Source organism: Paenibacillus spiritus (assembly GCF_008710135.1).
Lineage (GTDB): Bacteria > Bacillota > Bacilli > Paenibacillales > Paenibacillaceae > Paenibacillus_AQ > Paenibacillus_AQ glufosinatiresistens.
In genome coordinates this window covers 1-57,671 of the sequence record NZ_VYKK01000001.1, presented here as the reverse complement: position 1 = coordinate 57,671, position 57,671 = coordinate 1, and the positions used below count along the sequence as shown (strand labels likewise).

Genomic DNA, 57,671 nt, shown 5'->3' with positions numbered 1-57,671 from the left:
GCCGTCGCCTATTTCTGGTCCGCGGGCGGCCAGCAGCCGGGCAAGAGCGAAGAGGCCGGTGTGCTTCCGGCCGGTGTGGACATTAAGGAACTCGTGCAGAGTTACAGCACCGGAGAGATGAAGGCGGAGTCCGCCTCCATCTCCTCCACGAAGCTGGTGGTGACGCAGGCGGATCAGAGCCGTGTAGCCTACAAGCTGCCGGGCGACGAGTTCTTCCTGTCCATTGCCCCGTATCTGAAGGAGACCCATCCGTGTGCCACCCATAACCTGACCGGCTGCCAGGGCGAAATGGCCGATCAGTCCTTTCAAGTGAAGATTACGGATCATTCCGGCCGCACCGTGGTGGACCGGGAGATGACCTCTTATGCGAACGGGTTCCTCGACCTGTGGCTGCCCCGGGAGGGACGCTATCACGTCAAGCTTGAGCAGAATGGACGGGTGGCCGAATCGGACCTGTCCACCTTCGAGAGCGATGATACCTGCGTAACGACGATGCAGCTGAAGTAGAGCCGTTCAGCTGCGGCTTGCCCGCTCCCCACAACACAAATTGAACAGGCCAGTTCCGAATGCTCGGAACTGGCCTGTTCGGTATGGAATTCGGCGGTCATGAAGTCTGGCTCGCCGTTAGCGGATCGTGTCCGGTCCTTCGCCGCGTCCGCCGTTCTCTCCGGCGGGCGCGCCGCCGATGGGACCAAGCTCCGGAGCGGGAGAGTCCCAAAGTCTGACCGTTCTCTCCCGCCCGGGCGGGTTGAAGCGGTAGACCAGGTAGCCGACAATCAGCGGCAGAATCATCGACACGATGCCCGAGCCGATATTCACGGCATCCTTCATGAAGATGAGGGAGCTGCCCATCAGGATGCTGTCAAAGATGACATGGCTGAACATGACGGCGATAAAGCCGTAACGCAGGAAGATGAAGCTGAAGAGCAGGCCGATTACCGTCAGTTCAATCGGACGGGAGCTGACCGGATAGATCGGGTAGAGCGTGTGGCCGAACGCCCACACCAATGTCGTAATCAGACTGGCCAGCACGGTGCTGCGCACGACTTTGCTCAGCATCCGGATGCCGAAGAACCGGTACAGCGCTTCTTCCGACAGCCCGGCAAGCCAGGCGGTTAAGGGCAGCAGCCAGGCATATTTCATATTGTAGGTCGACTGCGACGCGTCGGTTGTGTACCAGCTGCCCAGCACATTTTGCAGGACGATGAAGATCAGCGTCTGGACGCCGAGCAGAACGAAGGCCCAGAGATAGCCGGTATAGACACTGTCCAGCACATAGCGGCCATAGCCCTGCTCGCGCGCACGCGGCCAGGCATTGACGCCTTCCTTGCGCCACAGGCCGTCGCCGCCGACAAGCGAGAAATAGAGCAGGACCGACATGAGCAGACTGTACAAGGTATAGACGACGAACAGGATGATGTTCGTAACCCTGGAATCGTTCAGAGCCTGCTCGGGGCTCGCATATACATTATAGGTCGTGGACATCATGACGGCGAAATAGAAGAGGCTCAGGAACAGTCCGCGTTTGAAAGACGTATGATGCCGGCGCAGAATGCTGTAGATCAGCGCCAGAATGCCCAGAATCAGAGTGGGCAGTCCGTATCCCACCATGGTCAGGAGAGTGGCTGTTCTCTTCTGGCTGTCCATATAGTCGGTGTGCCACTGCGGAACGGTAAAGCGGGTTGTCAGTGCATTCACCTGCTCGCGCTCAAAGCCGAACCGGTATTGCAGTGAAGCTTCGCCGACGGCGACCGATTTATCCGTTACAACCAGGTCGGAGCCGGCGCTGTAAGTCAGATTGTCCAGGTTGGCTCCCCACAGCTTCAGCCAAGGCTCTGCCAGTTCCCGCATCTGCGGCTCGGAGAGCGTGTCCGATTTGCTCGCCAGCGTCTGCCGGTTCGCCGCTTCGCTGTCGGTCCGCTGAAGGGTATGATTGAAGCCGACGACATCCCCGGTGTACATATTCAGGAAGACCGCCACCGATTCATCGTCCGCGCCCGACGGAATGAGCGTCGCCCGGTAGTAGTCGTACGGATATTTCTCGTCGAGATTCCGGTCCATATAGCGTTCCGTCAAATTCTTGCGCGACAGGTAGCCGTAGAATTTGGAGTCGGACTCATACAGAACGGACCAGGTGTCGCCCGGTGCGGGCGTATAGCCGAGTCGGGCTTCGGCGAAGGCGGAAGCCCGTTCTGCCGCGGTGTCCCGGCTGATGACCGCGCCCGAAGGTTCATCCGAGACCGATTGATACCAGGACGGGACCCAGTTGAAGCCGATAAAAATAAGCAAGCCGACGATGGCGGCCGTCAGCAGCCTCCGATTGATGGGCCGCTGTTGGAGCGGCTGACCGACTGAATTCATGGAGCGCCTCCTGTAATTGTAAATTCACTTTCTGTACCATATCATACGCCGGGCGGCTAGCCAAGCGGGATGGTCACGAATGCGGCCATTCAGAAAAAACGTGAAATGATGGCATGATTTTGATAACATAGCCTGTAGCATAAAATCATTGTATGTCCCCATTACGGATCTGATGAGGTGAATTTTATTGGCTGGACCGCTTGTTGCCCCGCCCCGTCTGCGCTGGCTGAAGCTGTCGCCGCCGCAGATTCTGGTAATCGGCTTCGCCGTCATCATTCTGCTGGGAACCGGGCTGTTGATGCTGCCCGGCGCTACCGCAGCCCCCGGTTCTCTGCCGTTCGTGGATGCGCTCTTCACCGCCACCTCTGCAACCTGTGTGACCGGTCTCGTCGTGCATGATACGGCTACAACCTTCACCATATTCGGAGAGGTGGTCATTCTGGCGCTGATCCAGATCGGCGGTCTGGGCTTCATGACGATGGCGACGCTGATCGCCTTTGTGCTTCGGCGGCGGATATCGCTGCGCGAGCGCCTGCTGCTCCAGGAAGCCATGAACCAGGGCTCGATGGAAGGCATCGTCCGGCTGATCCGCCGGGTTCTGGTCTTCGCGCTGGGGATCGAGGCGGTGGGCGCCGTGCTGCTGGCGCTGCGCTGGTCGTCGGACATGCCGGCGGGGCGCGCCGTCTATTTCGGCGTATTTCACAGCGTCTCGATGTTCAACAACGCCGGCTTCGATCTGTTCGGCCACTATCGCAGCCTGACCGGATACGCGGCCGATCCGGTGGTCAACCTGACGGTCATGCTTCTGATTGTGACCGGCGGCATCGGCTTCATCGTTCTGTCGGAGCTGTTCGAATTCCGGCGCACCCGCAGACTCTCGCTGCACGCCAAGGTGGCGCTGTCGATGACCGGCGTGCTAATCGGAATAGGCGCGCTGGTGATCCTGTTGTTTGAATATACGAATCCGCGCACGCTCGGTTCCCTAAATACCGGAGGGCAGATTTGGGGGGCTCTCTTCCAGTCCGTCTCGCCGCGGACGGCCGGAGCCAACACGGTGGACATCACAGGGCTGAGACAGGCCACACAGTTCTTCATCGTGATCCTGATGTTCATCGGCGCTTCGCCGGGATCGACCGGCGGCGGGATCAAGACCACGACGTTCGCGCTGATGGTCGGCGCCGTGATCGCCATGCTGCGCGGCCGCGAGGACATCGTCATGTTCCGCTACCGGCTTCACCCGGAGCGGGTATCGAAGGCGCTCACTGTAACCGTGGTGGCGCTGCTGCTGATCGTCGGCGTATCGATGGGGCTGTCCACGACCGAAGACGCACCGTTTCTCACGGTGCTGTTCGAAGCCACCTCCGCTTTTGCCACCGTAGGTCTCAGTATGGGGCTTACTCCCGAGTTGTCCGTGCCCGGCAAGGTGTTGATCAGTCTCACGATGTTCGCGGGCAGGCTCGGAATTCTCACTTTGGCCTATGCGGTCGGACCGCGCAGGGGCAGAGAGCTGTACCGGCATCCCGAAGGCAAAATCATCATTGGATAAGGAGAACATGACAAGATGAGAGCGCAGCAATTTGTCGTAATCGGCCTGGGCCGGTTCGGAGCCAGCCTGGCTCTGACGCTGATGGAGCTGGGATACGAGGTGCTCGGGATCGATCATATCGAAGAGCGCGTGGAGGAGATGTCCGATCTGCTGACGCATGCCGTGATGGCCGATGCGACCGACGAGAGCGTCATGCGTTCCCTCGGCATCCGCAATTTCGACTGCGGCATCGTCGCCATCGGCGACAATATGGAGCGGAGCATTCTGGCCGCGATTCTATTGAAGGAACTCGGCGTGAAGCAGGTGGTCGCCAAGGCGATTTCGATCCTGCACGGCCGGGCCCTGGAGCGGCTGGATGTGGACCGGGTGATTTTTCCCGAGCGGGATATGGGCATCCGGGTGGCGCATCAATTGGTCACGCCGAACCTGCTGGATTACATTGAATTATCGAAGGATTACCGGATCGTGGAGCTGACGGTGCCTGCCTGCATGGACGGCAAAAGCCTGGCCCAGATCAATACCCGGGCCCGCTACGGCTGCAGCATCATCGCCCTGAAGCGGGGCGAGGGCAGGGAGGAAGGCGTCATCGTGGCCCCGACGGCCCACGACTATCTGTACGAAGGCGATATTATGGTCGTGATCGGGACCAACGAGAGCATCAACCGGTTTGAGCAGGAAGCGATTGAGAGCGACGAATAAGCGGGCGAACCTCCCGCAGAGGTACCGCCGCCGGTCGGCGGATGACACAGAAAGAGCTGAGGCCCAGGGCCTGCAGCTCTTTCTGTGTCTTTCCGCTCTTTCCGCCAACTTGTCCTGCCGCATTCGGCCTTCAGCCCAGAGGCCGGCTGCCGCCCGGAAACACCTCTTCCGTGACCTGCACGAGGCTCCGCGCGGCGGCGCTGAGCGGGCCGTCGCGGTAGATCAGGCAGGTCGAGCGCTGCGTCTGCTCCAGCTCTTTGATATGCAGCGACGCCAGCCCTCCGCTGGTCAGCAGCTCCGGCCGAAGGTAAGACTTCGGCAGCAGGGCCGCCGCCTTGATCGTCGGCAGCAGCCGGACGATCGCCTCGAACGAGTCGATCTCCATGCGCACATCCGGTTCGATGCCGCTGCGCTGGAACAGCTCGTCCGTCATCCGGCGGTACCAGGTGCCTTTGGAGAAGAGAATCATCGGCTGGCGGTGCAGATGCTCCATCGTCAGCGCCGGAACCGCCGTCAGCGGATGATGGCCGGCCACGACGAGGCGCAGCTGATCCTCGAACAGCGGTATGCAGCGCAGGCCCGGCTCCCGCGTGGCGGAAGCGATGATGCCGACATCATACCGGCCTTCGGCGACCGACGAGACAATTTCGTGCGTCTTGCCGGTAATCAGCTTCAGCTCGGCCGCCGGGTATTTATCCATATACGCATGGACCAGTGGCGGAAGCGTCGTCTGAAGAGTCGTCAGACTGGCGCCCAGCGTCAGCAGCAGCGGCTCGCCCTGCCGGAAGCGCGAGAGCGTCTCCAGGAATTTGGCGCGCTGCTGCCGCTGCTCCAGCGCATACGTATAAGTCAGCCTTCCGACCTCCGTCAGCTCCAGCCGCTTGCCCTGGCGGGCGAAGAGCGTTACGCCGAGGCGTTCCTCCAGCTTGGCGATTTTCCGGGAGAGCGCTGGCTGGGATACATTCAGGAGACGGGAGGCCCGGTTCAGGCTGGACTGTTCCACCACGGTTGCAAAAATATCCAGATCGTCGAACATAACAGCCATCCTTCTAAATGAGAATTATGATCACTTTGGAATTACTCTTATGCAGATAGTGTATAACGTTTAATAATTAGATTGCAATTCCCTTATAAGCTAAAAAGGAGTAACATACAAAGTGACACAAGATGGTCACAATTTGTGAAAAGGAATACAAAGGCGGACTGCCGCTGATTCACACCTGTTCCATCCCGTGTATGAGCATTAATGAAAACGCTGTTAAACTGAAAGGGGCCACTTCGAATGCGAGAATTTTATTCCCGAAAAATTCATTCCCTGCTTGGCGTAATCCCGCTCGGCGCATTCTTCATCGAGCACATGCTGACGAATTTCTCGGCGGTCGAGGGCGGCGCTTCCGGCTTCCAGGACAGCGTGGCCTGGTTGAACAGCCTGCCGCTGGTCTTCTTCCTGGAGCTGCTGTTCATCTGGCTTCCCCTGTTGTACCACGGGGTCTACGGCCTGTACATCGCCTACCAGGCGAAGCCGAACCTGAACCGCTTCAATCTGGAGCGCAACTGGCGCTATACCCTGCAGCGGATAACGGGCATCGTCACCTTCATCTTCATCGTCTGGCACCTCTACGAGACGCGCGTGCAGGTGGCGCTTGGCAACGTGACGCATGAAGAGCTCGGCGGCGTTATGCACGACATTACGAGCAATCCGGCGCTTCTGGCCGTGTACATCATCGGCATTGTGGCGGCCTGCTTCCATTTTGCGAACGGCCTGTGGTCGTTCCTGATCAGCTGGGGCATCACGGTGGGCCCCCGGTCGCAGCGCGTCTCTTCCTTTATCTGTCTCGGACTGTTCGTCGTTGTAACCTTCATGTTCCTGCTGTCCCTGGTCACGTTCCGGGATGACGAATTCCAGGCCGCAGCCTCCGCAGCCCAGACCTTGCAATCTTTCATCTGACTTCTACCTTCCAAGGGAGTGAACCGTTATGGCAACAGCCGATATCATTATCGTGGGCGGCGGCCTCGCCGGCCTGATGGCGACCATCAAAGCGGCCGAAGCCGGCGCGCATGTACAGCTTTTTTCTCTCGTTCCGGTCAAAAGATCCCACTCCGTCTGCGCCCAGGGCGGCATCAACGGAGCCGTCAATACGAAGGGCGAGGGCGACTCGCCCTGGGAGCATTTTGACGATACCGTCTACGGCGGAGACTTTCTCGCCAATCAGCCGCCCGTCAAGGCGATGTGCGAAGCTGCGCCCGGCATCATCCACCTGATGGACCGGATGGGCGTTATGTTCAACCGCACGCCGGAAGGATTGCTCGACTTCCGCCGGTTCGGCGGCACGAAGCATCACCGGACAGCGTTCGCGGGCGCGACCACCGGCCAGCAGCTGCTGTACGCGCTCGACGAGCAGGTGCGGCGCTGGGAAGTGGAAGGGCTGGTCACGAAGCGCGAGAACTGGGAGTTCCTCTCCGCCGTCATCGACGACGAGGGCGTATGCCGCGGCATCTGCGCGCAGGACCTGCGCACGATGGAGATTTCGACCTTCCCGGCGGACGCGGTTATTCTGGCGAGCGGGGGGCCGGGGATTATTTTCGGCAAAACCACGAACTCCGTCATCAACACCGGCACGGCCGCCAGCGCCGTCTATCAGCAGGGCGTGACCTACGCGAACGGGGAGTTCATCCAGATTCACCCGACCGCGATTCCCGGCGACGACAAGCTGCGGCTGATGAGCGAATCGGCCCGCGGCGAAGGCGGACGCATCTGGACCTACAAGGACGGCAAGCCGTGGTACTTCCTGGAAGAGAAGTATCCGGCCTACGGCAACCTGGTGCCGCGCGACATCGCCACCCGCGAGATCTTTGACGTCTGCGTCAACCAGAAGCTCGGCGTGAACGGCGAGAACATGGTCTTCCTGGACCTGTCCCACAAGGACCCGAAGGAGCTGGACGTCAAGCTCGGCGGCATCATCGAAATCTATGAGAAATTCATGGGCGACGATCCGCGCAAAATCCCGATGAAGATCTTCCCGGCCGTTCATTATTCCATGGGCGGCATGTGGGTCGATTACAACCAGATGACCAATATCCCCGGCCTGTTCGCCGCGGGAGAGTGCGAATACCAGTATCACGGCGCGAACCGTCTGGGCGCGAACTCGCTGGTGTCGGCCATCTACGGCGGCATGATGGCGGGCCCGAAGGCCGTCGAATATATCAAGGGGCTGAAGAAGCGGACGCAGGATGTCTCTTCCGCGCTCTTCGACGGCTACCAGAAGAAGCAGAGCGGCAAGTACGAGTCCCTGCTTGGCATGAACGGCACCGAGAACGCCTATGTCATTCACAAAGAGCTGGGCGAGTGGATGACGGCGAACATGACGGTGGTACGCTACAACGACAAGCTCGAAGCGACCATCGGTAAAATTAAAGAACTGAAGGAGCGTTATCAGCGCATCAATATGACCGATACGTCGCGCTGGAACAACCAGGGCGTCGCCTTCACCCGCCAGCTGTGGAATATGCTGGAGCTGGCCGAAGCCATGACGAAGGGCGCGCTCCTGCGCAACGAGAGCCGGGGCGCACATTACAAGCCGGATTTCCCGACCCGCAACGACGAGGAGTTCCTGAAGACCACAATGGCGTCCTGGACCCCCGACGGTCCAAGCATCTCATACGAGGAAGTGGATGTCTCCCTGATCCCTCCCCGGATTCGCGATTATTCCAAGGAGAAATAAGACGACACTATAGCGTACGCCAAAGGAGGCAATCAAGATGGCGGATACAGCGGCAGCAGCCAAAACGGTCAAGTTTATTATCACCCGCCAGGACGATCAGCAGAGCGCTCCCTATACCGAGGAGTTCGAGCTGCCTTACCGGCCGGGCATGAATGTAATCAGCGCCCTGATGGAGATTCAGCGCAATCCGGTCAACGCATCCGGCCAGAATACCGTTCCCGTATGCTGGGAGTCCAACTGTCTGGAGGAAGTGTGCGGCGCCTGCTCCATGGTTATTAACGGCAAGCCGCGGCAGGCCTGCGCGGCGCTCATCGACAACCTGGAGCAGCCGGTGCGCGTCGAGCCGATGAAGACCTTCCCGGTCGTGCGGGACCTCGTGATCGACCGCAGCCGGATGTTCAACGCTCTGAAGCGGGTCAAGGCCTGGATTCCGATCGACGGCACGTACGATCTCGGGCCCGGCCCGCGCATGGCCGAGAAGAAGCGCCAGTGGGCTTATGAGCTGTCCAAGTGCATGACCTGCGGCGTCTGCCTGGAAGCCTGCCCGAATGTCAACGAGCGGACCAACTTCATCGGTCCGGCGGCAATCTCCCAGGTCCGCCTGTTCAACGCCCATCCGACCGGCGAAATGAACGCCGACGACCGGCTGGAGGCCTTGATGCAGGACGGCGGCATCGACGGCTGCGGCAACTCGCAGAACTGCGTCCGCGCCTGCCCGAAGGGCATCCCGCTGACAACCTCCATCGCCGAGATCAACAAGCAGACGACGAAGCATATGTTCAAGCGCTGGCTTGGCGTGTAGCAGCGGGCGAAGCCTCCCAGCCTGCGGCCCGCCAGTCTGCAGCTTTATTTATTTCATGCAATTTTTAGCGGGATTTCATGCACCTTTAAGCTGCAGAATGTAAAGTATAGCCATTGACCCCCTGATATAGAACTTGGCCCCGCCGGTGACGGCGGGGTCCTTTTATTTTGTAACATAGGGAAGAGGACATGAAAAATGAGCGCTTTGTCTCCGGCAGTCTCTGTGGAGACAAAGCGCTCGTTGCTTTAAACTTACTTTTTATAAATCCATAACCGGTTCTGCTTCTTTTCTTCAAACAATGCTACTAGCTCATTAAACCATTTCTTCCGGCTTCCGTCTAAAACAATTACGTTAGATGCTTTATTTGAAAAACCCTTCTTAATTTTGACTTCTTTTAGAGAATTGATCCGATATTCTAAAGTTAAACCTGTATCAGATATAAGTTCGATTTTAACTTCACTAAACTTTTGGGTATATATTTTGGGAGAAGCCATGTCAGAAAATGTTTTTATGAGAGTTCTCTTTTTTAATACCCGAACCACCTCAGCAATTTCCTTTGGAGCGGTTGAGGTAATGCTTTGGGAGATTGATCCATTTCCTGCGCCTGGTATATTGTCAGTAAGCTGTATAATTACGCCCTTTATATGCTCTTGTTTATAGTATAGAGGGACGTAATTATAACCCGCATAGGTAACATAAGATAATATTCCGAGAATTAATGTACCCAAGAGGATGATTATTCCTTTTTTCATGTTACATTGCAGGGAATGAGGTATTTCCATAAGAATAATTATTAAAATTTTCAACATATCCCCCATTTACATAGTTCAGCCAAGCTTTTTTATCACCCTCATAAAAACTTGGTGTATAAGCTGCCTTGACTTCAGTGATTAAACCGTTAACTTGAGCATATCCCGGTATATTAACAAAATTTTGGAAATTTGTATTTGAATATTCTCCCTTATAACCAAAGTAATACTGGTTATCCATTACTAAGTAGGTGTTTTTCTTAACAACAGTTTGAATTAGTTTAGCTGTGTGTGTAACTTCAGTATAATTAGAAACTGCACCAGGGATACCAGAAGTGAATATTTTTGCTATATCCCAATAGCCTAAAGTTATAGCATTCAATCCCTTATCCACGAAAAATTTAGCAACTTCAGTTATAGTACCGTTAAGGTAATTTATCCAGTTGCTTTTTGTTGTTTTATTTATTTCTTTCTCACTACTTATACCACTATAAGTTACTGTTTCTTCATAATAAGTTTTATTATTATAACCCGTGTAAGTTCTGTTAGAAGATGTTGATAGAGTTGAAGCAAGTGAATTTAAAGTAACTTCTTGACTCACAGCAGGTACATAAATATTCATAGTAGCAGCAGTTATTTCTCCATTTTGAACCTTTTTAGCGAATTCACGGATATCTTTCACTGTTTCTGGCTGTAACTGATAATTATTGATAGTTCCCTCAACCTCTTTACTGTTAAGAGGATTGATTTTTATTTTTTGCAGAGGTAATTTAGATTGGCTTGTGATTGAACGTTCAATATTAGCTTGTTGAGTATTCAGTTCTTTATTAGAATCTGTAAGTGAGGAGGCAAAAGAAATATTCACTCCTGAAAATATAAATAATGTGCAAGATAATAACAAAGATAAAGTTTTTTTCATGAAAATTCTCCCATCAGATTATTTATTTTAATACATAAGACGCTTCAATAAAAGCAAAAAGATTTTGGGAAATAATAAATGATTTTGAACTTTTCTGGATCCTTTGAAGATTTAAAGCGCTTCCAATCATAAGTGATAACGTTGGAATATGATGGTCAATATAATACATTCAACAAATTTAATGTATCGCGTCCCCCTTTCTTATTTCAAAATAGCAACAGATGATAACTAGGAATTAACAAATTTATTATAAGTTTAGTGACCACCTACAACCTTTATACCATAATTATCCATGAATTTCTATATTTTTTTAAAAATGATGGATTGTAATGTAATATGAAGTGTAATAGACCATGCTGGTTTCGTGTGAAATGGGTTTACCAATCAGTTTTCACAAGGAGATCCAAGATGAACTACTCCCCTCTTACTTAGCACAAATGAATGAGGACAACTAGAGGCGCTGCACTGGTTAGTGTGGTCGTGCCGATGGAACGGTAAAGCGCTAGGTCGTCCTGCTCTTACCATTGCACGAGAGCTAAACCGTGGCTGCACATCCAGACGATTATCAAAACCTATAGCTTAAGCCCGACGATCAAGGAAGCGCTTGACCGTTTGAACTGACGAATGAAATACTACCCGGGGGGGGTTTTTCATGGACGGCATTGCCATGTATCGGTGATGTCTTGCTTCAATGCTCCTGATACGTCCACAGCCCGTTCTCTTTCTTTGCTTCGAAGAAACTCTTCAGCTCGTTGAACCATTACTTCCGGCTTCCGCCCCAAGGAATCCCATGCCATGCGTCATCGTCGAATCCTTGTACAACCTGGATGCCTCCAAAAGAATCAAGATAATAATCCAGCGTTACCTCATTATCCGACAGAAGCTCAATATGCAATTCCTGAAATTCTTGGGTATAAGACTTAACAGGCCCCAAGTCAGGCCATAGTCGAATCGGCGTTCTCTTCTTCAGGAGCTTGACGATATCGGCAAGTTCCTCTTCGTCGGTTGTGGTAATCGATTGAGAGCTCGACCCGATTCCCGGTTTATTGTCCCGTAAGATTACCATTGCCCATTTAATATGCTCCTGCGTGTAATAGGAGCGGGTGTACCTATAACCTTGGAAGACCTCATAGGCCAGACAAGCGAGCACGAGGAATAGAAGGTACCGTTTCCTTGTTCGGAACACGCGTGTAATTGTAGTCATTATGGCACCTCCGGCTCCGGCTTTCGAATTGGCTGCCCCCTTATGATATAATCTCCATATTATCTGCACCATGCGTTACAGCATAGGGATCAGGGAGGAATGGACGTTGATTTGTCGGGAACAAAGCGGAGATTGGATTTTGATTCGGCAGCACGATCATGGCTTGGTGGCCGGAGAGTTCGCGGCCCGTTTCAATGAAGCGGACGCGCCGGCGAAGCACCGCCGGGAAGCCGTGCTGTATGCCGTTGCGCACCATGACCGGGGCTGGATCGACCTGGACGAGACCCCTTTCTGGAATGATGAAGCGAAGGCCCCGTACAGCTTCCTCGATTATCCGGTAGTGCCTAAGCTGAATTTCTACCGGAAGGGACTGGATGAGCTGGAAGCGGAGACCCCCTACGGAGCGCTGCTGTGCAGCCTGCACTACGACCGGCTGATTGAAGCGTCGGGAGAGCGCGGCGAATCGCTGGATGCCTACCAGGAAGAGGAACGGGAACGCCGATCGCGGATTCACCGGGAGCTGGAGGCGAAGAGCGAGGCTGCTGCGGAGGACGAGCTGTACTACGATATGCGGCTGCTGCAATTCTGCGATGACCTGTCGCTCTACCTCGGCCTGCATGAACCCGGCTCCCCGAAGCCGGAGGAGCATCCGTGGTTCAAGGACGGCTTCGGGGGAACGGAGGACTTCTCCTTCACCAGCGGCCGCCCCGTGACGGCGAAGTGGCAGGGAACTACGCTGCTGCTCGAACCGTATCCCTTCAAGGAGAGCTTTGAGGTGGAACTGCCGCTGCGGCGGGTCTCGGCTGCGGAAGCGCGGGCGAAGGGGCTGGCGGCCGCTGACCGGTCGGCCAAGGAGGAAAGGATCCGAATTGGAATCGCACCGGGCGAGGTGCCCCGGCCCTAAGCGCAAGCGCCGGAAGAACTTACCCTTAACGGATGCGCCGTAGCCGCCGCATCCTCAAGTCAGGGACAGGAGCGTCGATAATGGACGGATGGATCTGGATGCTGAATGCAGCAGCCATTGCAGCGCTGATCGTGTTGTTTTATCGGTCGAAGATCAAATGGGTGAATAAAGGCATTCTGATTGTACCGCTGCTGGTGTATGTGCTGTTCTCGGTGGAGGATCTGCTGGATCTCATCAGCCTCGAACGGCTTGCGGCAGGGAATGCCGGCATGCGAACGCTTATCCTGTTGTTCTGCCTGTTCTCCGTGGTCTTCTATTTGATCTTTATCTTTCATGAGATCAAGGAATCGAACGACCGGGAGGTGCGACTCAAGGACACGCTGCGGCGGATCAGCCTGGCCGCCATCATCTGCGTGCTCTTCTTCACCGTCGTATACACCTCCATCTACAAGCTGTTCGGAGCCTCTTCCTTTCATGGAGACGGCATCGGAAGCGATCTGCTGACTGAACTGGTTGCGTTCCTGTATTTCAGTGTCGCGACCTTCACCACGGTTGGATACGGCGACATCGCAGCGGTGGACAGCACTTCGCGTCTGGTGGTCGTTATGCAGATCGCTTTCAGCTTCATTACGGTCGCCTACGCGTTGTCCATGCTCGGCTTGTTCCGCAAGATTCTGGGCGATATGCCCGAGGAGGAAGTCGAAGCAGAGATCGATGTCAGTATCGATACCGGGCGGCAGAGCGGCGGCGGGGAATCGAATGGCGGCAGGACGGACAACGGGGGGACGGTCGAGAAGAATGTGACGACTTCGGCCCGAATCAGACCGAAAGACTAAGCAGAAGAGGAGAGATGCCCATGCGGGGCCAACCGGCGGGACATTCTCCCGCACCAGACAACCCCGGGGACCGGGGAACCGGAGGAGAAAGCCCGGGTGTCCGGGGGCGTATGATGACGCGCCGCCAGTTCCTGAAGCGAACGGCAGGAACGGTAATCGGAGCCGGTCTGCTGACCGGCGGCTATGCCTGGCAGGGGGAGCCAAGATGGCTTCAGACCGTCAGGCTGGAGCTGGGGTGGAAAGACCTGCCCGCTTCTTTTGACGGCGTCCGGATTGTTCATATCAGCGATATTCATCTCGGCTTTAATAAGGACGCCGGGGATACGAGGCGGCTTGTCAATCATATTCAGTCCGTCCGCCCGGATCTGATCTGCTTCAGCGGCGATATTGTAGACAGCTATGCGGAGGATATGGCGGAATCGGTTCCGATTTTGGCGGAGCTGACCGCGCCGCTTGGCCGGTTCGCCATTCTCGGCAATCATGACTACAAGAATACCGAGCTGCTCGCCAAGCTGTGGAAGCAGGCGGGATTCCGGCTGCTTCGCAACGAACATGAAATGGTCGAGCTTGGCGGCAGCCGGATTGCGGTAGCCGGCATGGAAGACCAACTGCACGGCGAGCCGAATCCGCGGGCGGCGCTCGGCGATATCCCGGACGACGTATTCACGTTGCTGCTGATGCACGAGCCGGATTATGCCGATCTGATACAGGCCTATCCCGTACGGCTTCAGCTCTCGGGCCACAGCCACGGCGGGCAGATTCGGCTTCCGGTTCTGGGCGCCCTTTTCACGCCGGATGGCTCGCTCAAGTACATAGACGGCCTGTACGAGATCGGCGGCCGAGGCATGAAGCTGTACGTCAACCGCGGCTTCGGCGAGACGTATATGCCGATTCGGTTCCTGTGCCGCCCGGAGCTGACGGTCATCACGCTGCGGCGGAACTAGCCTGTGACGTTTTGTTACACAAATGAAATCATACCGTTATCGAACTCTAACAGAGAACGGGTAAGATACAGACATGACCCCCTTTTGAATATATGACTTTGAGACCCGGGAAGAACGGGTCTCCTTTTTTTGTGCAGAAATAAGGCTCAGAGTCGGCGGGCACTCCCCGTACAAAGAAGAAAACAAGAAAACAAGAAAACCCCCAAGGGCAGAAGCGCCTTTGAGGGTCTCCAGACGATAGCGATACGCGCCCGTCCAGGCCGGTTCGATTCATTTTCGATCCCATTTCGATCAGATTTTGAACTGCTGGACCAGCTCCCGAAGCTCTTCCGAAAGTTTGGCCAGGTGCTCGGAGCTTCCCGCCACGCCTTCCATAGAGCTGCTTGCCTGCTCCGCGGAAGCGGCCGTCTGCTGCACGCCGGCCGCCGTTTCTTCGGCGACGGAGGCGATTTCCTCGATGAATCCCCCGACTTTGCGGGTACTCTCGGTCACATCGGACAAGGACCGGGAGATGCCGCTGATGCCTGCGGCCATTTCGCGTACGGCATCGCTGATTTCGTTGAAGGTCTCGCCGGTGGTGTGAATCTGGGCCGTTCCCTGTTCCACTTCCTGATACCCGCTCAGCAGGGACCGGGAGGCCGCATCCGATTCGGATTGCATCTGATTCACGATTTGAGTAATGTCCTGCACAGAGAAGGCCACCTGTTCGGCCAGCTTGCGCACCTGATCGGCCACTACCGCGAAGCCACGTCCCTGATCGCCCGCTCTAGCCGCTTCAATGGCTGCATTCAAGGCGAGCAGATTGGTCTGCTCGGCGATGTCCTTAATGACCGAGACCAGCTTGGAGACTTCCTGCGACTTGGCGTCCAGACGCTCCATCTGGTTCATGGCGTCCCGGACGATATGATGGATGTTGGCCATCTGCCGGGAAGAGGATTCCATGAGCAGGCTGCCCTTCTCGGTCAGGTCCTGCACTTTCTCCGAATACGTATGAACTTCCTGCCCGCGGTCGTTCGCTTCGTTGACTGTAGCGGTGAAGCCTTCCATCAGATCCGACAAATCGCTTGCGCTGTTGGCCTGCGTTTCGGCGGCTGTAGCCATCTCCTCCATGGTCACCGCGATTTGTCCGGTGCCCATCTTGACTTCCCCGGCCGCCTGCGTGAGTTGCTCGCTGTGGTTCCATACCGTGTCGGATACGGTATGAATCCGATTCAGCAGCCCGTTCGTCCCTTCATTCATCCCGTTGAGCGCCGTCACCAGCTGTCCGATTTCATCCGCGGTCGCTACGGGCAGGGCCGGTTGGCTGAAATCGCCGGCCGCCATCATTTCGACCCGGTCCTTCAGAGCGATGATAGGACGGGATATTTTTCTCGCCATCAGGAGAGCAACCCAGATCCCAACGGCGATAACGAAGACCGAAACACCAATATCCACCTTAAGGGAAGAATCCCCGTAATGTTGAATATAGTTCACCTGATCCGAAATGGAGCTCTCAGCCAATGCAGCCATATCGGTATAACCCTTCAGAATTTCGATCTCCAGAGGCTTTGATTGCGTCTTCAGCAGCTCCTCGGCTTCTGCCTCGTTACCGGCGTCGAACGCCTGAAAGACGCTGTCCAGCACCTTTTCCCAAGCGGCATTCTTCTCCACCAGCTGCTTGGCTTCCGGCGAAGCGTTCAGCTTCAGCAGTTCTTGTTCCAGCTTGATATTCTCTGCGCTGAGCTGATCCAGTTCCTTCCGGAGCGCGGCATCTTCATAGAGGACGGAGCCGCGGGCAAGGGAGGTGCGCTGCGACATATTCAGCGCGCTTTTCTCGGTAATCATCAACAAAGACAGCGGATGATCGACCACTTCGTCATTTTTATCATTCAAAGCCTTGATGGCCAGATAATTGTAGCCGCCCAGAAGAACCACAACGAACAAAACGATGGAAAAACCAAATAAAATCCTTTTCTTTAAGCTTTTGAACCGAAAACTCCTCTTCATGCTGCATCCGTACCCTTCTGCATAGAATCTTGATGCCGTTGCTATTACTATATCGACCAGGGCAGGGATTCCATGAAGATGAAATAAGTGGAATTCAAGAAGGATAATCCGGAAAATACGAAGAAGCAGGCTGACGGCAGCCTGCTTCTCTAATTGCGGTTAGACAGTTCGGTCTGTTAGAGCGGCACCGTAACCGGCCGCCGTTCCTTGAAGTAGACCCAGGAGCCGAAACCGATCTCCTTCAGCCTGGCGGCGACGGCTTCCCGGTCCTCCGCCACCCGCGACGGCCGATGCGCATCGGAACCGAAGGTCACCCGGACGCCGAAATGCAGCGCCCGCTCCAGAATGTCGTCGGACGGATACCACCCGCCGCACAGCTTCGTGCCGCCGGAGGTGTTAATCTCGATGGCGGTGCCGCAGTCGGCGATGGTCCGCAGACAGTCGTCGATGGCGCCGCTTGCGGGAATGTCCGAGAAAGCCGGGAAGTTACCCTTCATGGCGTCAATATGTCCGAGAATCTGGAACATGCCGGTGCGCGCCGATTCGGCGATCAGCCGGTAGTACTCGGATTTGACAGCGATTCGCTCCTTAGCGCCGCATCCTTTCCAGCGTCCTTTGTTGAAGATGCTGACGCCGCCTACGCTGTGCACGGAGCCGATCACATAGTCAAAGGGAAGCTCGGCCAGCTTGCTCCGGTACAGCTCAGCGTGTTCCGGGAAGTAATCCGATTCGATGCCGAGCAGAACGTCAATGACGCCTGCGTATTCCTTCTTGAGAGACAGCACTTCATCCACATATTCCCGGAACTGCGATTTGGCCATGGCGATGTTCGGAAAGGCCTGATCTTCGCTGCTGCCGAAATAGGGCGTATGGTCCGAAATGCCTACGACTTGAAGTCCGGAGGCGATAGCCGCCTCCACATAGTCGCGAATACTTCCGTCGGCGTGCCCGCAGCGGGAATGATGGGTATGCAGGTCAAAGCTGGTCATGGAATCACTCCTTATTCAGAACCGATGAATTGGGCCTCGGGCATGCCCTTGAGATCGCTGAGGAACTGCCTCATTGCCGAATTGACGTATTTGCCGGCCTTCGTGATGACTCCGACGGGATGGGTAACCTCCAGTTCCAGAATCGGAACAATCCGCAGCGTCCCGGCGCGTACTTCGGAAGCGACCGATTGCTTGGAGATAATGGCTGCTCCCAGATCCAGCTCGACCATCCGCTTCACTTCTTCGCTGCTCGTCAGTTCCATAATCACTTGGGGCTGGATGCCGTGGCGGGCGAAGACCTCTTCGGCAAAACGCCGGCCGACAGTGTCGGGGGAGAGCAGAATCAGCGGCGTGCGGCCAAGCGCCTCAACGCCTGCGGTCCGCTGGGAAGCCAACGGATGCCGGGGCGATACCACAAGCTCGAACGTGTCATAATACAGAACCGAGGTGTTGAAGCCCGGGTTCTGGCCGATGAGATAGCCGATGCCGACATCCACAATTCCGTTCTCCACCTGCTGGTAGATCTGCGAAGACGACATGGATTGGATGGAAGTCTTGATATGGGGGAACTGGTCTTGGAAATAGGACAGAATACGCGGCAGGATCTGGATAGCAATGGAGGTCGTTGTCCCGAGAACAATATGGCCCTGGGGCGTCTCCTCAAGGTCCGCCAGCCGCTGTCTCAGCTCGTCCACGATATCTACAATCCGTTCTGCGTGGGCGAGAAATACCTGTCCCCGGTCGGTCAGCGTGACGGGCTGGTTCCGGTCGACCAACTGGGTTTTGAATTCTTCCTCAAGGCTCTTGATCTGGGCCGATACCGCCGGCTGCGTCAGGTTAAGCAACTCTCCGGCCTTGCGGAAGCTCATGGTTTTGGAAATCATAATCAAGGTCTCCAACTGGCTGATGTTCATGGAATCCCCCCTCCGGTTCACGTATCTGTATGTACCTTATCTTACGCCGTATACGGGCATTTGATTAAATTATAGGAGATTCCCCCCGGATGGGCAATGCGGGCGGCAAATCCGGGCTCGAAAACCTTGAGAATGTTATTAACTTTTGCTGGAATGTGCCGATATATTAGGTATACTATATCTATGGTATTGGGACTTTTGGTGTAAGACTAAAGCCCGGTGAGGGGGACACACACTTCATGAAAGCAGAAGTTATCAATCCGTTTCTGGAATCTGCGCGCACCGTGATCGAACAGGTAATTCAGGTCTCGCCGTCCACTGGTAACCTGGGCATAAAGGATATTGAGGTAATCGATAACCATATATGGATTCAGGTTGGCATGACGGGACAGCTCAGCGGCAATATCGTCTTTGGACTGGAAGAGCATGTAGCGCTGCGGATGGTTTCGGCTATGATGGGCGGCTATACCATTACGGAGATGGACGAGATGAGCCAGAGCGCGATCTCGGAGCTTGGCAATATGATCAGCGGCAATGCCAGCACGATCCTGTCCAATCAGGGCGTGACGGTGGATATTACGCCGCCGAAGGTTATGAAGTCGGAGAATATCGTATCGTTCCTGCCGCGCAAGGCCCTGAGCATCCCGCTGCTGATGGACGGCATCGGCGAACTGGATATTCAGGTCATGATCTCTTAGAATAGAAGCAGAAGCGGCGAAGGCGGCCGCAATTCCAGCGATTGGAGTTGGGAAGAGAGCTTCTATGGAACTTAAAGGGAAGATTGTGGTAGTGACCGGCGCTTCCGGCGGAATCGGAGCGCTGTCGGCGCAGATGGCGGCCGAGCGCGGAGCCATCCCGGTACTGGTGGCCCGCTCGGAGGACAAGCTGAAGGCGATTGCCGGAAGCCTGCCGGGAGAATACGGAATGTACCGCTGCGATGTGGGCAGCTCCGCCGAGGTGGAGGAGACGTTTGCCCGCATCTTTGGCGTGTACGGACGGGTGGATGTGCTGCTGAACAATGCGGGATTTGGCCGGTTCGCCCTTACGCCCGAGACGGGCATCGACGAGTACGAGATGATGATGAACGTTAATTACATGGGAACGGTCCGCTGTACCAAGGCTGTGCTTCCGAAGATGCTGGAGCAGGGAGCCGGAAGAATTATTAATGTCGCTTCCATGGCCGGCAAAATCGCCACCGCCAAATCGACGGCCTATTCGGCCTCCAAGCATGCGGTGCTGGGCTTCACCAACGCGCTGCGCCAGGAGCTGCGCGGCAGCGGAGTTACCGTATCGGCTGTGAACCCCGGGCCGATTGATACCGAGTTCTTCGACATCGCCGACCCGGACGGGACCTATGTCAAGAATCTCGGCGGCATGATTATGAAGCCGTCGTATGTGGCGAAGAAGATTGTCGGCGTCATGGAGAGCGGCCGGGAAGAAGTCGATCTCCCCCGCTGGGCGGCCTGGGCCATCCGGGCGTACGGTATGGTTCCCCGTCTGGCCGACCGGCTGACCTATAAGAGCATGAGCCGGAAGTGATTTCCGGTTCGGCGGCAAGTGCGGCTTCTCTATAGCCGAGAGAATTGGCGCGCAGGGCCCTCCAGTTGGTGGAGCGGCCTTTTTTGGCATATAATGAAGAGATCATACAAGCGAAAAGGATGAATATCCCTATGGAAAAAGCTTCATTTGCGGCGATCGGCATTCAGGAAGACCTGGAAGCAAGATTGGCCGAATTCGGCATTACCGAGCCTTCGCCGGTTCAGCAGGAGACGATTCCGCCGCTGCTGGAGGGCCGGGATGTGCTGGCTGCGTCCCAGACCGGGACCGGCAAGACGCTGGCCTACCTGCTGCCGCTTCTTCAGGGCATTGACCCTTCCCGGCGTGCGGCGCAGAAGCTGATCCTGGCGCCTACGCAGGAGCTGGCGATGCAGATCGTGCGCGAGGCGGAGCGTTACGGCGCCCAGCGGGGCATCGGCGTAATGGGCCTGATCGGCGGCGCGGCGATCAAGCGGCAGATCGAGAAGCTGCGCGAGCATCCCCAGCTTGTCGTCGGTACGCCGGGACGCGTGCTGGAGCTGATCAGTCTGCGCAAGCTGAAGATGCACGAGATCCGCACCATCGTAATCGACGAGGCGGACCAGATGTTCCAGCTTGGCGGCGAGGGCGACGTGAAGAAGATTGTCGGCAGCGCGCTGCGCAGCCGCCAGCTCGTCATGCTGTCCGCCACAATCGGACCGGCGACGCGCGCACTGGCCGCCCGGGAGATGAAAGATCCGGTCGAGATTGGCATCGAGCCGGAACGGACGACGGCGCGGGGGCTGGAGCATCTCTATGTCGTTGCCGAAGAGCGGAACAAGATCGACACGCTGCGCCGCGCCATCCGGCACTACAACTCTCCGCGGACGATCGTGTTCGTGAACGATACGGCCCATATTGCGGATGTCGAAGCGAAGCTGAATCATCTGGGGCTAAGCGCGGCTGCGCTCTACGGCGAGACGGACAAGGTGACGCGCAGCCATGTGCTGAACCGGTTCCGCGAAGGCCGCTTCCGGGTGCTTGTCGCCAGCGACGTGGCCGCCCGGGGACTGGATATCGAGAATTTGAACCTCGTGGTCAGCTTCGACCCGGCGTTCGACTCGGAGCACTATGTGCACCGGGCGGGCCGGACCGGACGGATGGGCAAGAGCGGCGTCTCGCTGTCCATTGTGACGGCGCCCGAGACGTTCATCATGCGCAAATTCGCCCGCGAGCTGGGGATCGAGCTCAGCGAACGGGTACTCTACGGCGGCCAGGTGCTGCCGCCGGACAGCGTGCGCGGCGGAGCAGGGCCGCGCCAGAAGCCGCGCGGCGAGGCGTCCGCGCGCGCAGGCGCTGTGCCCGCGCATAAGCCGCGGGCATCCGCCGCTGTGCCCGCGCAGAAGCCGCGGGCATCCGTCTCCGGCCGGCCGGCGGCCGGAGAGAAGGCGGGCGCGGAGAAGAGCGCCCGCACGGCAGCGCCCCGCCCGGGCGAAGCGGGCGGGGAAGGACGCCGGGACGGCGCAGCGCGCCCGGCGGCGGGTGCCAGCAGCGGCCCGGGAGGACGGGGCCGCAGCGAGCGGGAGCGCGACCGCAAGAGCAAGGGCGCGCCCCGCTGGCTCAAGGACAAGGGACCGCGGGGTGACGGCCAATGAGCGCAGCTGCCGCGAACGTACTGGAGATTCAGGGATTGACCGGCGGCTACAGCCTCAACAAGCCGGTGCTGCATGATATTTCGCTCAGCGTCGGCCGGGGCGAAATGGTCGGCCTCATCGGCCTGAACGGGGCGGGCAAGAGCACGACGATGAAGCATATTCTCGGCCTGATGACGCCGCATAAGGGCGGCATCGCCGTAGACGGCGTCACCCGGGACAAGGACCCGGAGCGCTACCATGCCGCGCTGTCCTTCGTACCGGAGGCCCCGCTGCTGTACGACGAGATGACCGTCCGCGAGCATGTGGAATTCACAGCCCGCTCCTACGGGGTGGACCGCGCCGATTACGAGGCCCGGAGCGCCCGGCTGGCTTCGCTGTTCCGAATGGAAGAGAAGCTGGATACGCTGTCCGGCCATCTGTCCAAAGGCATGAAGCAGAAAGTAATGATCATGTGCGCGTTCGTCGCCAGACCGTCGCTCTATGTCATCGACGAGCCTTTCCTGGGTCTGGACCCGCTTGGCATCCGCTCCCTGCTGGACTTCATGCAGGAGCTGCGGCGGGAGGGAGCTTCGATTCTGCTGAGCTCGCATATTCTTTCGACGATTGAGAACTACTGCGACCGCTTCATCGTGCTTCACCAGGGCAAGGTGGTCGCCCAGGGAACGCTGGACGAAATGACGGCCGCCGCCGGACGGCCGGGTCTTCCGCTGGAGCAGTTGTTCTACGAGCTGGTCCAGGGAGGGAAGTAGCATGGATCTGCGCGAACTGCGCGGCCGAAGACGCAGCCAGGCGATGGGCGGAATTATGCCTTATGTCGGTTATATTATCCAGAGCGGCGTCGCCATGGTGTTCGCTTTTGGCCTGATTGCGTTTGCCGCCTGGTACACGGCGCTGCTGCAGGATGTGCCCGAAGGGCTGCCGATTCTTCCGATCATGCTGGCCGTACTGGCTCCGGCGGCGGTGCACAGCAGCTTCCGAACCTATTTGCAGGAGCCGGATGCGATCTTTCTGCTGCCCCAGGGACACCGGATGAAGGCGTACTTTGCTCCGGCCTGGGTCAGCGGAACGGTCTGGAAAAGCCTTCGGCTGCTCCTGCTGCTTCTGCTGCTGTGGCCGCTCTATATCCGAAGCGCCGCCGAGCCGAAGGCGCTGGCAGCCACCTTGCTGCTGCTGCTGGGCGTGAAAGTGCTCTCCTCTTTTGGCTGCTGGAGAGAACTGAACCTGATCTCGCCGCCGGCAGCGGCCGGGTACCGGCTGCTTCGCTGGGCAGTCGGCCTGCTGATCGCCGCCGCCTGGCTGTGGCAGCCTGCGCTGCGGGGTCTGCTCTTCTCCGGCCTGCTGGCAGCCGCGTATCTCGCAGCCCTGGCTGTGCCGGCCCGCCACAGGGTGGCGTGGGACCGGCTGATCGCCACCGAGAAAGCCCAGGCCGAACGCGCCCTGCTGCTGCTGGGCTGGTTCGTGGATGTGCCGGGACGCGGCCAGAAAGTATACCGCCGCCGCTGGCTGTCCCGCTGGGGAGCGGGATTGCCGTGGAAGAAGGAGACCGCGTACCGGTTCCTGCTGACCAAGACGCTGGCCCGGGGCGAGACGCTCGGCATGGTGACGCGCATCGGCGTACTCACGCTGCTGCTGGTCTACTGGACGCGGGGCGGCTGGGGCGCGCCCGTGCTCTATCTCTTCTTCCTGTTCGTCATCGGCGTCCAGCTCTCCGGCGTGGCCAAGCCGCATGAGGAGTCGTTCTGGCTGACGGTGTATCCGCTGCCGGAGGGAAGCCGCCGCCGGAGCACCGTCTCGCTGGTATTCGGCCAGCATCTCATCTGGGCTGTGCTGCTGTGGCTGCCGCTGCTGGCGAACGGCGCAGACGGACTGGGCGCTTCCCTGCTGACCCTGGCGGGAGGCGCCGCCGTCGCAGGGCTGACGCGTTATCGTCTGGACCGCAGGCTTCGGCAGCCGAATGAAGAAGATTTGTAAGGCGGGAAGACAGAGGGAGCAGCAGGGAGCGATAACCGCTCCCTGCTGCTCCCTGCTCATAAGCGCAACAAAAACTGGAATCCTTTATTTTAACGGCATAAATGACGCAAATTTCTTCGTTAATCTTAATCAATCATGAATTTTACGAGTGCTGATCCATTTAACCATTTCGGGATCACGATGCGAGAAGAATAGACTTTGATTCGTATCCAGCGTAGTAATCTTACTCATATCCTCTTGGCTCAACTCAAAATCAAAGATGTTGAAGTTCTCAATAATTCTTTCCTTACGAACTGATTTGGGGATTACAACAACGTTTCTTTGAGTTAACCAACGCAAAACGACCTGAGGCACGGATTTATTATGCTTTTCAGCAATGGATACCAATATCTCATTTTGGAACAAGCCGTTTTTGCCCTCCGCAAAAGGCGCCCAAGATTCAATTTGAACATGATTCTCTCTCATGAATTTCGCATTATCAACTTGTTGGTTGAACGGATGGGTTTCAACCTGGTTTACAGCAGGAACCACTTCGTTATGAAGAATCAAGTCAATCAAGCGATCTTCGTGGAAGTTACTTACACCGATTGCCCGAACCTTTCCTTCTCGGTACAATTCCTCCATAGCGCGCCAGGAGCCGTGCACATCTCCGAACGGTTGATGAATCAAATAGAGATCCAAGTAATCAAGCTGCAGAAATTCCAGCGATTGTTTAAATGCCTTTTTTGTACGCTCATACCCGGTATCCTGCACCCACAGCTTCGTTGTAATGAAAAGTTCCTCCCTCGACACGCCACTGCGTTTGATTGCTTGGCCAACGGCTTGTTCATTGCTATAAGAAGCAGCGGTATCAATCAACCGATAACCGGCCTCAATCGCGTCCACGACGCTTTGCTGGCACTCATTCGGATCCGTAATCTGAAAAACGCCAAATCCGAGAATGGGCATTTCAATACCATTGTTCAAGGTCACTTTTTTCATAATAAATCCCTCCATTTATGAGCTTCTTCATATCCTCCATTATGCGGCATAAGACAAAGCGGCCGATATCTCAATCGGATCAAATCATTGCCTAATTCTCTCACGGCAACTTATGTAACTAACGTTTATCGTCTATAATCCATATTATTAACAGATCAAAGGAGAGGGTCCCAATGTCGCAGCTGCAGGCAGAGCTTGTTCAAATTATCGTGCGTTATGCAAAGCAGGACGGTGTACATGAAACCGCGGTTCCTTCCTTATATCTCATGCGCGATTCCAATGCTTCCGTACCTAACCCCGGCGTATACAAGCCATCCTTCTGTGTGGTTGTTCAAGGGTCGAAGGAAGTATGGCTAGGTGAAGCGCGATTTCGATACAGCCCTGCCGACTATCTGGTTGCTTCAGTTCATCTGCCTGTTACTGCCGTTGTCATTGAAGCGACCCCTGAAGTTCCCTATCTGGGCTTTAAACTTGAATTTACGGCAACTCAAGTCTTAGAGGTTTTGCATGATTTAGAAAAAAGAGTTCGACCTGGAGAAAATGCAAAGCGAGGGATGTTTGTCAGTCGAATGAACCTGCCTTTGCTGGATACGGTCATTAGGCTGGCTCGTTTGCTTGATGCTCCAAACGATATCGCGGTACTTGCCCCCTTGTATACGAAAGAGATTCTGTACCGTATACTTCAGGGCGAGCAAGGCAGTACACTTGGGCAAATTGCAACAGAAGGCAGTTCTGCCCATCAAATAAACGAAGTCATTGAATATATTACGAGCCACTATGTCCGTTCTCTTCGGATTGAAGAACTTGCAGGGATTGCCAATATGAGCGTGTCATCGTTACATCGACACTTCAAGGAAGTAACGGCTATGAGTCCAATTCAATATCAGAAACAGCTGAGACTTCAGGAAGCACGCCGATTGCTGTTAACCGAATCGGCAGATGCGACAGAGATTGCATTTCGAGTAGGATACGAAAGCCCGTCGCAATTTAGTCGGGAATATTCCCGAATGTTCGGCTCTCCACCAAGAGAAGATATAAAGCGCTTAAGGGCATAAACCCGATGCTCCCCAAATGAATGAAAGGGTTCACTATCACTATGACGCGGATCTGCCGCTTTTCAGCCTGAACGAACTCCGGTATGATAGAGAGGCAGCAAGCAGGCGGGCCGCCTGCACGAAATGGTGGTATCGTTTGCACAGAAGTAAACGGTTTCAATTCATTGGATAGGAGTGAACAAAGTGGACAGTAAGTGGTGGCACACAGCAGTCATTTATCAAATTTATCCGCGGTCCTTTCAGGACAGCGACGGGGACGGCATCGGCGACCTGCGGGGGATCATCAGCCGTCTCGATTATTTGGAGCAGCTCGGCATCACGGCGATCTGGCTCAGCCCGGTGTATAAGTCGCCGAACGACGACAACGGGTACGACATCAGCGATTATCAGGACATCATGACCGAATTCGGTACGATGGCCGACATGGACGAGCTGATCGCGGAGGCGAAGCGGCGGAACATTCGCATCATTATGGACCTCGTGGTCAATCATACCTCCGACGAGCACGCCTGGTTTATCGAGGCCCGCAAAGGCAAGGACAATCCGTACCGCGACTACTATGTATGGCGCAATCCGGTGGACAATGAAGTGCCGAACGGGCTGAAGTCGATCTTCAGCGGACCGGCTTGGGAGTACGACGAGGAGAGCGGCCAGTATTATCTGCATCTGTTCAGCCGCAAGCAGCCCGACCTGAACTGGGAGAACGAGAAGGTTCGCCGGGAAGTGTGGGACATGATGAACTTCTGGCTGGACAAAGGAGTCGGCGGCTTCCGGATGGACGTCATCGATCTGATCGGCAAAATTCCCGACCAGGAAATTACCGGAAACGGTCCGAAGCTCCATGAATATCTCCAGGAGATGAACCGCGAGACCTTCGGCAAGCATGACGTGATGACCGTCGGAGAGACCTGGGGCGCGACCCCCGAGATTGCCAAGCTGTACTCCGATCCGAAACGCGGCGAGCTGTCGATGGTCTTCCAGTTCGAGCATGTCGGTCTGGATCAGCAGGAAGGCAAGGACAAGTGGGATTTGAAGCCTCTGGACATCCGCGAACTGAAGGCGGTGCTCGCCAAGTGGCAGACCGAGCTCGGCGAGGAAGGCTGGAACAGCCTGTTCTGGAACAATCATGATCTGCCGCGCATTGTCTCGCGCTGGGGCAACGATACCGAATACCGGACGGAGAGCGCCAAGATGTTCGCCATCCTCCTTCATCTGATGAAGGGAACTCCGTACATCTATCAGGGCGAAGAGATCGGCATGACGAATTATCCGGTCAGCGGCATTGAAGAGGTGCAGGACATCGAGAGTATCAACATGTACCGGGAGCGGCTGGAAGCCGGCTACAAGCCGGAGGAGATTATCGCTTCCATTAATGCCAAGGGACGGGACAACGCCCGGACCCCGATGCAGTGGGACGATACGCCGAACGGCGGGTTCACGACGGGCAAGCCGTGGCTGCATGTCAACCCGAACTATACGGAGATCAATGTGGCCAACAATCTGGAGGACCCGGACTCGGTCTTCCACTGCTACCGCAAGCTGATTGCGCTCCGGCAGGAGCATCCGATCATCGTATGGGGCGACTTCGAGCTGGTGAACGATGTGCCGGATCAGGTGTTTATGTACCTGCGCCGCTACAAGGGCGAGACCTGGATCGTCGCCGCGAACTTCGGCGGCAGTCCGGTAACGGTCGAGCGGTCCGGACTGGGCCGGACCGGCGATATTCTGATTGCGAACTATGAGCGACCATCGGCGGACTTCACCAAGCTGGAGCTGCGTCCGTACGAAGCGTTCGCGGCGCGTCTGGTGTAGGTTCAGAGAGGCGGAAGCCGGATAGGGCGGCCTCGTTGGCGGCAACTGACAAAAGAGGGCATCCCGGCCTTGCGGCGGGGATGCCCTTTTTGTGACGTAAGATGAGCGGTGACTCCGGCAGAAGGCCGGCCTCCCTCTAAGCAAGGAAGAGAGCGCCAGGCTCTCTTCCGGCATTGCTCCTGCCCCTGAAGGGTTACACGAACAGGGAACGGCTGATGATGACCAGCAGGATGAAGAGTACGAGAATTGCGCCAGTGCTCGTGAAAGGACCGTATCCGTATCCGCCTCTTGTTTCTTCGCTCATGGTTCATTCCCCTTCCGGTAAGTTGTTGTACTGGAGTACACCGTATACTATGTACCCCGGGGGGAAGAGGTATAGGCCAATGCCGGGAAGGCCAAAAATATTGGCCCGGATCTCCGGTCTTATTTGTAGAAGGAGGTGGTGAGCGGAACGAACAGACTGCCGCCCGACTTCACGTCGGCATGAACGAAAAGATCATTCACTCCGCTGATGTCCACCTCGAAGGTCTTGATCCCTTCGGAGACGGCCACGGTTCCGATCTTCAGCTTGATATCGGTATCGGCGTCCTGGACAAAGATTTCTTCGACATCCTTGCCGACGGCCGCCACTTGGAGATACAGCTTCGTATACTTGCCCTTCGGATAGAGCATGAAGCTGGCGCCGCGCGTGCCTGAAGAATTGTTGAAGAAGACGTCCTTATAGTCCTTGTCTCCGTATGTAGTAAGCTGCGGGTCCTTGGTCCGGAAGTCGCCGCTGAAGGTGCCGGCCACGGAGACGCCTTCGGCTTTTTCGCCCAGGTAGATGGTGTTGGTCTGCTGGTTGTAATCAATCGCTACGCCCAGCGCCTTGGACATCGAGCGTACCGGCAAATAGGTCGTATTGTTGTACACAATCGGCGCCAGGACGGCTCCGTTGTCATTCTGCGGCTGGAACGGCTGGCCGTTCACCTGGAATTTCATGGACGGGTTCAGGAAAGCCTTGATCGGCTTCAGATTGGCTCCGGCATAAGCTCCTGCGGCGGTGCACATAAAGACGAGTGCTGCGGTTCCGGCTGCGATCCATTTTTTCTGCATGACAACTCTCCTCGCTGGGTATCGAATTTGGAAAAGGCTGTATTCAAGCATAAATGATTGAATTTTGAAATAATATAGGCCGTTGGTCTTGAACCCAAAGACTGGAACCGCAGACGGGAAACCCAAGAATCGGCCGAACGGGTGCAGCGGGGTGTGCGAAAGCTGGGGGTTCTTAGCGAAACTACGCAAAAAAATGCTGTAAAGCCGCCGCGGCGGCTCTACAGCATCCTTGTGTCGATAAGCGGATATCCGGCAGTCCGAGATTACCGGTTCTGTTCCAGATCCTTGATGCCGGCATAGACCAGATCAAAGAGATCTTCCAGGCTCTCTTCCTCGATACAGGAGAAGGCGATGCGCAGATCGGTCTCGCCCAGGGCAATGGTGCCCAGTCCGTAGTTGTGAATCAGATGAACGCGCAGCTCTTCCGCCTGGACGGTGTGCAGCTTCAGACACATGAAATAACCGGAGTTGAACGGATAATACGTCCAGACTTCAGTGCCGTATTTGCCGCTGTCGAGCAGTTCCTTGACCTTGTTCGCGCGTCCCTTCATGATGCGGAACTTCGCATCCTTCTGCGCTTCAAAATCCGGTGCGCGCAGGGCATCCAGCACGAAGGTCTGCGACGGGTGCGGACCGCTTGAGATGGTGGCGCGGATAATGCCCATCGTCTTCTGCTCCAGCGCAGCCAGGACCTCCTTGCTCTCCGACGCGTAGGTAATGAAGCCGACCCGGAAGCCCCAGACATACTCTTCCTTCGTAGCTCCGTCCACCTTCACCGCCAATACGCGCGGATGCAGACCGGCCAGCTTGCCGAACAGCGACTCCTTGAGCGAATCTTCAAAGAACAGTCCGAAGTACGCATCGTCGCAGACGGCGACGATATTGACGCCTTCCTCGGCGGCGCGCAGGATGGAGGCGATGATCGCTTCGCCTTCGGCGGCCCCCGGCGTATAGCCGGTCGGATTGTTCGGGAAGTTAAGCAGCACGATGGCTTTGCCCTGGCCCTTGCGGGCGAGCAGCGCTTCCAGCAGGCCGTCGCTGTTGAACTTCATCTCTTCGGTGAAGAGCGGGTAGGTGACCATCTCGGCTCCCCGGCGGATGCCGAAGGTCAGGTCGTAATTCTCCCAGTTCTTGTCGGGATAGACCACGGCGTCCCCGGCTTCGGCGAACAGGTCGGCAACGATGCTCAGACCGTGCGTCAAGGCGTTCGTGGCAATGGGATTGCCGAACGATTTGCCTTCAAGCGACGGATTCTCCTTCACCATCTTCTCGCGCCAGGCGGCGCGAAGCTCAGGCTTGCCGGCGGGCGGCGCGTAGCCGTACAGATCCTTCGGCGAATAAGCCGACAGCTTCTCCTGAATGACGCCGAGGTGCATCGGCAGCCCCTTCTCGGTGGCGATGCCAATCGTCGCATTGTACTTCTTGGCATGGGCGGTAGCCTCCGCGGACTGGCTCAGAATTCCCTCTTTCGGAAAAAAAATCTCCCTGCCGAGCGCGGACAGCATGTCATAGACATGGCTGTTGCCGGCTTTGATGTTCTCGTTCAACTGGCCTGCTAATGCGTTCATCGAATTCATCCTTCCAGCTTGACATTGCCTAACATTATATCACCAGCCCCGGCGGGCGTCACTTCGATAAATGGCATTTTCCCGAAAATGTTAAACATCGGGTAATCCTCCCGCTCCCCGCCTCCCGGACACACCGTCTTGTTATCAAGAATAGAGAAGATTATAATGAACGTGCTAACAGGCTAACGAATGTTGGCATCGCTTTCATATAAGTCATCCAGGGAGGCTGAACAGATGGTGGACGTTAGAGGAAGATGGGCGCTGATTACGGGGGCAAGCCGGGGAATCGGCTATCAGGCGGCGTTGTTCATGGCCCGGCAGGGCTGCAACCTGATTCTGCACAGCCGGAACCTTGAACATTCGGCCCGAGTGGAGCGCGAAGCAAGAGAACTGGGCGTTGAAGCTTACGCCGTCCAGGCTGAGCTGGGTAAGCCGCAAGAGGTTGAAGCGATGCTGGACGAGATCGAGCGCAGAGGCACGCCGGTGGATATTATTCTGAACAATGCCGCCGTCCAGGTCGCCTACCGCACCGATTACTGGGCGACGCCCATCGGGGACTTCGAGCAGAGCTTCCGGATTAACTTCATCTCCATCGCGATGATCTGCGGCCGTCTGGTGCCAAAGATGATCGAGCGCGGCTTCGGGCGCGTCGTCAATACAACCAGCGGCATCCGCAACGAGCCGGAGCAGTCGGCCTATGCGGCGAGCAAAGCGGCGCTGGATAAATACACGAAGGATCTGGCCTCCCGTCTTGACGGCACCGACGTCATTCTCAGCCTGACCGATCCGGGCTGGTGCCGCACCGACCTCGGCGGGCCGAACGCGCCGGATGCTCCCGAGAGCGCCATTCCGGGAGTTGCCGTCGGAGCCTTCGTGAACGACCGCAAGAGCGGACGTTTCTTCCATGCCCAGCAGTTCACGGGGCTGTCGCTTGAGGAAGCGGTCGCGAAGGCGGAATCGCTGGAAGCGGTACCGTATACGATCTGACGGCACAGGCCTTCGGCCAAGAATCCCCAAGAAGACAATCAAGCCTGAACCCGGGCGCAGTCCCGCGGTTCAGGCTTGTTCGGCATTCTCCGGCATGTCAGGTCAGGAAGAGTGATACGGGCAGTATTTCTTCATCAGCGCAATCGTCTCTTCGTCCCGCGCGCCTTCGCGCTTCACCAGGCCGCCGATGACCGCTTCCCGTTCGTCTTCCTGCAGATTCTGGCCGAACTTGAATTTGGCCGTCAGCTCTTCCACATCAATGCGCACAACGGATACCGCCTTGAGCTGAGGGCGGTAACGCGGGTCTTCGGGCGTGATCGGATCATAGCCCCCCTGCGGCTGAAGCTTGGCCATGAACAGGGAGAGCGCCCGCGCCTTCTCGGCAAGGTCGGTTACGGTCTCCGCCCGGCCGCGGGCGGTCACGCTTTTGAAGTAGGCGGTGGCCGGGCAGGCCAAGGACGGATCGGTGAAATAGGACGGAATCAGCGCAACCTCGTCGGCCACCGAGAAAGTGACGGCGTCCCGGCTGCGGATGTCCTTCATTTTGCTCCCGGCATGGCTGCCGTGGAAATAGAAGGCCCCGTCCGCATAGACGAAATTCAACGGGGTCACCCGGGGGCGGCCTTCGCCGTCGACGGTGCCGAGAAAGCCGAACGTCATGCCGGCGAGGAAGGACTCCAGTTCTTCCGGCTGGTCGATTTGAAACTCTTGTCTTCGCATTATCGCTTCACTCCTTGCCGCGTCATGAGGCGGTTCATTGATTTTCAATCAGTCTACTTGCTGAATTGACAGGAAGAAAGGGCCGATTTATTGTATTTTTATTGGTCCAATTCTCTCAAAAAGGAGGCGGGGCGCCGTGGACTGGATGCCGACCCTGGCGTATGACCGGTATCTGGAGGAGCACCGGTACAAATATTTGGCGCTGTATCACGCCATGCGCGCCGCCATTCTGGACGGCGGCCTGCCCGCCGGTGCCCGCCTGCCGCCGACCCGCCGGCTTGCGGTGATGTTCGGCCTCTCGCGCGGCTCCGCCGCCCAGGTGTACGACATGCTGGCGGCGGACGGGTACGTCCGGGGAGAGACCGGACGCGGGACGTTCGTCGCCGGAGACGCGGACCGGAGGAGCGGCGCGCTGCCCGCCGGGAGCGGCGAAGAAGCCGGGGTCTCCCCGGGCGGCGGCCTGCGGCTCTCGCCCTGGGGACAACGCCTTGCGGCGTCGCTGGCGGGGATGCCCGGGGTAGCTGCCGAAGCCGCGGCAGACCCGGCCGCGGACCTCATCAGCTTCCGCGCAGGCGGAGCGGACCTGTCGCAGTTTCCGGTCGCCGGGTGGCGGCGGGCCTTGTCGGACGCGCTCGGAGCCGGCGGAGCGGAGCTGGCGCAGACCGCACCGCCCCAAGGGGACGAGGGGCTGCGGCGGGCCGTCGCCGCCCATCTGCGCCTTGCGCGCGGCATTTCCGCCGAGCCGAGCGAGATCATGATCTACCGCGGGTCGATGCAGGGCATCGTAGAATTGACGGCGCTGCTGCTTGCGCCCGGGGAGAAGGCGGTGACCGAGGACCCCGGCTTCCCGGGCATCCGCCGGGCGGTGGAAGCCGCGGGCGGCATTGCGGTCCCCGGGCGGGTAGACCGGGACGGACTCGTGCCGGGAGACTGGGACGCCCGGCTGGTGTTCGTCACGCCGGCCCGGCAGTATCCGACCGGCGCCGTCTTGCCGCTCTCGCGCCGCCGCCGGCTGCTGGAATGGGCCGCAGCGGCGGACGGCTATATTATCGAGGACGATTACGACAGCGAATTCCGCTGGTCGGGCCGGCCGATCGAGCCGCTGAAGGCGCTGGACCGCCATGGCCGGGTCCTCTACATCGGCTCCTTCTCCACGAGCATGTTCCCCGGCTTGCGCATCGGGTACGCCGTACTGCCGCCGGCGCTGGTCCGGCCGGCCGCCATGGCCCGGGCGCTGCCTGAGCCGGTGCCGGGCGGACTGCTGGAGCAGCGGGCCTTGGGCCGGTTCATGGCGCAGGGCGGCTACCTCCGGCACCTGCGCCGGATGACGCGCCTCTACGGGGCGCGGGGCCTTCTTCTCCGCTCGCTGCTGAAGGAGCGGCTTGGCGGGGTCTGGGAAGCCGCCCCGGGCGACGCGGGGCTGCATGTGTACGCGCGGTGGCTCGGAAGCGCCGAGGCCTACAGGCGCTACGGAGAAGCCGCGCGGCGGCGGGGCGTCGATTACGCCGATGCCGCCCGCTACCGGATGACGCCGGGGGAGCCCGCGGCGTGCTTCGCTTTTGCCCATCTGGATGAAGAGAAGCTGATCGAAGGGACGGAGCGCCTGGCGCTGGCCTGGTCGGATGTGCAAAACGGCCGCTGAACCGTTATCATACAGAGTAAGAGAGGAGGACTGGATATGCTGCATGCCGCGCCCAGCGACTTCGTCATTCTGCCCGCCCTGGCCAAAATCGTCTGCGAACCGGGATGGAAATGGCAGGTGCGGGAAAAGCCGCTGCCCAACTATGATCTGTTCTATATCTGGAGCGGCGAGGGAACGGTAGTCCGAAACGGAGAATCCTACCGGGTCGGGAAAGGGAGTTGCTTCTTGTTCCGTCCCGGCGATCAGACAAGCGCCACGCATAACCCTCAGAAGCCGCTTGTACTGACTTACATACATTTTGACGTATCGTCTCCCGTCACCGAGATTCCGCAGCCCTACCGCGTGCTGGAGGATACGCTGGAGTTCGAGCATATGCTGGCCCGCTATGTCCGGCTGTTCCTGGTGAAGACGTTCGCCGCCGAGGAGGAGGGGCAGCTTGTGCTCAAGCAGCTCATGATTCATCTGCTGCGGGAAGACCGGGTTCAGCCCGTGGAGCGCAATGCCAGCAATCAGCTTACGGAAGCGATCCATGAGATTGCGAACTACATCAGCCAGCATCCCGGCGCGTCCCACCGGGTCGAGGAGCTGGCGGCGCGGGCGGGTCTGTCGCCGCGTTATTTCTCCATCAAGTTCAAGGAGCTGATCGGCTCGTCCGTCCAATCCTATGTGATCCGGACGCGGATCGAGCGGGCCCAGCATCTGCTGCTCTACGCCGGGATGAATGTGACGGAAGTGGCGGATGCGCTCGGGTACCGGGACATTTTCTTCTTCAGCCGCCAATTCAAACAGTACACGGGCAAGAGCCCTTCCGAGATCAGATAGAGCGGTTTCACAGCCGGAACGCCGGGGTAAATACGCTTAGCATACAAGCTTTTACCGAACCGTTGACCACATCCGGAGGGAGCGAGCATCATGATAGCAAGACGCCGAATCTGCAACAACTGCGGCAGCCATGCCGGCGGAGGCAATCTGTTCCGCAGCCGGCTGCGCCGGCAGAGAGCCGAAGCCGTTACAGGCGAGAGCTGGTTCTAAATCCAACGGAATCCCAACTTCATCAGGAAGCGGCGGCCTGCCGGCCGCAAGAACCGCCGGGGTGCGCCTTTGGCGGTTTTTTTTGCGTTCTGCCCGAGGGGCGATGTGATTCAAACGGCGGGAATGGTCAATATAGTAAGGAGGAGAAACGGAAAGGAGAGAGACGACATGTATCAAATCGTATTGCTCCGCCATGGCGAGAGCGAATACAACCGGCAGAATCTGTTCACCGGCTGGAGCGACCCCGACCTGACAGAGAAAGGGGTAGAGGAGGCGCGGGCCGCCGGACGCACGCTCAAGGAGGCGGGATACACGTTCGATCTGGCATTTGCATCGGTGCTGAAGCGGTCGATCAAGACGCTGAACTACGTGCTGGAGGAGCTGGATCTGCTGTGGATTCCGGTGCAGAAGTCGTGGAAGCTCAATGAACGGCACTACGGCGCGCTCCAGGGCCTCAGCAAAATCGAAACCGCCGCCAAATACGGCGACGAGCAGCTTCAGATCTGGCGCCGCAGCCTGTCGGTGCGGCCGCCGCTTCTGACGGCGGACGACTCCCGCTACGCCCGGAACGACCGCCGCTATGCCGAGGTGCGTCCCGGCGACATTCCGCTGGGCGAGAGCCTGGAGGATACGGTCCACCGGGTCGGCGAGTTCTGGAACCAGCGAATCGTTCCGCTGGTCATGAAGAAGGAGAGAGTACTGATCTCGGCTCACGGCAATACGCTGAGAGCGCTCATCAAGTATATGGAAGATATTGACGAGACGGCGCTGCTCCATCTCAATATTCCGACCGGCATTCCGCTCGTCTATGAGCTGGACGATGAAGTGAAGCCGATCCGCCGGTTCTATCTCGGCGAACCGGAGAAGGTGGAGGAGAAGGCGCGGGAAGTCGCGAACCAGGGGAAGGTAACGGAATAATCTTCAAAAGGCACTCCCGCTCGAAGGAGCGAAGGAGTGCCTTCTTTGTTATTTATTCGTGGGTGGCCGGCCGAAAGGCCGTATTCCGGGCAGCTGGCGGTACGCCCGCTAGACCGGACGAATCATCGCGCCGAGCAGTTCGCCCATCTTCACCTTGACGCCGGCGGTCAGACCGGGCCTTGGGGTGAAGGTTCCGTTCTCCAACAGAAGCACGACGGTAGAGCCGAATTCAAAATAGGCGAGATCGTCGCCGATCTCCCAGGCGTCCGCTTCTTCATCGGTGTAGCGGATGCTGCTGACATTCATGGCGCCTACCTTCACTACGGCCGCTTCGCCGCCCGCTCCGGCAATATACGTAATCAGCCGCTCGTTGCGGCTGAGAACACCTCTCATATGTCTCATGCCGAATTCATTGACGGGATATGCCCGTCCGCGGATATGATCGCTCTCGACCTTGCGGCCGCTGATCGGCGCATGAATCCGGTGATAATCCGTCGGACTGAGGTACAGGATGAAGAAGAAGCCTCTCTTGTACAGCTCCAGATGCGGAGAGTGATTGAGCAGCTCCTCCAGCCGGTAATCCTGGCCTTTGACATTCAGTATCGTGCCGGAGTGAACCTCGCCCATGGCTGTGATCTGCGCGTCCACGGGACTGGCTACCCGGTCTGCGCCTTCTGCCACCGGACGCATGCCCGGCTTAAGCCGCCGGCTGAAGAATTCATTCAGCGAGCGGTACTGGCCGGGATCTTTCTCCGCCTCGTCGACCGGAATTTGATAAAGCCGGATGAAGGCGGGAATGAAGTAGCGGCTGATTCTGCTGTGGGAACAAGCTCCCATGAACCGGGACAGCCATCGGTGCGAGGAGAGCTCGGTCATCAGCCGCAGCAATTGTTTTACCATGCCCATCTCCCTTCCATGATGCAGAGTGGAAAGCCCCGGAGCCCGGAACCTTCCACTCTGCATTATCTTGACATAGAACGGAAGACAAATCAATAACCGCTGTTCACGGCTGCCGCTGCTCCAGCAGATAGCGGGCGTAGCCCATTGGCCGCCGGTAACTCTCCTTCCAGACCTCCGGAAGTCCCGCTTTCAGAAATCCGTATCTCTGATCCCGCCCGTTGCATTCAATGAAGAAGAGCTGTCCGTTCCGGTCGATTCCAAGGTCCAGGCCAAGATCTGCAAGACCCGGCAGGCGCGGCTCCAGCGCCCGGGCAATCTCCAGAGCAAGCGCGCCTGCCGACATGCGCAGATGGGCTGCCAGAGGACCGGGAAAGACCCGGTCCAGCAGCCGGGAGGACGGAAGGGCTGAGCCTCCCCGGGCTACGTTGGAGATGAAGCTGCCGGGAGGGGCCAGCTTGGCGAACAAGCCGGTTACGCCCCATTCTCCGCCCCAGCCCTTCTGCACCGTGACCCGAAGATCGAACGGGCTGCCGTCCGCCTCGGCCAGAGGGATGCGTTCCTGCGCCAGGTAAGGCACAGCGCCGAGGCGCGCAGCCAGTCTCTGCGGCAGCCGTTCCTCGTTAAAACCGATCTGTGACAGCCGGCGGCTTCCCGCCGGCCGGTAGGTCCAGACCCAGCCGCTTCCCTTCCGCGTCAGGCGCATGACGCCTTCGCCTACGCTGCCCCGGCACGGCTTCAGAATAATATCGCCGCAGCGCAGCATAAGTCTGCGGAGCCCCGGGAGCCCGGTCTCGGTATCCGGAAGATGGCGGCGGAGGGCCGGGACATCGGCCAGCAGCCGGTGAATCTCATCCTTGCCCCGGCGCGTGTTCCGGTTAAAGACGACGCTTCCGGCTGCGGCCAGAGCCTCCGTTCCCCGGCTGTCCGGTCCATAGATTGCCCGGTTGTGAATAACGGCGGGGAGCGGCAGTTCCTCTCGCCGGTATCCGCCGCGCCGGCGAATATAGGCGCGGCATGTTCGGGAGGGGATATCAATGTCCGCGAGCTTCAGGTAGCAGGGAACCAGGCCGAAAGCGGCGGCGGCTTCTTCGTAATTATGCAGCGATTCCTGCCCCGTTGCTCCGTGGGGGATGCCCCGGTGCACCGCGGCATTCATCAGAATTCCGACGAGATTCTGCTCCATACCTGCTTCCCTCCCGGATGCTTAGGCGCGCTTGGCAGGCGGCCTTCTCCCTCATTCTATGCTCCGCCTGTGCCTTTGGGGTGGACCAATGTGCGGGGGCAGCCGCCCCTTTGCCGGAAGAACGCGAATCTCCCTCCTTCGCAGCCGGGATAAGGCAGATCATGGCGCCTATGGGACCGTATAGTGTCATTCGCCCATATACCCGCATACGATGGCCTGAGAAGCAATCATCCGTCAAGGAGGGGAGTGCCTGTGGGCAAAATCAGAAAGAAACCGAGCGGCCGTGCTCCAAAACGCCTGTTCGTTGTCGATAACCCCGATATTATGGAGCTGTGTCTGCTGGAGCAAGGCCGCTCGGAGGTAACGGAGGGAGCCGCAGCGTCGGAAGAGATGACGATCCATGCGGCCGCGCCCGCGTTTGCAGGGGAGTTCACCGGGGAACCGGAGGGAATCGAGGTGGATGCGGGCGAGGACTTGGAGCCGGCGGACACGGGAATTTCAGAAGGTGAAGAGGAATCGGCGGGAACGGCTCCGGCAGCTTCCGGTGAAGGAGTGCCTGAGGAAGACGAAGGCAGCAAGCCCGTACAGCCGGATCGGCGGCGGACGCTCGTCTACACGGATGATCTGTCGGACGCTGCAGTTACCGCCAGCAAGCTGGCCCCCCGGAGCGTAGACGGTTCCAAGCTCAAGTATGGCAGCATCGGCTCTCCCTGGATTCAGGATTACGCGGTTCAGGGCATCCATATTGCCGAACACGCTGTGACCTCTGCCAAGATCGCGCCCGCCTCGGTTACCGGCGAGCATCTGGCCGAAGCCAGCGTATCCGGCGGCAAGCTGTTGGACCGTTCCATCGGCGGAGAGAAGCTGAAAGACGGAAGCATTGGTCCCGACAAGCTCGCCGACCGGATCATCGGCGGCGACAAAATCGCCGACGGAGCGCTGGAGAGCCGCCACCTGAGCCGGTTCGTCGTTACAGGGGAAGTGCTCGAGGACGGCTCGGTAACCGGAGACAAAATTGCAAGCGGAGCGGTCGTCGGACGTCATCTGGAAGGCGGCAGTATCGACGCCTCCAAGCTGGCGGGAGGCGCGGTTACAGGAGCCGCGATCTCGGCAGGAGCGGTGGACGCTTCCAAGCTGGCCGATCGGGCGGTGGAAGGCCGCCATATCGGAACCGGCGTCATTACGGCGGAGCATCTGGCTCCGGGAGCCATCGGAAGCGGCCAGCTGGCCGGACGGATCATCGGAAGCGGCCAGCTGCAAGCCGGTGCTGTGGAGCGGGGCCATCTGGCGGACGGAGCGGTCGGGGCCGGGAAGCTGGCGGCCGAAGCGATCCGCAGCCAGCATCTGGCGCCGGAGAGTGTCCAGGGAGCCCACATCGCCGAAGGGGAAATCGCCGGCCGCCATATCGCGCCCCGGGGAATTACCAGCCGTCAGCTTGCGGAGAGCAGCGTCGGGACGGCCCAGCTGGTGGAGCAGGCGGTCACTTCGTCCAAAATCGCGGATCAGAGTATCCCGGGCACTAAGCTGTGCGATGAAAGCATCGGCTCCCGCCATCTGGCGAAGGCATCGGTTCGGTCGATGCATCTGGCGGCCGGGTCGGTAGGCAATGCGCAGCTCCAGCTGGATTCTGTCGATGGCGAGCGAATTGCGCCCGAGGCGGTGGGTTCCCGCCATTTGCAGGCCGATGCGGTGCAGACTGCCCACCTGGACGCCGAGTCGGTCCGCTCCCGGCAGCTTGCGCCGGGAGCGGTCGGAAGCGGACACTTGGCCGAAGGCAGCATCACTGCGGCGAAGCTGGCAGGCGGCAGCGTCACCGGACCGAAGCTGGCGGCCGAAGCGGTCGGCTCTGCCGCAATCGCCAAAGGAGCCGTCAGCGGAGAGCATATCGCTCTCTGCACGGTCGAGGAGCAGCATTTGGCGGACGGCAGCGTCGGAAGCCGGGTTCTTCAGGAGGGAGCGATCGGCGCCGGACATCTGGCGGACGGGATCATCGAAGAGCGGCACCTGCACCGGGGCAGTATCGGCGCCGAGGCGCTGCGCGCCGGGACCGTGACTTCCGGCCACCTGGCGGACGGAGCGGTCCAGAGCCGGAATCTGGCAGCCGAAGCGGTGCTGCCCCATCATTTGTCCGACTATGCCGTCACGCCGCTGAAGCTGTCGCCGGAGAGCGTCGTGACCGACAAGCTCGGCAACCTGGCCGTTACCGGTGCGAAGCTGGCGGACGGCGCAGTCGGCCCGGAGAAGCTGGCGAAAGAGGCGGTTGGCGGAGAGCATCTGGCGGCTGGAGCCGTAGAGGGCCGTCACCTGGCGGCTGGAACCGTAGAAGGCCGTCACCTGGCGTACGGCACAGTGAGCTTGAAGCACCTGGCCGCAGAGGTCTGCGGGCCGGAACTGCTTCCCGACAGCAGCGTCACGGGCGAGAAGCTGGCTTCGGGCAGCGTGGGACCGGAGCAACTGGCCCCGGGCTCGGTCGGAACGTCCGCGCTCCAGGAAGGCGCGGTGGATGGCAGCCATCTGTCCGCATCGTCCGTAGGTTCCTTCCATCTTCAAGATGGCAGCGTCACGGGCGAGAAGCTGGCTCCGGGCAGCGTCGGGCCGGAGCAACTGGCCCCGGGCTCGGTCGGAACGTTCGCGCTCCAGGAAGGTGCGGTGGAAGGCAGGCATCTGTCCGCCTCATCCGTAGGTTCTCTTCATCTAGAGGACGGCAGCGTCACGGGCGAGAAGCTGGCTCCGGGCAGCGTTGGTTCGGAGCAGCTGGCCCCAGGCTCGGTCGGAACGTCCGCGCTCCAGAAAGGCGCGGTGGACGGGAGCCATCTGTCCGCCTCATCCGTAAGTTCTATTCATCTAGAGGACGGTAGCATCACAAGCGAGAAGCTGGCTCCGAGCAGCGTCGGGCCGGAGCAACTGGCCCCGGGCTCGGTCGGAACGTTCGCGCTCCAGGAAGGTGCGGTGGAAGGCAGCCATCTGTCCGCCTCATCCGTAGGTTCTCTTCATCTAGAGGACGGCAGCATCACAAGCGAGAAGCTGGCCTTGGGCAGCGTGGGACCGAAGCAGCTGGCTTCAGGCAGCGTGGGGCCGGAGCAGCTGGCCCCGGGGTCGGTCGGAACGTCCGCGCTCCAGGAAGGCGCGGTGGAAGGCAGCCATCTGTCCGCTTCATCCGTAAGTTCTCTTCATCTAGAGGACGGCAGCATCACAAGCGAGAAGCTGGCTCCGAGCAGCGTCGGGCCGGAGCAGCTGGCCCCAGGCTCGGTCGGAACGTCCGCACTCCAGAAAGGCGCGGTGGACGGGAGCCATCTGTCCGCATCGTCCGTAAGTTCTATTCATCTAGAGGACGGCAGCATCACAAGCGAGAAGCTGGCTCCGAGCAGCGTCGGGCCGGAGCAGCTGGCTCCGAGCAGCGTGGGGCCGGAGCAACTGGCCCCGGGGGCGGTCGGAACGTCCGCGATTCAGGAGGATGCGGTGGGAGGCAGCCATCTGTCCGCTTCATCCGTAAGTTCTCTTCATCTAGAGGACGGCAGCGTCACGGGCGAGAAGCTGGCTCCGAGCAGCGTGGGGCCGGAGCAACTGGCCCCGGGCTCGGTCGGAACGTCCGCGATTCAGGAAGGAGCGGTAAGCCTCATTCACTTGGCCGCAGAGGTCTGCGGACCGGAGCTTTTGCCGGACGGCAGTATCACGGGAGAGAAATTGGCATCGGAGACGGTGGACGCCTCCCATCTTGCTCTCTCAAGCGTACATGGCAGCCATCTTGCCGAAGAGACGATCGAAGGGCGGCATATTAAAAAGGGTACGATTACTCTGGCGCATCTGGGAAATGAATTCTGCGCCGCAGATCTGCTGGAAGACGGCTGCTTGGAGCCGCGCCACTTCTCGTCTGGCATTACGTTTGTCGAGCTATTGCCGGACGGCAGTGTCGCGGGCGAGAAGCTGGCATCGGGCAGCGTAGGGCCGGAGCAGCTGGCTCCGGGCTCGGTCGGAGCGTCCGCGCTTCAGGAGGGCGCGGTAGACGGAAACCATCTGGCCCCAGGCTCGGTCGGAGCATCCGCGCTTCAGGAAGGCGCAGTAAGCGGCAGCCATCTGTCCGCGTCGTCCGTAAGTTCCTTCCATCTTCAAGATGGAAGCATCACGGGCGAGAAGCTGGCAACGGGCAGCGTCGGGCCGGAGCAGCTGGCTCCGGGCTCGGTCGGAGCGTCCGCGCTTCAGGAAGGCGCAGTAAGCGGCAGCCATCTGTCCGCGTCGTCCGTAAGTTCCTTCCATCTTCAAGATGGAAGCGTCACGGGCGAGAAGCTGGCTTCGGGCAGCGTGGGACCGGAGCAGCTGGCTCCGGGCTCGGTCGGGGCGTCCGCGCTTCAGGAAGGCGCAGTAAGTGGCAGCCATCTGTCCGCGTCGTCCGTAAGTTCACTTCATCTAGAGGACGGCAGCGTCACGGGCGAGAAGCTGGCTTTGGGCAGCATCGGGCCGGAGCAGCTGGCCCCGGGAGCGGTTGGAACGTCCGCGCTTCAGGAAGGCGCAGTAAGCGGCAGCCATCTGTCCGCGTCGTCCGTAGGTTCCGCCCATCTACAAGACGGCAGCGTGCTAGAGAATCACCTGGCGGACGGTGCCATACACTCCCGCCACTTGGCCGACGGGTCGGTGGAACCGGAGCATCTCCGGTTCGTGCCGGTTCACAGCGGCGGAGGACGCTCTGCGCTGCAGCAGTTCGGAATGACCGCCTTCATGTTCGTCGGAACCGCTGTCCACACCGAGGTTACCCTCACGTTCGATGAGCCCTACGGTCATACCGGTTATGTGCTGGTAGCGATGACGAACCAGCCTTTCTTCCAGGCCTCCCTCAAGAGCCGGGACTGCGGCAGCGCCGTCGTGCAGATTGTCCGGCTGCAGAATACGCCGCATTTCTATGGCGTGCTGTCCTGGATTGCCATCGGCCCGCCCTCTTTTGAAGAGGAACAGAATCGTCCTTTTGATTAATTGGACCCTCCATTGTTTCACAAGCAAGGAACAGAACCGGTCCATCGGCGGCCCGGTTCTGTTCTTCTTTGCGTTTCGGGGGCGGTCAGGGACAATGGCCGTGGCCGCGCCGAATTCTGGACATAGACTGTGAATGAACGTGCTGCAAGACGAGGGAAGCATCCGGCAAGTGAGGTGGATGAGCTTGAAATCCAGAAACGGAAAATCCCCAGGCAGACCGGCAGGTACGGGAAGCCGCAGAGCACGGGGACGCATGAAGAGAGCGGCAGTCCGAAAGACGGGCAGATCGGGCGGTTCCGTTCAGAAAGGCGCGCAGCTTCGGATGCTGCGGGCGGACGGAGGTCCCTCCGTATCCGTCATCATCCCGGCAATGAATGAGGCCGGGACCATCGCGGCCGTCATCGCCGCGGCCCGGTCGGTTGCTCCGGGGACCGAAGTGATCGTCGTTGACAACGGCTCCTCGGACGGGACGGGCAAAATTGCCGCAGCGGCAGGCGCCCGGGTGCTGAACTTTCCGGAGCCGCTCGGCCACGATGTCGGCCGCCGGGCGGGAGCGAGGGAGGCGAGCGGCGATATTCTGCTTTTTCTTGACGCGGATATGGTAATTCCGGCCGCACGGCTTCGCCCGTTCGTGGAGGCGGTAGCCGTGGGGGCAGACGTAGCGCTCAACGATTATTCCGGGCCGGTCTCCCGTCGACAGCCTCATCCGGTCGTGCTGGCCAAGCATGGGCTTAACGCGCTGCTTGGCCGCCCGGATCTGAAAGGCTGCTCCCTGACGGCAGTTCCCCACGCGCTGAGCCGGCAAGCGGCGGAGCGGCTTGGCGATCTGCTTGCCGTCCCACCCGCAGCCTTGGCCCGAGCCGTGCTGGACGGTCTGCGGGTTGTCCGGGCTTCGCATGTGCCCGTTGGCCGGCTCAATCCGGTCCGGCGCCGGAACGCGGGGCGCGATCCGCTGCAGGATGTGGTCTTCGCCGACCACTTGGCGGCAATGGAACTTCTGCTGCGGGAGCGGGGGCCCCGCGCAGGCTTCACGGACGGCGCCCGCCGAAGGGAGATGGTGCGATGAAGAGCAGCCGCGAAGTCCGGAAGGGGAGACGCAGCGCAGGCTTCGCCTGTCGGGGCAAGACGCTTCCGGCCAGCGCCGCCAAGAGACAGGGACAGGGACGGAGAGAGGCGGGGACCGGCCGTTCCGGCCGGCGTCCCGGCGGGTTGGGAAGGCCGAGACGCAACGGAACCGGTGCGTCCGCTGCGGCCAACGCCGCCCTTGCCCCCCGGGCCGCCTATGCGCCCCGGGTTACTCCCGGCGGCCCGTTCCCGCCGCTGCGGGAGCGCCTGTCCGTTATTGTCACGGCGCGCAATGAAGAGCAGACGCTGCCGGCTGTACTCCGCCAAGCCGCAAGGCTCAAGCCCGACGAGCTGATCGTCGTGCTCAACGGATGCACGGACGGCAGCTACGCAGCCGCACGCCGCTTCCCGGAAGTGATCATCGTTCATTGCCCGGAGGCGGCAGGCCACGACGTAGGCCGCGGCATCGGAGCGAAGCTCGCCCGGGGCGGCATTCTGCTGTTCCTCGACGGAGATCTTCCGATTGCGGCCGAGGACCTGTATCCCTTTGCCGCCGCCGTAGACAAAGGGACAGACGCCGCCCTCAACGATCTTGGACCGCTATTGCCCCCGTTCTCCGCCGCAGATACCGTGACGCGCTGCAAGCTGCTGTTGAATGAAGCGCTCGGGCGGAGGGATCTCGGCGCCGCTTCGATGACGGCGGTTCCGCATGCTCTCTCGCGGCGGGCTCTGGAGACAATCGGTCCTTCGGGGCTCGCCGTACCGCCGAGGGCGCAGGCGATCGCCGTTCTGGAAGGGCTGCGCGTCGAGACGGCCGGAACGGTCGATGTGATCCGCCGCAACCGCCGCCGGGGCGCCGACAACACGGGAAGCGGCAACCGGATGGAGCAGCTCATTGCCGGCGATCATGCCGAAGCGCTGGGAGAACTGCTGGCCCGGCGGGGCGCAGAGGGCCGTTCTCTTCCTCCGGGGTGCAGGCTCCCCGGGTCTGGTCATCTGTCTCCGCAGAATACGGCATACCGCCGGATCGTGGCGGCATGGAGGAACGCGAAATGACAACGAGCATTATCATTCCGACTTACAACGGTCTGCCGCTGCTTCGTTCCTGCATCGCTTCCATTCGGGAAGCGACGCCGGAGCCGCACGAGCTGCTTGTTATCGACAATGAATCGGACGACGGCACCGGCGAGTTCTGCCGGATGGAGCGGATCGCCTTCATTTCGCTTCCCCGCAATCTGGGATTTCCCGCTGCCTGCAATTACGGGCTTGCGCTGGCCTCGGGCGATGAGCTGCTGCTGCTTAACAATGATGTGGTGGTAGCGCCAGGATGGCTCGCCAATCTGAAGGCGGCGCTGTACAGCGCGCCCGACATTGGTCTGGTAGGGCCGGTCACGAATTATGCCAGCGGGCGGCAGCAGGTGACGGTCGATTGCAGCGGACCGGGCGGATTCAGGGAAGCCGCCGCCAAGTGGAATGTCCCCGATCCGTCGCGGTGGCGGGAGACCCGGCGTCTGGTCGGCCTCTGTCTGCTGTTCCGGCGCGAGGTGCTGGAGGCGCTGGGGCCGCTGGATGAGCGTTTTTCACCGGGGCATTATGAGGATGATGACTATTCCTACCGTGCCCGGTTGAAGGGCTATCGGCTTCTGATTGCAGGCGATTGTCTGGTCCATCACGAGGGGAGCGCCAGCTTCCGAAGTCTCCGGCCGGCCGGATGGCAGGAATTGGTTGAACGCAATCGCCGCCAGTTTCAGGAGAAATGGGGCGTCGATCCGCTGGATTTTGTGTAGAAGAAGGAGTCGCTGCGCAAGAACCGGAAGATTAGGCAGGCGCGCATGCAGGATGGACTATTGTGGGAGGGGAGAGCCTTGAGAGGAGTCATACTGGCGGGGGGGACGGGAACCCGATTGTATCCGCTCACCCGAATGCTGAACAAACATCTGCTCCCGGTCGGGAAGTATCCCATGATCTGCTATGGAATCGACCGGCTGCGCAGGGCAGGCATTACCGACATTCTGCTGGTGGTAACCCGCCAGTCGGCCGGGATGTACGCCGATTTTCTCGGCAGCGGGGCGGATCTGGGCGTCTCGATCACCTACCGGGTGCAGGAATCCGCTGGAGGAATCGCACAGGCGCTGGAGGCAGCGAGGGATTTTGTTCCGCCCGGAGAGCGCTTTGTCGTGCTGCTGGGAGACAATCTGTTCAAGGATGATCTGGCTCCCTATGTGGATGCGTATTTGAAGCAGCCCGCGGGAACCGCCAAGGTGCTGCTAAAACCGGTGGATGATCCGCGCCGCTATGGGGTTCCGGTATTCGACACAGGCGACCCCGCCTGGATCGTCCGAATCGAGGAGAAGCCGGAGCATCCCGGAAGCGGGTACTGCGTAACCGGAATTTATATGTATGACACCGAGGTATTCAGGCTTATCCGGCAGGTGTCGCCCTCGGGGCGGGGCGAGCTGGAAATTACGGATGTCAATAACCTGTATGCTTCGGCCCGCAAGCTGAGCTATGATGTATTGAAGGATTGGTGGAGCGATGCCGGCACGTTCGATTCGCTCAGGGAAGCCGGAGAGAAGCTGAAGGATGCGCTGCCGTAAGGCAGCGTCAGACTGTCGACAACGTGTCGGCGGTCTTTCTTTTTGGTGGAAACTTCGTAGAGGTTGTGACGAGTGTTTAGAAATAGGGTGCTTGTGCTAAACGATCATTGGATTCGCTCATGTGCGAATGGATAAAGCCATTGCTGCGAGCAGAGCGGTAAGTGCCTTTCTCCTAAAAAAATAATCCTAAAAATATATTTTTATATATAATAATCATAAGTGGATTATTATACCAATGGAGAGGTGGAAAGTTTCAATGAAAGAGCTGGTGTACACAATTTGGCCCGTTATGATGACGATTCTTCTGATTCTTTTGGTTTTGCTCCTATTCAAATGGATAAAAAGTAAGCATACATAGCAAATCTACCAGTGCTTATGCGGAAGTGCACATCGCCCGTTCTATCCGCACGGACCGCCGCAAGGCAGCGCCTTTTAGCGTTGGCGAACCGGAAGAAGAGCCGCTTCCTCACGGTTCGCGCCTTTGTTCCGGGCTTGGGGAGGAAATACTTCCCAAATGCCGAAATGGTACAGATAAGCTGCCGCGTTTCCCGTGTCTGCCTCTTACCGGCACTGCCGGGAAGACGAACTGCTCTACAGGAAGGAGCAAGACGAATGGAGATCTATGCCTTGCGGTTAAGCCGCGAGTTGAGCGGCCCGGAATACCGAATGCTGCTGGAGCAGACCGATCCCGTTAAAAGAGAGCGTATTGCCAGGTTCCTCCGCCCGCGGGATGCCCAGCGCTCGCTGCTGGGCGATGCGCTGATCCGGTGGGCGCTGGTCCGGCATCTGAATCTGCCGCCGGAAGGATCGAATACGCTGGTATTCGATCAGAACGAATACGGCAAGCCGCTGCTCGCTGCGCCGGGCGGCGTGCATTTCAATCTCTCCCACTCCGGAGATTGGGTGGTCTGCGCCGTTGCCGCTGCCCCGGTGGGCGTGGACGTGGAGGAGCTGCGGGAAGCGCCGCTGGAGATTGCGGAGCGGTTCTTTCATAACAAGGAGCGCAGGTTGCTGAATGCCGCATCGCCCGAAGAGCGCGGGGAGCTGTTCTACCGGCTGTGGACATTGAAAGAGAGCTATATCAAGGCGGTCGGGCTTGGCCTGTCGCTGGCCCTCGATTCCTTCTCGGTGGACGGCGGGACGGGCACCGTTCTTCGGAGAGATACCGAAGAGCGTTGGCTTCACCGGGCATGGAAGCTGGATGAGCGGCATATGATGGCGCTGTGTGCAAGTGACGGGAGTGAATGCCGGGAGGAGAGACGGATGGATCTGGATGAGTTCCTGACCGTCCGCTCCCGGCCAGGGAGGATCGGTGCAGAGGAGGGATCGGCATGCTGGACACGCTGAACGCCCAGATTGGCAGCTCGGCGCTTATCTGGCTCTTTTTGGCGGCCTTTATCATTCATGATTTCGAGGAAATTATCTTTATGGAAGGATGGACGCAGAAACACGGTGCCTGGCTAATCTCCAGACTTCCCGCTCCGGCCGCCCGGATCGCCGGCAGATACGGCAGGCTGACCGGATCGCGGTTCGCCGTTCCGGTGCTGTTCGAATTCATCGCATTCGTTCCGATTACCTTCGCCGCCGCCGAGCGGCAGCATTACGCCTTCTTTCTGGGAATCAACGCCGTCATGTTCATCCATGTGTTCACCCACCTGGGCCACGCGATTCTGCTTCGGCGCTACACCCCGGGTGTGGTGACCGCGGTTCTGATTGCGCTTCCTTACTCCGCTTACCTGTTCTACCGGCTGACGGACGAGGGCCTGGTGTCCTGGAAGGAAATCTGGATGAGCCTTCCCTATGGAGCGATTCTGATTCCGCTGGTCGGCTTCGGCTACCTGGCAGGCAAATATTTGGCTCCGGCGCGCGAGGCGTGACGGATTTCTGCCCACAGGGCCGGGAGTCCATGACCGCGGCATACACCGAAAAAAACAGGCTCTTTCGCTGATGCGAAGAGCCTGTTCTTTTTGCTGCCGGATCGGGCGGGGAAAGCTGAAGTCAGACGGCCTTGGGCGACTTCTTGCCTTCCGGCTTCTTCTCTTTGGGGAACAGCGTCCGGTGATTCCACGGCGTCCACCAGTTGAGTCTGCCGAGCAGATGCATGGAGGCGGGAACCAGCACCGTCCGCACGATAACCGCATCCATCAGAATGGCGATCGCGAGCCCGACTCCGAGCTCTTGCACGAAGCGGAATCCGGCGAACAGAAAGACTCCGAATACCACCACCATAATCGAAGCCGCGCCGTTGATCATGCCGGTGGTGGCGGTGAATCCCTCGACGATGGCGCTTCGGTTGTCCTGGCCCCGGCTGTAGGCTTCTTTGATGCGGGAGACGATAATCACCTCGTAGTCAATGCTCAGTCCGAACAGAATGGCGCAGATCAGCACCGGAGTCCCTACATTGAGCGCCTGTGCGGTAGAGCTGGGCAGATGTCCCCACTGATACAGAATGACCAGTGCTCCCAGCGTGGAGGCGGTGACCAGTCCGTTCAGGAGAATCGCCTTGAGCGGCAGCAGGAGCGACCGGAAAGCCAGCGCCAGCAGAACGAAGGAGAGAATCAGAATGTAGAGGACGATCTGCGGCAGACTTCCCGTGACCTGCTTGTCAAAATCCATCCCCGTCGCTGTCTCGCCGGTCACCTGTCCGCTGTAGCCCCCCGGGAGTGCGGAAGGAAGCTCGGCGCGAATCTCGCGCACCAGCGCGCGCGTCTTCTCGCTGGTCGGGCCTTCCTTCGGAATGAGGTAGAGCACCGTCTCGCGGCCGCCCCGGCTGAGCAGCGAATGAAGCTGCGCGCGGGCCTCGGCCGGCAGACGATCCGGCGCCTGATAGGCGGCCGCCAGCTGCTCGGGGGAGGCCGGATATACCGAGGTCAGGCTGACGACCTGTTGGACGCCGTCCTTGTCTCCGAACTGCCGGGTCAGACGGTCGACGGTCTTCAAGGCCTCGGCACCGGTCGCGCTGCCCCCGTTCGTATTCAGCAGCAGCTTAACGGGAAAAGACTCGCCCAGACCGTAATGTTCGGTCAGAGCCTCCATCCCGAGGCGCGCTTCGCTGTCCTTGGGAAGCTCCTGGAAGGCGGCAACCGGAATATGCATCTCCAGCTTGCTGATCGGCCAGGCGAGTGCGGCGAAGAAGAGAACCCCGATGGTCAGGAACAACGCGGGACGCTTCAGCAGCACCGAGATGAAGCGGGTCCAGAATCCGCTGCCCGATCTGCTCTTGAAGGCAAAGGGGATGCGCAGCCGGTCCACCCGGCTGCCGAGCAGGGTCAGAAGCGCCGGAAGCAGGGTGAAGGCGGTCAGAATGGAGACGAAGACGACCACCAATCCGCCAAGCGCAATCGAGCGGAAGAACATCGTGTTGGGCAGGAACAGCGAGGAGAGACTCGCCATAACCGTCAAGCCCGCAAAAAAGACCGAACGTCCGGCTGTAGAGAGCGACAGTATCGCGGCCGAAGCAGAGGAGCTTCCCTTGGCCAGTTCTTCCCGGAACCGCTGAGTGATGAACAGCGCGTAATCAATGGCGACCCCGAGCCCCAGCATCGTGACGACGTTGGTCAGCGTGGAAGACAGCGGCATATAGAGGGTGAAGAGATAGATAACGGCCAGCGTCAGCACGATAGTGAACATGCCCATCAGCAGCGGGAGCAGAGCGGCTACCACCGAACCGAATACGAGCAGCAGCAGCACAAAAACAATCGGAAGGCCGATTCTCTCGACCATTTCCACATTGCTTAGGCTGACCTCATTCATCTCTTCGGTCAGCGCCGGACTTCCGGTGATGTCGAAGCGGAAGCCGTCCCGGTCCAGGCCGGCGCTCCGGAGCTTATCCCGGACCACCGGGATGAACGCCCGGGCTTCCTTCTCCGTAGCGTCCATGTCGATCTGGATGAAGACTCTTCCGTTCTTCTCGTCGGCGAGGCTTTCCCCTCCCTTGGAAGCGGGACTCGTCAGGCGGGCGATGATCGGTTCATCCCGAAGCGCCTTCTCGGCGGTCTGAAGCTTCCCGGTAAATTGCGCATCTCCGGCGGCTGAGCCCGGATGATCGAGAACGACCGTGAGCGTCTGGCCGTAGAAGCCGTCGAACCCGGTACGGATGCGCTCCGATGCCTGGGCGGATTCACTCCCGGGGATACTGAAGCCCTCACTGGTCAGGTGGTCGGGCAGCTTGGGAGCCAGCAGCAGGGAACCGGCGAGCAGCAGCACCCACAGAGCGATTACCGTGCGGGGCCAGCGGGCAGATACAGAAGCGATACGGGCGAACATTCAGATTCCTCCTGGCACTAATTAATTTGGCGGCGGGCCGCTTAGCAGACTCCGCTCGCATACAGCGAGTCCATCACCTCGTTGTACAGCATATCGAAGAGGGGGGCTTGATCGGCATTCAGATAAAAATGATCTCCAGGGAACATTTGCAGCGAGAAGCGGTACTTGGTATACCGCTCCCACTGCTCCAGCAGCTCCGGATCGACCAGGGAATCGTCGATTCCGCTGTACACGCTGAACGGACAGAACAACTGGGGTCGCCCCTCCAGACGGAAGGTATTGCTGAGCTCAAAGTCCGACCGCAGCACAGGCAGGAAATAGGACATCAGATCGGGATCGTTCAGAACTTCCTGCGGGGTCCCGTTATAATCCCGCAGCACCTGGATGAACTCGGGATCGGACAAATGATGAACCTGTTCTTCGGGCACATGCGGAGGCAGGCGGCCCGAGATGAAGAGATGCACCGGCGACCGGCGGAAGCGCTCCTCGAGCAGCCGTGCAGTCTGGAAGGCAATCAGCCCGCCCAGACTATGGCCGAATAGGGCGAAGGGGCGGTCCAGATAAGGAAGCATCGCCTCCGCCAGAGCCTCCACCAGCGGCTCCACTCGAACATATGCGGGTTCGTTCATCCGCATGCCCCGTCCGGGCAGCTGGACGGCGCAGACCTCGATGTCCTCCAGCGCCGCGCCCCATTCCTTATAGACGGCGGGCGTTCCGCCTGCATAGGGGAAGCAGAAGAGCCGCAGCTTGGCCTTCGGTTTGGGCTGGCGAACAACAAACCATTCTGAAGCGGTAATCATATGCGATTCCTCCTTAGAAGATAAGATCCGGCGACATGGCGGCTGCGGATTCTGCCCGGGCCAGGCGCTGAATGCGGTCCCAGGACGGCGGAGGAGGCAGGAAGCCGGTCTCGATGCAATAGGAGATCGAGCGCCGCAGCCATTTCGAATCCGGCTGCCGGAGCCGGATTCCGAAGCGGGCCATCGCAGCTCGGGTGTCTGTGCTCTCCGCCGGCTCGGGTGGAAGAATTCCGCTCTCCATGTGCGAAATAAGGTAGGCGATATCCTGCCGGAGCTCCGGTTCCTCGCTCCACTCCAGCAGCAGTTCCCGGTATTCCGCCCGGTCGGCCCAATAGATCGCATACCCGAGAGCCTGCAGCAGGGCGATCAGCTCACTATGGGCATACGGCCTCGGATGGGTGAGGTGGTAGGTTTCGCCGAGACTTGCGGGAACCAGCGACAGTTCGACAATGGCGGCTGCAATGAAATCAACGGGCATCAGATCCACGACGGCTTCCAGACGGGGAGCCAGTCCGACCCGGGAGATGGCCCGAAGACTCGTATAGAGCGCGTTGTCCGCCATATTCCGCTGAAAGCGGCCGGACCGTGAATCGGCTCCGACAAAGGCAAGGCGATAGACGGATGCGGCCAAGCCGCGCTCCATTTCGCTGCGAATCAGCATCTCTGCCTTGAACTTGGTCCTGGCGTATGGAGAATCGAACTGTTGGCCGATATCGAGATCCTTCTCGCCGAAGGGACCTTCAGCCTCCCCCTTGACGGCAATGGTCGACACATAATGAAGCGACTTGTCCTTGCCTTCCCGGGCGAAGGCAAGCAGGCGGCGGGTCCCTTCGAGGTTCACTTCTTCAAAAGCCGCCTCGCTTCCGAAATGCCTGACATCCGCTGCGCAGTGGTAGATCGTATCGACCAGGAGACAGAGAAAGTTGTAATCTTCGCTGTCCAGTCCGAGCCGTTCCTGTGTCAGGTCTGCCGGATATACAAAAATGCGGGACATCTGCTCCTCGGTCAAGCCCTGCGGAAAATACCAGCGAAGCTGCTCCGTCAGGCGGCGGTAAGCCTCCTGATGTCCGGCGCCCCGTACCAGGCAATGCACTACGGCGTCCGTCCGCTCCAGGCTTTCCTTCAGCAGGTAAACGCCGATGAAGCCGGTTGCTCCGGTCAGCAGAATCGAGCTCGGCGTGCGTTCTGCCCGCTGTCCCCGTTCCGCCCGCTGCCCCCAGTCCGCGGAAGGAGGCAGTGTCCGCTCATCTCCGCCCGTGACAGGCTGGAGCAGGCCCCTTTCATTCCCGCTGGAACAAGCGGTCTGCTGCGGGGGCCGGCCGTCTGCATCTGACACCGGATGCAGCTGAACGGCTTTCGCCTCAGGAGCTGCGGAAGAATCGAGCAGCGCCGCCAGCGCCCGAAGTGTCGGCCGCTCGAACAGAGCCTGGGGACTGAGCGGATATCCGCTCTTGTTCAATTGCACCGACAGCTGAATGGCATCGACAGAGCTTGCGCCTAGCGAGAAGAAGTTCGAATCCCTTCCGACGGCATCCAGGCCCAGCCGTTCCTTCCACAGCCCGGCCAGCCAGATTTCGTTCGGCGTTGACGGCGGTTCAAGCGAGCCGCCGCCGGAATGGCCGAACTCCGGCTGCGGCAGACGGCTGCGGTCTACCTTGCCGTTGGGCGACAGCGGGAGGCCATCCAGAAAGACCAGATGAGAAGGGAGCATATAAGACGGCAGTCTGGCGGCAAGACGGCTGCGGATCTCGCCGGATTCGCCCGGAGAGGCGGATTCGGAAGGGACAATATACGCCGCCAGACTTCCGCTTCCCCGCTCGTCCCGGATCAGAGATGCGGCGCATTCCCGCACTGCTTCGTCTTCCGCCAACGCCGCTTCGATTTCTCCCAGCTCGATCCGGTAGCCGTTCAGCTTGATTTGGGCGTCGTCGCGGCCCAGGAACAGGATCGTTCCATCCTCCAGATAAAGTCCCCAGTCTCCGGTATCGTACAGCCGTTCTCCGGTTCGGGGGTGGACGACGAACCCTTCCTCGGTCTTGCCGGGATCGCGCCAGTAGCCCAGGGCCAGACCGGCGCCGCCGATGTACAGCTTGCCGGGCACGCCGGCGGGGCGGAGCTCCAGTTCGCAGTCAAGCACCTGGACCGATTGGCCGCTCAGCGCCCTTCCATACGGAATACTGGTCCAATCGGGGTCGATCTCTCCGATCGGATAGCAGATGGACCAGATCGACGCCTCGGTTGCTCCGCCGAGACTGACAATCTCGGCCTCCGGTGCGAGCCGGCGGAATCTCTCCGGGAGCGGCAGCGGAATCCAGTCTCCGCTCATCATCAGCAGCCGGACGCTGTCCAGTCTGCCGGGAGTCCCGTTCTCGGCAGCTTCGGCGAGCAGCCCCGCAAGTGCCGGTACAGTGTTCAGAATGGTGACGCCTTCGCAGGCAACGGTCTCGGCCCATTGAACCGGGTTCCGGCTTCCGTCTTCCCCGGGGAAGACCACCGCCGCTCCGGCCGCGAGTCCTCCGAATAGATCGTAGACCGACAGATCGAAGTTCAGCGCCGAGAGCGCAAGCACGCGGTCCTGCTCGTTTATATGGAATCGGCGATTGATGTCCAGGCACGTATTCAGCGCTCCGAGATGGTCGATCATCACGCCTTTGGGCGTACCAGTCGTACCCGAAGTGAAGATGACATAGGCCAGATCGCGAGGGCCCTGAAGCGGATCCGGAAGCAGGCGTTCGCTGTCTTCTTCGGAGGCTTCTTCGGAAGCTTCTTCGAGGACTACGGGAGTTACCCCGTCCGGCCACTCCAGGGTGTTCATCAGGTTCTCCGACGTAACGGCCAGCCTGACTTCTCCGATCTCCAGCAGCTGCTTCAAGCGTTCCGCCGGAAGGCCGGGATCGAGCGGCAGATAGGCCGCACCCGACCGGAGGATGCCGAGGACGGCCAGCGCCTGCTCCCAGCCCTTCTCGAGCACGACGGCAACCAGCGCATTGGGCTGCGCGCCAAGTCCGCGCAGCTGCTGTCCCAGCCGTCCGCTTGTCTTCATCAGTTCCCCGTATGTCATCCGGAACGGACCGTCGATCAGGGCAATTCGCTGCGGATCGCGGCGGGCCTGATCCAGGAACGGAGAATGCAGCAGACCTCCGGGGAGCGCCGGCGGGCCGGCGGGGGCTGATTCGATTGGCCAGCCTGCGGGAACGAGGACTCCGGAAGCCGATGCTTCCCAGACTTCAGGGTCACAGGCCAGTCTGCGGACCAGACCGGTATAAGCGGCGAACATCGCACCCGGCATGCCGGACGGGAACAGGTCGTCGACGCAGTCCCAGATCAGCTCGGCGGCGCCCCGGTTCAGTACAGCGACATGATCCAGCCAGATCTGCGGCGTCTCGGCCGTCCCGTGCTTCAGTTCGCCGAGCCAATCCAGCGCTTCTCCGAAATCGCGCAGCATGCAGGTGAACACGACGGGCATGACGGCCTTAGGGGCTTGACCCGAACGGCGGTTGATTTCCCGAATCAGCTCCACTCCGTTGAACCTTGTGTGGCCCAGATCCTGTTGGAACTGTTCCTGAAGACGCAGAGTTTTGGCTGTAAAAGACAAGCCCGGCGCATCTTCAGCCTCCAGCAGCAGCAAGCTCGTAAAGTCACCGACAATGCGGTCCGTATGCGGGTGCACCGGCCGGCGGTCGAACAGTGTCAGGTTAAGCGTGAAATCCGGCGAACGGCTCCATTTGCGCAGAACCTCCGTATACGCTCCGCAGAGTGCAAGCGCAGGGGTGAGGCCGTAATTCCTGGCCTGTTCCGTGAAGGCCTCCCACTCCCCGGGAGAGAGGGAGAAGGTGCGTCTGACGTAGTCCGGGCGGATCACGGATTCCGGCTGTCTTTGGAGAGGAAGCTCCGGCGCGGACGGCAGCGAAGGGAGACGGCCAAGCCAATAGGCGCGGTCGCACTCATATTCCGGCAGCGAGCGGCGATTCTGTTCGTGCAGCGTATAATCGCGAAAATTCAGTTCAAGCGGCTCCAGCTCCGCTTCCGGGTTCTCGTACAGCCGCCTCCATTCCTCCATCAGAATCATCAGACTCGCGGCGTCTCCCACAAATCCGTCGAAGAAAAACATCGTCCGCTGCCGGTCCTGCGGAAGCCGGACGACGCAGATTTCGAAGCCGGGCCAGCCTTCGTCCGGCGTTGCTCTGCGGGTCAGCCGCTTCCGCATTTCCGTCAGCAGCCGAAGACGCTCTCCCGCAGAACGGAAGCGCAGATCCTGTCTGCCGATCCGGCTGACCGGCACTTCCGGACGAATCTCCTGCCTTCCGTCGGCCCGGACGAACGCCCGAAGCATTCCGTGCCGCTGAACGAGCCGGTTCCAGGCGGACTCCAGCCGGGAATGGTCCAGCAGAGGACCTTCGAACTCGAGGAACAGTCCTCCCGATACATTGCCAAGCTCCATGCCGGCAGCCCGTCCGATCCAGTACGCCTCTTGAATGTCATTCAGCGGGAACGGCTCATGGGCCGATGCGGGATCACACTGCAGCTCCGGCTCTCCGCATCCATCCGGCCCGGCGGGCGCGGCGCTTGGCATCAGGGACAATAACCGCTGTGCCAGTTCGCCGATGCCGGGAGCGGTCAGGAGATCGGAGACGGGAAGATCGGCTCCGAAGCGGGTGCGCAGCCGTCCGCGGAGCTCAATGCTCATCAGCGAGTCCAGACCGAGCCGGACAAGCGAACGATTCAGCGGAATGCGCTCTGTGGGAAGGCGCAGAATCCGGGCAACTTCCAGCCGCAGCTCCGCTTCAATGGCATCGGAGGACAGGTCTGCCGCAGCGGATGTCTCGTGCAAGGCCGGCAGCGGCAGAACTTGGCCGGTTCGGCGGGCCGAATCGGCCAGGGCGGATGGGCCGGATGCTCCCCGCGAGCCTGAAGCAGCTCCGCTGGAGATGGCGAGGGCGGACGGGATTCCGTCCGGGTCCGCTGCGCTTGCGGGCATTGTGCCGCCGGGCAGCTCGAACCAGTGACGCTGCCGCTGCCACGGATAGAGGGGCAGCGACAACACCGGCCCGGCCGGGTAAAAGCTGCTCCAGAGCGGTTCCAGTCCGGCGGCGTACAGCTCCCCGAGTCCTTCAAGCAGGACGGAAGCGTCCTCCTCGCCCCGGCGAAGCGAGGACAGCAGCAGCGGCTCCCGTTCCTCCGGGAAGTCGGCTTCTTCGCTGGAAGCAGGAGCCTCCAGCGAAGCCTGAACTTCACGAAAAGCAGAGGTATTACGAGAAGGGAGATTTCCACGAGAAGCAGAGCCACCGCGAGAAGCAGCGCCCTCACCAGAAGTAAAACCATCGGGAGAAGCCAGGTCCTCACCGGAAGCAGAGTCACCGCGAGAAGCCAAGTCCTCCGGCGCTTCGCCGGCAGCCGGGCTCTGGGAGGCAGGCTCTATGCCGCTGCCTTCCGGCTCGGCGGTCGCATCGCGCAGCGCCGATGACAGCACCGGATGCGGCCCGATCTCCAGATAGGCGCCGATTCCTTCGCGGCGCAGCGCCCGGACCGCTTCCAGGAAGCGCACCGGCTGGCAGAGCTGCCGGGCCCAGTAAGCGGCGCCCAGCTCGGAGCCGCCTAGAAAAGTACCGTCCGCAGTCGAGAAGAACGGCACCGCCGCCTCCTGCGGACGGATTCCCGCCAGCGCCTGCTCCAGCTCGGCGGCAACCGGCGCGGTCAGCGGGCAGTGGCCGGGCGTGCGGGCCTGAACGAACCGCACGGGAACGCCGCGCCGCTTGAGCGCCGGCACCCAGGCTTCCATCGCCGCCGCTTCGCCGGAGAAGATGACCGCGCGCGGACTGTTGACCGCGGCGACGTAGATGCCGCCGCCGGCTTCGGCGGCCAGCTCGGCCGCCGCCCCGGGGGAGACCACGGCGGCGGCCATGCGTCCCTGGCCCTGAAGGCGGCGCAGCAGCCGGGTGCGGTGCAGCAGCACGCAGGCGGCATCCTCCAGCGAGAGGATGCCGGCGGCATGGGCCGCGGCGACTTCGCCCATGCTGTGGCCGCAGACGGCGGCGGGGACGCAGCCCCACGAGCGCCAGAGCGCGGCGAGTCCGGCCTGGACGGCGAAGACGGCCAGCTGCGCGTCGGCGTCGTCGGCTTCTGCCGGGCTGCCGGAATCGGGCGCAGGCTGAAAATGCGTGCGCAGCGAAGGCAGCGCAGGGTCAAGCGCATGGAACAGCGTCTCGCAGCGGTCGATGACGGCGGCGAAGACGGGGAAGTCCAGACAGCCGGCGGCCATGCCGAGCCAATAGCCGCCGTGGCCGGAGAAGACCCAGGCGGTGCGCAGCGGACGGGCGGGGGCAGCGTCGGGGTGAAGCGCTCCGGCTGCCCGTTCGTCCAGCGCCTCGC

General features: G+C 59.6%; 46 protein-coding genes (1 of these 46 running past the window's edge). 27 read left to right on the top strand and 19 right to left on the bottom strand.

Going from position 1 to position 57,671, the window contains the following annotated elements; all coding sequences use genetic code 11:
• Positions 1-507, top strand: the 3' portion of a protein-coding gene (locus tag F4V43_RS00220; protein ID WP_150456226.1) for a CueP family metal-binding protein. It extends 48 nt beyond the left edge of the window; 507 of the gene's 555 nt are visible here — the last part of the coding sequence; its start codon lies beyond the left edge, outside the window; it ends in the stop codon at positions 505-507.
• A 117-nt stretch (positions 508-624) separates the two neighbouring features.
• Here the strand turns inward: F4V43_RS00220 and F4V43_RS00215 are convergent, their stop codons facing one another.
• Positions 625-2,361: a CPBP family intramembrane glutamic endopeptidase gene (locus F4V43_RS00215; protein ID WP_150456225.1), complete on the bottom strand. Its 1,737-nt coding sequence runs from the start codon at positions 2,359-2,361 to the stop codon at positions 625-627.
• Positions 2,362-2,548: 187 nt separating this feature from the next.
• On the opposite strand from F4V43_RS00215, the gene F4V43_RS00210 reads away from it, so the two are divergent.
• The gene (locus F4V43_RS00210) at positions 2,549-3,907 is read left to right on the top strand and encodes a TrkH family potassium uptake protein (protein WP_223879723.1); all 1,359 of its coding nucleotides are present in this window, start codon (positions 2,549-2,551) and stop codon (positions 3,905-3,907) included.
• 15 nt (positions 3,908-3,922) lie between these two features.
• Positions 3,923-4,606: a potassium channel family protein gene (locus F4V43_RS00205; RefSeq protein WP_150456224.1), complete on the top strand. Its 684-nt coding sequence runs from the start codon at positions 3,923-3,925 to the stop codon at positions 4,604-4,606.
• Positions 4,607-4,736: 130 nt separating this feature from the next.
• Here the strand turns inward: F4V43_RS00205 and F4V43_RS00200 are convergent, their stop codons facing one another.
• Positions 4,737-5,642, bottom strand: coding sequence for a LysR family transcriptional regulator (locus tag F4V43_RS00200; protein ID WP_150456223.1), 906 nt, complete (start codon positions 5,640-5,642; stop codon positions 4,737-4,739).
• Positions 5,643-5,888: 246 nt separating this feature from the next.
• Between F4V43_RS00200 and F4V43_RS00195 the strand changes: the two genes are divergently transcribed.
• From F4V43_RS00195 to sdhB, 3 genes are read left to right on the top strand one after another with little or no spacing between them, the layout of a single operon-like run.
• The gene (locus F4V43_RS00195; protein ID WP_150456222.1) at positions 5,889-6,554 is read left to right on the top strand and encodes a succinate dehydrogenase cytochrome b558 subunit; all 666 of its coding nucleotides are present in this window, start codon (positions 5,889-5,891) and stop codon (positions 6,552-6,554) included.
• A 28-nt stretch (positions 6,555-6,582) separates the two neighbouring features.
• A complete protein-coding gene (sdhA, locus tag F4V43_RS00190) occupies positions 6,583-8,328 on the top strand; it encodes a succinate dehydrogenase flavoprotein subunit (RefSeq protein WP_150456221.1) in 1,746 nt (581 codons plus the stop codon).
• Between the two features lie 37 nt (positions 8,329-8,365).
• The gene (gene sdhB / locus F4V43_RS00185) at positions 8,366-9,130 is read left to right on the top strand and encodes a succinate dehydrogenase iron-sulfur subunit (RefSeq protein ID WP_150456220.1); all 765 of its coding nucleotides are present in this window, start codon (positions 8,366-8,368) and stop codon (positions 9,128-9,130) included.
• 251 nt (positions 9,131-9,381) lie between these two features.
• On the opposite strand, the gene F4V43_RS00180 is transcribed toward sdhB, so the two are convergent.
• The 3 genes from F4V43_RS00180 to F4V43_RS00170 form a co-directional block, all read right to left on the bottom strand.
• Positions 9,382-9,858 carry a hypothetical protein gene (locus F4V43_RS00180; RefSeq protein ID WP_150456219.1) on the bottom strand — a complete coding sequence of 159 codons (477 nt, stop codon included), beginning with the start codon at positions 9,856-9,858 and terminating at the stop codon, positions 9,382-9,384.
• A gap of 25 nt (positions 9,859-9,883) precedes the next feature.
• On the bottom strand, positions 9,884-10,798 hold the full coding sequence (locus F4V43_RS00175; protein ID WP_150456218.1) for a hypothetical protein: 915 nt from the start codon (positions 10,796-10,798) through the stop codon (positions 9,884-9,886).
• A 760-nt stretch (positions 10,799-11,558) separates the two neighbouring features.
• Positions 11,559-12,002 carry a hypothetical protein gene (locus F4V43_RS00170; RefSeq protein WP_150456217.1) on the bottom strand — a complete coding sequence of 148 codons (444 nt, stop codon included), beginning with the start codon at positions 12,000-12,002 and terminating at the stop codon, positions 11,559-11,561.
• Positions 12,003-12,072: 70 nt separating this feature from the next.
• Here F4V43_RS00170 and F4V43_RS00165 point away from each other — a divergent pair, with 70 nt between their 5' ends.
• From F4V43_RS00165 to F4V43_RS00155, 3 genes are all read left to right on the top strand, one after another.
• The gene (locus tag F4V43_RS00165; RefSeq protein ID WP_150456216.1) at positions 12,073-12,906 is read left to right on the top strand and encodes a DUF3891 family protein; all 834 of its coding nucleotides are present in this window, start codon (positions 12,073-12,075) and stop codon (positions 12,904-12,906) included.
• Positions 12,907-12,986: 80 nt separating this feature from the next.
• On the top strand, positions 12,987-13,742 hold the full coding sequence (locus tag F4V43_RS00160) for an ion channel (RefSeq protein ID WP_191089409.1): 756 nt from the start codon (positions 12,987-12,989) through the stop codon (positions 13,740-13,742).
• A 20-nt stretch (positions 13,743-13,762) separates the two neighbouring features.
• On the top strand, positions 13,763-14,686 hold the full coding sequence (locus F4V43_RS00155) for a metallophosphoesterase (RefSeq protein WP_150456214.1): 924 nt from the start codon (positions 13,763-13,765) through the stop codon (positions 14,684-14,686).
• A 291-nt stretch (positions 14,687-14,977) separates the two neighbouring features.
• Here F4V43_RS00155 and F4V43_RS00150 read toward each other — a convergent pair whose 3' ends face one another.
• The 4 genes from F4V43_RS00150 to F4V43_RS00140 all read right to left on the bottom strand — a co-directional run bounded on the left by F4V43_RS00150 (position 14,978) and on the right by F4V43_RS00140 (position 18,575).
• Positions 14,978-16,600 (bottom strand): methyl-accepting chemotaxis protein, encoded by a 1,623-nt coding sequence (locus tag F4V43_RS00150; RefSeq protein WP_263406084.1) that lies wholly within the window; start codon positions 16,598-16,600, stop codon positions 14,978-14,980.
• Positions 16,551-16,679, bottom strand: coding sequence for a hypothetical protein (locus F4V43_RS19940; protein WP_263406085.1), 129 nt, complete (start codon positions 16,677-16,679; stop codon positions 16,551-16,553). Before F4V43_RS19940 ends, F4V43_RS00150 begins: the two co-directional genes overlap by 50 nt.
• A gap of 169 nt (positions 16,680-16,848) precedes the next feature.
• Complete coding sequence (locus tag F4V43_RS00145; RefSeq protein WP_150456212.1) at positions 16,849-17,661, bottom strand: histidinol-phosphatase; 813 nt, start codon at positions 17,659-17,661, stop codon at positions 16,849-16,851.
• Between the two features lie 11 nt (positions 17,662-17,672).
• Positions 17,673-18,575 (bottom strand): LysR family transcriptional regulator, encoded by a 903-nt coding sequence (locus F4V43_RS00140; protein ID WP_150456211.1) that lies wholly within the window; start codon positions 18,573-18,575, stop codon positions 17,673-17,675.
• A gap of 239 nt (positions 18,576-18,814) precedes the next feature.
• Between F4V43_RS00140 and F4V43_RS00135 the strand changes: the two genes are divergently transcribed.
• From F4V43_RS00135 to F4V43_RS00115, 5 genes are all read left to right on the top strand, one after another.
• The gene (locus tag F4V43_RS00135; RefSeq protein ID WP_150456210.1) at positions 18,815-19,273 is read left to right on the top strand and encodes a chemotaxis protein CheX; all 459 of its coding nucleotides are present in this window, start codon (positions 18,815-18,817) and stop codon (positions 19,271-19,273) included.
• Between the two features lie 64 nt (positions 19,274-19,337).
• Positions 19,338-20,114: an SDR family NAD(P)-dependent oxidoreductase gene (locus F4V43_RS00130; RefSeq protein ID WP_150456209.1), complete on the top strand. Its 777-nt coding sequence runs from the start codon at positions 19,338-19,340 to the stop codon at positions 20,112-20,114.
• 131 nt (positions 20,115-20,245) lie between these two features.
• Positions 20,246-21,745: a DEAD/DEAH box helicase gene (locus F4V43_RS00125; protein WP_150456208.1), complete on the top strand. Its 1,500-nt coding sequence runs from the start codon at positions 20,246-20,248 to the stop codon at positions 21,743-21,745.
• On the top strand, positions 21,742-22,494 hold the full coding sequence (locus F4V43_RS00120) for an ABC transporter ATP-binding protein (RefSeq protein ID WP_150456207.1): 753 nt from the start codon (positions 21,742-21,744) through the stop codon (positions 22,492-22,494). Before F4V43_RS00125 ends, F4V43_RS00120 begins: the two co-directional genes overlap by 4 nt.
• Before the next feature lies 1 nt (position 22,495).
• The gene (locus F4V43_RS00115; protein ID WP_150456206.1) at positions 22,496-23,716 is read left to right on the top strand and encodes an ABC transporter permease; all 1,221 of its coding nucleotides are present in this window, start codon (positions 22,496-22,498) and stop codon (positions 23,714-23,716) included.
• Between the two features lie 129 nt (positions 23,717-23,845).
• Here F4V43_RS00115 and F4V43_RS00110 read toward each other — a convergent pair whose 3' ends face one another.
• Complete coding sequence (locus tag F4V43_RS00110) at positions 23,846-24,697, bottom strand: aldo/keto reductase (RefSeq protein ID WP_150456205.1); 852 nt, start codon at positions 24,695-24,697, stop codon at positions 23,846-23,848.
• Positions 24,698-24,870: 173 nt separating this feature from the next.
• On the opposite strand from F4V43_RS00110, the gene F4V43_RS00105 reads away from it, so the two are divergent.
• Positions 24,871-25,752 carry an AraC family transcriptional regulator gene (locus tag F4V43_RS00105; RefSeq protein WP_150456204.1) on the top strand — a complete coding sequence of 294 codons (882 nt, stop codon included), beginning with the start codon at positions 24,871-24,873 and terminating at the stop codon, positions 25,750-25,752.
• Between the two features lie 183 nt (positions 25,753-25,935).
• Positions 25,936-27,564, top strand: a complete 1,629-nt coding sequence (locus F4V43_RS00100) for a glycoside hydrolase family 13 protein (RefSeq protein ID WP_150456203.1) — start codon at positions 25,936-25,938, stop codon at positions 27,562-27,564.
• 193 nt (positions 27,565-27,757) lie between these two features.
• On the opposite strand, the gene F4V43_RS19780 is transcribed toward F4V43_RS00100, so the two are convergent.
• From F4V43_RS19780 to F4V43_RS00090, 3 genes are all read right to left on the bottom strand, one after another.
• Positions 27,758-27,868 carry a YjcZ family sporulation protein gene (locus F4V43_RS19780; RefSeq protein ID WP_223879722.1) on the bottom strand — a complete coding sequence of 37 codons (111 nt, stop codon included), beginning with the start codon at positions 27,866-27,868 and terminating at the stop codon, positions 27,758-27,760.
• A 119-nt stretch (positions 27,869-27,987) separates the two neighbouring features.
• Positions 27,988-28,659 (bottom strand): stalk domain-containing protein, encoded by a 672-nt coding sequence (locus tag F4V43_RS00095; protein ID WP_150456202.1) that lies wholly within the window; start codon positions 28,657-28,659, stop codon positions 27,988-27,990.
• A 263-nt stretch (positions 28,660-28,922) separates the two neighbouring features.
• Positions 28,923-30,227 carry an aminotransferase class I/II-fold pyridoxal phosphate-dependent enzyme gene (locus F4V43_RS00090; protein WP_150456201.1) on the bottom strand — a complete coding sequence of 435 codons (1,305 nt, stop codon included), beginning with the start codon at positions 30,225-30,227 and terminating at the stop codon, positions 28,923-28,925.
• Between the two features lie 234 nt (positions 30,228-30,461).
• Here F4V43_RS00090 and F4V43_RS00085 point away from each other — a divergent pair, with 234 nt between their 5' ends.
• The gene (locus F4V43_RS00085) at positions 30,462-31,214 is read left to right on the top strand and encodes an SDR family NAD(P)-dependent oxidoreductase (RefSeq protein WP_150456200.1); all 753 of its coding nucleotides are present in this window, start codon (positions 30,462-30,464) and stop codon (positions 31,212-31,214) included.
• A gap of 102 nt (positions 31,215-31,316) precedes the next feature.
• On the opposite strand, the gene F4V43_RS00080 is transcribed toward F4V43_RS00085, so the two are convergent.
• Positions 31,317-31,934, bottom strand: a complete 618-nt coding sequence (locus tag F4V43_RS00080) for a pyridoxamine 5'-phosphate oxidase family protein (protein WP_150456199.1) — start codon at positions 31,932-31,934, stop codon at positions 31,317-31,319.
• A gap of 145 nt (positions 31,935-32,079) precedes the next feature.
• Here F4V43_RS00080 and F4V43_RS00075 point away from each other — a divergent pair, with 145 nt between their 5' ends.
• From F4V43_RS00075 to gpmA, 3 genes are all read left to right on the top strand, one after another.
• Positions 32,080-33,576, top strand: coding sequence for a PLP-dependent aminotransferase family protein (locus tag F4V43_RS00075; protein WP_150456316.1), 1,497 nt, complete (start codon positions 32,080-32,082; stop codon positions 33,574-33,576).
• A 36-nt stretch (positions 33,577-33,612) separates the two neighbouring features.
• The gene (locus tag F4V43_RS00070; protein WP_150456198.1) at positions 33,613-34,398 is read left to right on the top strand and encodes a helix-turn-helix domain-containing protein; all 786 of its coding nucleotides are present in this window, start codon (positions 33,613-33,615) and stop codon (positions 34,396-34,398) included.
• A 378-nt stretch (positions 34,399-34,776) separates the two neighbouring features.
• Positions 34,777-35,526, top strand: coding sequence for a 2,3-diphosphoglycerate-dependent phosphoglycerate mutase (gpmA, locus tag F4V43_RS00065; protein WP_150456197.1), 750 nt, complete (start codon positions 34,777-34,779; stop codon positions 35,524-35,526).
• Between the two features lie 108 nt (positions 35,527-35,634).
• Here the strand turns inward: gpmA and asd are convergent, their stop codons facing one another.
• Together asd and F4V43_RS00055 are read right to left on the bottom strand one after the other, a co-directional pair.
• Positions 35,635-36,426: an archaetidylserine decarboxylase gene (asd, locus tag F4V43_RS00060; protein ID WP_150456196.1), complete on the bottom strand. Its 792-nt coding sequence runs from the start codon at positions 36,424-36,426 to the stop codon at positions 35,635-35,637.
• Positions 36,427-36,529: 103 nt separating this feature from the next.
• Entirely contained in the window at positions 36,530-37,609 is a 1,080-nt protein-coding gene (locus F4V43_RS00055) for a YheC/YheD family protein (protein ID WP_150456195.1), read from the bottom strand.
• Between the two features lie 252 nt (positions 37,610-37,861).
• Here F4V43_RS00055 and F4V43_RS00050 point away from each other — a divergent pair, with 252 nt between their 5' ends.
• The 7 genes from F4V43_RS00050 to F4V43_RS00020 all read left to right on the top strand — a co-directional run bounded on the left by F4V43_RS00050 (position 37,862) and on the right by F4V43_RS00020 (position 48,113).
• A complete protein-coding gene (locus F4V43_RS00050) occupies positions 37,862-42,574 on the top strand; it encodes a WIAG-tail domain (RefSeq protein WP_150456194.1) in 4,713 nt (1,570 codons plus the stop codon).
• Positions 42,575-42,827: 253 nt separating this feature from the next.
• A complete protein-coding gene (locus F4V43_RS00045) occupies positions 42,828-43,640 on the top strand; it encodes a glycosyltransferase family 2 protein (RefSeq protein WP_150456193.1) in 813 nt (270 codons plus the stop codon).
• Positions 43,637-44,695 carry a glycosyltransferase family 2 protein gene (locus F4V43_RS00040; RefSeq protein ID WP_150456192.1) on the top strand — a complete coding sequence of 353 codons (1,059 nt, stop codon included), beginning with the start codon at positions 43,637-43,639 and terminating at the stop codon, positions 44,693-44,695. Before F4V43_RS00045 ends, F4V43_RS00040 begins: the two co-directional genes overlap by 4 nt.
• Positions 44,692-45,426, top strand: a complete 735-nt coding sequence (locus tag F4V43_RS00035) for a glycosyltransferase family 2 protein (RefSeq protein WP_150456191.1) — start codon at positions 44,692-44,694, stop codon at positions 45,424-45,426. The genes F4V43_RS00040 and F4V43_RS00035 overlap by 4 nt, the downstream gene beginning before the upstream one ends.
• A 78-nt stretch (positions 45,427-45,504) precedes the next feature.
• Positions 45,505-46,236 carry a sugar phosphate nucleotidyltransferase gene (locus F4V43_RS00030; RefSeq protein ID WP_150456190.1) on the top strand — a complete coding sequence of 244 codons (732 nt, stop codon included), beginning with the start codon at positions 45,505-45,507 and terminating at the stop codon, positions 46,234-46,236.
• Between the two features lie 612 nt (positions 46,237-46,848).
• Positions 46,849-47,583 carry a 4'-phosphopantetheinyl transferase family protein gene (locus tag F4V43_RS00025; RefSeq protein WP_191089407.1) on the top strand — a complete coding sequence of 245 codons (735 nt, stop codon included), beginning with the start codon at positions 46,849-46,851 and terminating at the stop codon, positions 47,581-47,583.
• A complete protein-coding gene (locus F4V43_RS00020; protein ID WP_150456188.1) occupies positions 47,568-48,113 on the top strand; it encodes an HXXEE domain-containing protein in 546 nt (181 codons plus the stop codon). The genes F4V43_RS00025 and F4V43_RS00020 overlap by 16 nt, the downstream gene beginning before the upstream one ends.
• A 121-nt stretch (positions 48,114-48,234) precedes the next feature.
• Here F4V43_RS00020 and F4V43_RS00015 read toward each other — a convergent pair whose 3' ends face one another.
• From F4V43_RS00015 to F4V43_RS00005, 3 genes are all read right to left on the bottom strand, one after another.
• Positions 48,235-50,502 (bottom strand): MMPL family transporter, encoded by a 2,268-nt coding sequence (locus F4V43_RS00015; protein ID WP_150456187.1) that lies wholly within the window; start codon positions 50,500-50,502, stop codon positions 48,235-48,237.
• Positions 50,503-50,543: 41 nt separating this feature from the next.
• Positions 50,544-51,302 (bottom strand): thioesterase II family protein, encoded by a 759-nt coding sequence (locus tag F4V43_RS00010; RefSeq protein WP_150456186.1) that lies wholly within the window; start codon positions 51,300-51,302, stop codon positions 50,544-50,546.
• A 13-nt stretch (positions 51,303-51,315) separates the two neighbouring features.
• Positions 51,316-57,671, bottom strand: a 6,356-nt coding sequence (locus F4V43_RS00005) for a non-ribosomal peptide synthetase (protein ID WP_150456185.1), incomplete at its 5' end; no start/stop codon positions are given.

Coding starts and splice junctions, on each gene's coding strand:
- sdhB (WP_150456220.1), top strand. CDS start 8,366: ATGGCGGATACAGCGGCAGCAGCCAAAACGGTCAAGTTTATTATCACC.
- F4V43_RS00175 (WP_150456218.1), bottom strand. CDS start 10,798: ATGAAAAAAACTTTATCTTTGTTATTATCTTGCACATTATTTATATTT.
- F4V43_RS00095 (WP_150456202.1), bottom strand. CDS start 28,659: ATGCAGAAAAAATGGATCGCAGCCGGAACCGCAGCACTCGTCTTTATG.
- asd (WP_150456196.1), bottom strand. CDS start 36,426: ATGGTAAAACAATTGCTGCGGCTGATGACCGAGCTCTCCTCGCACCGA.
- F4V43_RS19940 (WP_263406085.1), bottom strand. CDS start 16,679: ATGCAGCATGAAGAGGAGTTTTCGGTTCAAAAGCTTAAAGAAAAGGAT.
- F4V43_RS00085 (WP_150456200.1), top strand. CDS start 30,462: ATGGTGGACGTTAGAGGAAGATGGGCGCTGATTACGGGGGCAAGCCGG.
- gpmA (WP_150456197.1), top strand. CDS start 34,777: ATGTATCAAATCGTATTGCTCCGCCATGGCGAGAGCGAATACAACCGG.
- sdhA (WP_150456221.1), top strand. CDS start 6,583: ATGGCAACAGCCGATATCATTATCGTGGGCGGCGGCCTCGCCGGCCTG.
- F4V43_RS00135 (WP_150456210.1), top strand. CDS start 18,815: ATGAAAGCAGAAGTTATCAATCCGTTTCTGGAATCTGCGCGCACCGTG.
- F4V43_RS00160 (WP_191089409.1), top strand. CDS start 12,987: ATGGACGGATGGATCTGGATGCTGAATGCAGCAGCCATTGCAGCGCTG.
- F4V43_RS00110 (WP_150456205.1), bottom strand. CDS start 24,697: ATGAAAAAAGTGACCTTGAACAATGGTATTGAAATGCCCATTCTCGGA.
- F4V43_RS00130 (WP_150456209.1), top strand. CDS start 19,338: ATGGAACTTAAAGGGAAGATTGTGGTAGTGACCGGCGCTTCCGGCGGA.
- F4V43_RS00195 (WP_150456222.1), top strand. CDS start 5,889: ATGCGAGAATTTTATTCCCGAAAAATTCATTCCCTGCTTGGCGTAATC.
- F4V43_RS00120 (WP_150456207.1), top strand. CDS start 21,742: ATGAGCGCAGCTGCCGCGAACGTACTGGAGATTCAGGGATTGACCGGC.
- F4V43_RS00075 (WP_150456316.1), top strand. CDS start 32,080: ATGCCGACCCTGGCGTATGACCGGTATCTGGAGGAGCACCGGTACAAA.
- F4V43_RS00205 (WP_150456224.1), top strand. CDS start 3,923: ATGAGAGCGCAGCAATTTGTCGTAATCGGCCTGGGCCGGTTCGGAGCC.
- F4V43_RS00105 (WP_150456204.1), top strand. CDS start 24,871: ATGTCGCAGCTGCAGGCAGAGCTTGTTCAAATTATCGTGCGTTATGCA.
- F4V43_RS00170 (WP_150456217.1), bottom strand. CDS start 12,002: ATGACTACAATTACACGCGTGTTCCGAACAAGGAAACGGTACCTTCTA.
- F4V43_RS00020 (WP_150456188.1), top strand. CDS start 47,568: ATGCTGGACACGCTGAACGCCCAGATTGGCAGCTCGGCGCTTATCTGG.
- F4V43_RS00200 (WP_150456223.1), bottom strand. CDS start 5,642: ATGTTCGACGATCTGGATATTTTTGCAACCGTGGTGGAACAGTCCAGC.
- F4V43_RS00215 (WP_150456225.1), bottom strand. CDS start 2,361: ATGAATTCAGTCGGTCAGCCGCTCCAACAGCGGCCCATCAATCGGAGG.
- F4V43_RS00140 (WP_150456211.1), bottom strand. CDS start 18,575: ATGAACATCAGCCAGTTGGAGACCTTGATTATGATTTCCAAAACCATG.
- F4V43_RS00145 (WP_150456212.1), bottom strand. CDS start 17,661: ATGACCAGCTTTGACCTGCATACCCATCATTCCCGCTGCGGGCACGCC.
- F4V43_RS00090 (WP_150456201.1), bottom strand. CDS start 30,227: ATGAACGCATTAGCAGGCCAGTTGAACGAGAACATCAAAGCCGGCAAC.
- F4V43_RS00125 (WP_150456208.1), top strand. CDS start 20,246: ATGGAAAAAGCTTCATTTGCGGCGATCGGCATTCAGGAAGACCTGGAA.
- F4V43_RS00155 (WP_150456214.1), top strand. CDS start 13,763: ATGCGGGGCCAACCGGCGGGACATTCTCCCGCACCAGACAACCCCGGG.
- F4V43_RS00025 (WP_191089407.1), top strand. CDS start 46,849: ATGGAGATCTATGCCTTGCGGTTAAGCCGCGAGTTGAGCGGCCCGGAA.
- F4V43_RS00035 (WP_150456191.1), top strand. CDS start 44,692: ATGACAACGAGCATTATCATTCCGACTTACAACGGTCTGCCGCTGCTT.
- F4V43_RS00070 (WP_150456198.1), top strand. CDS start 33,613: ATGCTGCATGCCGCGCCCAGCGACTTCGTCATTCTGCCCGCCCTGGCC.
- F4V43_RS00165 (WP_150456216.1), top strand. CDS start 12,073: ATGCGTTACAGCATAGGGATCAGGGAGGAATGGACGTTGATTTGTCGG.
- F4V43_RS00010 (WP_150456186.1), bottom strand. CDS start 51,302: ATGATTACCGCTTCAGAATGGTTTGTTGTTCGCCAGCCCAAACCGAAG.
- F4V43_RS00045 (WP_150456193.1), top strand. CDS start 42,828: ATGAAGAGAGCGGCAGTCCGAAAGACGGGCAGATCGGGCGGTTCCGTT.
- F4V43_RS00115 (WP_150456206.1), top strand. CDS start 22,496: ATGGATCTGCGCGAACTGCGCGGCCGAAGACGCAGCCAGGCGATGGGC.
- F4V43_RS19780 (WP_223879722.1), bottom strand. CDS start 27,868: ATGAGCGAAGAAACAAGAGGCGGATACGGATACGGTCCTTTCACGAGC.
- F4V43_RS00055 (WP_150456195.1), bottom strand. CDS start 37,609: ATGGAGCAGAATCTCGTCGGAATTCTGATGAATGCCGCGGTGCACCGG.
- F4V43_RS00015 (WP_150456187.1), bottom strand. CDS start 50,502: ATGTTCGCCCGTATCGCTTCTGTATCTGCCCGCTGGCCCCGCACGGTA.
- F4V43_RS00080 (WP_150456199.1), bottom strand. CDS start 31,934: ATGCGAAGACAAGAGTTTCAAATCGACCAGCCGGAAGAACTGGAGTCC.
- F4V43_RS00040 (WP_150456192.1), top strand. CDS start 43,637: ATGAAGAGCAGCCGCGAAGTCCGGAAGGGGAGACGCAGCGCAGGCTTC.